Source organism: Pannonibacter carbonis (genome assembly GCF_003012935.1).
Taxonomy (GTDB): domain Bacteria; phylum Pseudomonadota; class Alphaproteobacteria; order Rhizobiales; family Stappiaceae; genus Pannonibacter; species Pannonibacter carbonis.
In genome coordinates this window covers 112,749-162,144 of record NZ_PUDR01000012.1, presented here as the reverse complement: position 1 = coordinate 162,144, position 49,396 = coordinate 112,749, and the positions used below count along the sequence as shown (strand labels likewise).

Annotated in this window: 42 protein-coding genes (1 of these 42 running past the window's edge); 15 read left to right on the top strand and 27 right to left on the bottom strand. The window is 63.9% G+C overall.

Annotated features, from left to right (window positions below):
• Positions 1–106 precede the first annotated feature (106 nt).
• The 7 genes from C8348_RS22010 to C8348_RS16975 all read right to left on the bottom strand — a co-directional run bounded on the left by C8348_RS22010 (position 107) and on the right by C8348_RS16975 (position 5,968).
• The gene (locus C8348_RS22010; protein ID WP_157950452.1) at positions 107–322 is read right to left on the bottom strand and encodes a hypothetical protein; all 216 of its coding nucleotides are present in this window, start codon (positions 320–322) and stop codon (positions 107–109) included.
• Between the two features lie 42 nt (positions 323–364).
• Entirely contained in the window at positions 365–1,507 is a 1,143-nt protein-coding gene (locus C8348_RS17000; RefSeq protein WP_106754564.1) for a thiolase family protein, read from the bottom strand.
• Positions 1,504–3,096, bottom strand: a complete 1,593-nt coding sequence (locus tag C8348_RS16995) for an AMP-binding protein (protein ID WP_106754563.1) — start codon at positions 3,094–3,096, stop codon at positions 1,504–1,506. The genes C8348_RS17000 and C8348_RS16995 overlap by 4 nt, the downstream gene beginning before the upstream one ends.
• Positions 3,093–3,656, bottom strand: a complete 564-nt coding sequence (locus C8348_RS16990) for a biotin transporter BioY (protein ID WP_106754580.1) — start codon at positions 3,654–3,656, stop codon at positions 3,093–3,095. Before C8348_RS16990 ends, C8348_RS16995 begins: the two co-directional genes overlap by 4 nt.
• A 151-nt stretch (positions 3,657–3,807) precedes the next feature.
• Positions 3,808–4,449, bottom strand: coding sequence for an energy-coupling factor transporter transmembrane component T family protein (locus tag C8348_RS16985; protein WP_106754562.1), 642 nt, complete (start codon positions 4,447–4,449; stop codon positions 3,808–3,810).
• A gap of 12 nt (positions 4,450–4,461) precedes the next feature.
• Positions 4,462–5,226: an energy-coupling factor ABC transporter ATP-binding protein gene (locus C8348_RS16980; RefSeq protein ID WP_106754561.1), complete on the bottom strand. Its 765-nt coding sequence runs from the start codon at positions 5,224–5,226 to the stop codon at positions 4,462–4,464.
• A gap of 94 nt (positions 5,227–5,320) precedes the next feature.
• Positions 5,321–5,968 carry a DNA-3-methyladenine glycosylase family protein gene (locus C8348_RS16975; RefSeq protein ID WP_106754560.1) on the bottom strand — a complete coding sequence of 216 codons (648 nt, stop codon included), beginning with the start codon at positions 5,966–5,968 and terminating at the stop codon, positions 5,321–5,323.
• Between the two features lie 135 nt (positions 5,969–6,103).
• Between C8348_RS16975 and gluQRS the strand changes: the two genes are divergently transcribed.
• Entirely contained in the window at positions 6,104–6,976 is an 873-nt protein-coding gene (gluQRS, locus tag C8348_RS16970) for a tRNA glutamyl-Q(34) synthetase GluQRS (protein WP_106754559.1), read from the top strand.
• Positions 6,977–6,996: 20 nt separating this feature from the next.
• Here the strand turns inward: gluQRS and C8348_RS16965 are convergent, their stop codons facing one another.
• Positions 6,997–7,977 (bottom strand): AEC family transporter, encoded by a 981-nt coding sequence (locus C8348_RS16965; protein ID WP_106754558.1) that lies wholly within the window; start codon positions 7,975–7,977, stop codon positions 6,997–6,999.
• Between the two features lie 193 nt (positions 7,978–8,170).
• Here C8348_RS16965 and C8348_RS16960 point away from each other — a divergent pair, with 193 nt between their 5' ends.
• The gene (locus tag C8348_RS16960) at positions 8,171–9,325 is read left to right on the top strand and encodes a hybrid sensor histidine kinase/response regulator (RefSeq protein WP_106754557.1); all 1,155 of its coding nucleotides are present in this window, start codon (positions 8,171–8,173) and stop codon (positions 9,323–9,325) included.
• 9 nt (positions 9,326–9,334) lie between these two features.
• Here C8348_RS16960 and C8348_RS16955 read toward each other — a convergent pair whose 3' ends face one another.
• Positions 9,335–9,949: a 2-hydroxychromene-2-carboxylate isomerase gene (locus C8348_RS16955; protein WP_106754556.1), complete on the bottom strand. Its 615-nt coding sequence runs from the start codon at positions 9,947–9,949 to the stop codon at positions 9,335–9,337.
• A 115-nt stretch (positions 9,950–10,064) separates the two neighbouring features.
• Here C8348_RS16955 and C8348_RS16950 point away from each other — a divergent pair, with 115 nt between their 5' ends.
• A complete protein-coding gene (locus C8348_RS16950) occupies positions 10,065–10,874 on the top strand; it encodes a phosphatase PAP2 family protein (RefSeq protein ID WP_208983801.1) in 810 nt (269 codons plus the stop codon).
• A gap of 12 nt (positions 10,875–10,886) precedes the next feature.
• Here the strand turns inward: C8348_RS16950 and C8348_RS16945 are convergent, their stop codons facing one another.
• A complete protein-coding gene (locus C8348_RS16945; protein WP_106754554.1) occupies positions 10,887–11,345 on the bottom strand; it encodes a low molecular weight protein-tyrosine-phosphatase in 459 nt (152 codons plus the stop codon).
• Between the two features lie 95 nt (positions 11,346–11,440).
• On the opposite strand from C8348_RS16945, the gene C8348_RS16940 reads away from it, so the two are divergent.
• The gene (locus C8348_RS16940) at positions 11,441–11,746 is read left to right on the top strand and encodes a 4a-hydroxytetrahydrobiopterin dehydratase (RefSeq protein ID WP_106754553.1); all 306 of its coding nucleotides are present in this window, start codon (positions 11,441–11,443) and stop codon (positions 11,744–11,746) included.
• 3 nt (positions 11,747–11,749) lie between these two features.
• Here C8348_RS16940 and C8348_RS16935 read toward each other — a convergent pair whose 3' ends face one another.
• Positions 11,750–11,986: a sulfurtransferase TusA family protein gene (locus C8348_RS16935; RefSeq protein ID WP_106754552.1), complete on the bottom strand. Its 237-nt coding sequence runs from the start codon at positions 11,984–11,986 to the stop codon at positions 11,750–11,752.
• A gap of 60 nt (positions 11,987–12,046) precedes the next feature.
• On the opposite strand from C8348_RS16935, the gene C8348_RS16930 reads away from it, so the two are divergent.
• The 3 genes from C8348_RS16930 to C8348_RS16920 all read left to right on the top strand — a co-directional run bounded on the left by C8348_RS16930 (position 12,047) and on the right by C8348_RS16920 (position 14,675).
• Positions 12,047–12,604, top strand: coding sequence for a DUF924 family protein (locus C8348_RS16930; RefSeq protein WP_106754551.1), 558 nt, complete (start codon positions 12,047–12,049; stop codon positions 12,602–12,604).
• A gap of 350 nt (positions 12,605–12,954) precedes the next feature.
• A complete protein-coding gene (locus tag C8348_RS16925; RefSeq protein ID WP_106754550.1) occupies positions 12,955–13,293 on the top strand; it encodes a P-II family nitrogen regulator in 339 nt (112 codons plus the stop codon).
• Between the two features lie 20 nt (positions 13,294–13,313).
• Positions 13,314–14,675 (top strand): ammonium transporter, encoded by a 1,362-nt coding sequence (locus C8348_RS16920; RefSeq protein WP_106754549.1) that lies wholly within the window; start codon positions 13,314–13,316, stop codon positions 14,673–14,675.
• Positions 14,676–14,826: 151 nt separating this feature from the next.
• On the opposite strand, the gene C8348_RS16915 is transcribed toward C8348_RS16920, so the two are convergent.
• The 8 genes from C8348_RS16915 to C8348_RS16880 form a co-directional block, all read right to left on the bottom strand.
• On the bottom strand, positions 14,827–15,714 hold the full coding sequence (locus C8348_RS16915; RefSeq protein WP_106754548.1) for a cation diffusion facilitator family transporter: 888 nt from the start codon (positions 15,712–15,714) through the stop codon (positions 14,827–14,829).
• 128 nt (positions 15,715–15,842) lie between these two features.
• Positions 15,843–16,661, bottom strand: coding sequence for a DUF1223 domain-containing protein (locus tag C8348_RS16910; RefSeq protein WP_106754547.1), 819 nt, complete (start codon positions 16,659–16,661; stop codon positions 15,843–15,845).
• A 129-nt stretch (positions 16,662–16,790) separates the two neighbouring features.
• A complete protein-coding gene (locus tag C8348_RS16905) occupies positions 16,791–17,411 on the bottom strand; it encodes a DsbE family thiol:disulfide interchange protein (protein WP_106754546.1) in 621 nt (206 codons plus the stop codon).
• Entirely contained in the window at positions 17,408–17,599 is a 192-nt protein-coding gene (gene ccmD / locus C8348_RS16900; RefSeq protein WP_106754545.1) for a heme exporter protein CcmD, read from the bottom strand. The genes C8348_RS16905 and ccmD overlap by 4 nt, the downstream gene beginning before the upstream one ends.
• Positions 17,600–17,603: 4 nt before the next feature.
• Positions 17,604–18,374: a heme ABC transporter permease gene (locus tag C8348_RS16895; protein WP_106754544.1), complete on the bottom strand. Its 771-nt coding sequence runs from the start codon at positions 18,372–18,374 to the stop codon at positions 17,604–17,606.
• A gap of 106 nt (positions 18,375–18,480) precedes the next feature.
• Positions 18,481–19,152 (bottom strand): heme exporter protein CcmB, encoded by a 672-nt coding sequence (gene ccmB / locus C8348_RS16890; protein WP_106754543.1) that lies wholly within the window; start codon positions 19,150–19,152, stop codon positions 18,481–18,483.
• Positions 19,149–19,874 (bottom strand): heme ABC exporter ATP-binding protein CcmA, encoded by a 726-nt coding sequence (ccmA, locus tag C8348_RS16885; RefSeq protein ID WP_425270831.1) that lies wholly within the window; start codon positions 19,872–19,874, stop codon positions 19,149–19,151. The genes ccmB and ccmA overlap by 4 nt, the downstream gene beginning before the upstream one ends.
• A 579-nt stretch (positions 19,875–20,453) precedes the next feature.
• The gene (locus tag C8348_RS16880) at positions 20,454–23,246 is read right to left on the bottom strand and encodes a bifunctional aconitate hydratase 2/2-methylisocitrate dehydratase (protein WP_106754541.1); all 2,793 of its coding nucleotides are present in this window, start codon (positions 23,244–23,246) and stop codon (positions 20,454–20,456) included.
• Positions 23,247–23,719: 473 nt separating this feature from the next.
• On the opposite strand from C8348_RS16880, the gene acnA reads away from it, so the two are divergent.
• Positions 23,720–26,398, top strand: a complete 2,679-nt coding sequence (acnA, locus tag C8348_RS16875) for an aconitate hydratase AcnA (protein WP_106754540.1) — start codon at positions 23,720–23,722, stop codon at positions 26,396–26,398.
• An 87-nt stretch (positions 26,399–26,485) separates the two neighbouring features.
• Here the strand turns inward: acnA and leuD are convergent, their stop codons facing one another.
• From leuD to C8348_RS16860, 3 genes are all read right to left on the bottom strand, one after another.
• A complete protein-coding gene (gene leuD, locus C8348_RS16870; RefSeq protein ID WP_106754539.1) occupies positions 26,486–27,091 on the bottom strand; it encodes a 3-isopropylmalate dehydratase small subunit in 606 nt (201 codons plus the stop codon).
• A 46-nt stretch (positions 27,092–27,137) separates the two neighbouring features.
• Entirely contained in the window at positions 27,138–28,088 is a 951-nt protein-coding gene (argC, locus tag C8348_RS16865; protein WP_106754538.1) for an N-acetyl-gamma-glutamyl-phosphate reductase, read from the bottom strand.
• Between the two features lie 124 nt (positions 28,089–28,212).
• Positions 28,213–28,782, bottom strand: a complete 570-nt coding sequence (locus C8348_RS16860) for a peroxidase-related enzyme (protein WP_106754537.1) — start codon at positions 28,780–28,782, stop codon at positions 28,213–28,215.
• 89 nt (positions 28,783–28,871) lie between these two features.
• On the opposite strand from C8348_RS16860, the gene C8348_RS16855 reads away from it, so the two are divergent.
• Together C8348_RS16855 and C8348_RS16850 are read left to right on the top strand one after the other, a co-directional pair.
• Positions 28,872–33,674 carry an NAD-glutamate dehydrogenase gene (locus tag C8348_RS16855; protein ID WP_106754536.1) on the top strand — a complete coding sequence of 1,601 codons (4,803 nt, stop codon included), beginning with the start codon at positions 28,872–28,874 and terminating at the stop codon, positions 33,672–33,674.
• Between the two features lie 162 nt (positions 33,675–33,836).
• Entirely contained in the window at positions 33,837–35,195 is a 1,359-nt protein-coding gene (locus tag C8348_RS16850) for an MFS transporter (protein WP_106754535.1), read from the top strand.
• A 63-nt stretch (positions 35,196–35,258) separates the two neighbouring features.
• Here C8348_RS16850 and C8348_RS16845 read toward each other — a convergent pair whose 3' ends face one another.
• The 5 genes from C8348_RS16845 to htpX all read right to left on the bottom strand — a co-directional run bounded on the left by C8348_RS16845 (position 35,259) and on the right by htpX (position 43,801).
• A complete protein-coding gene (locus C8348_RS16845; RefSeq protein WP_106754534.1) occupies positions 35,259–37,361 on the bottom strand; it encodes a methyl-accepting chemotaxis protein in 2,103 nt (700 codons plus the stop codon).
• A 176-nt stretch (positions 37,362–37,537) separates the two neighbouring features.
• On the bottom strand, positions 37,538–39,154 hold the full coding sequence (gene purH, locus C8348_RS16840; RefSeq protein ID WP_106754533.1) for a bifunctional phosphoribosylaminoimidazolecarboxamide formyltransferase/IMP cyclohydrolase: 1,617 nt from the start codon (positions 39,152–39,154) through the stop codon (positions 37,538–37,540).
• A gap of 93 nt (positions 39,155–39,247) precedes the next feature.
• A complete protein-coding gene (locus tag C8348_RS16835) occupies positions 39,248–41,002 on the bottom strand; it encodes a heparinase II/III family protein (RefSeq protein WP_106754532.1) in 1,755 nt (584 codons plus the stop codon).
• A 131-nt stretch (positions 41,003–41,133) separates the two neighbouring features.
• Complete coding sequence (gene rsmB, locus C8348_RS16830) at positions 41,134–42,516, bottom strand: 16S rRNA (cytosine(967)-C(5))-methyltransferase RsmB (protein WP_106754579.1); 1,383 nt, start codon at positions 42,514–42,516, stop codon at positions 41,134–41,136.
• A gap of 271 nt (positions 42,517–42,787) precedes the next feature.
• A complete protein-coding gene (gene htpX / locus C8348_RS16825) occupies positions 42,788–43,801 on the bottom strand; it encodes a zinc metalloprotease HtpX (RefSeq protein WP_106754531.1) in 1,014 nt (337 codons plus the stop codon).
• A gap of 248 nt (positions 43,802–44,049) precedes the next feature.
• Between htpX and C8348_RS16820 the strand changes: the two genes are divergently transcribed.
• The 5 genes from C8348_RS16820 to C8348_RS16800 form a co-directional block, all read left to right on the top strand.
• On the top strand, positions 44,050–44,271 hold the full coding sequence (locus C8348_RS16820) for a DUF1674 domain-containing protein (protein ID WP_244294042.1): 222 nt from the start codon (positions 44,050–44,052) through the stop codon (positions 44,269–44,271).
• Positions 44,272–44,365: 94 nt separating this feature from the next.
• On the top strand, positions 44,366–45,601 hold the full coding sequence (locus tag C8348_RS16815) for an aminotransferase class I/II-fold pyridoxal phosphate-dependent enzyme (RefSeq protein ID WP_106754529.1): 1,236 nt from the start codon (positions 44,366–44,368) through the stop codon (positions 45,599–45,601).
• Positions 45,598–48,486 (top strand): FtsK/SpoIIIE family DNA translocase, encoded by a 2,889-nt coding sequence (locus tag C8348_RS16810; RefSeq protein WP_106754528.1) that lies wholly within the window; start codon positions 45,598–45,600, stop codon positions 48,484–48,486. Before C8348_RS16815 ends, C8348_RS16810 begins: the two co-directional genes overlap by 4 nt.
• A gap of 76 nt (positions 48,487–48,562) precedes the next feature.
• The gene (locus C8348_RS16805; protein ID WP_208983798.1) at positions 48,563–49,306 is read left to right on the top strand and encodes a LolA family protein; all 744 of its coding nucleotides are present in this window, start codon (positions 48,563–48,565) and stop codon (positions 49,304–49,306) included.
• A 23-nt stretch (positions 49,307–49,329) separates the two neighbouring features.
• Positions 49,330–49,396, top strand: the start of a protein-coding gene (locus tag C8348_RS16800; protein ID WP_106754527.1) for an ATP-dependent carboxylate-amine ligase. It continues 986 nt past the right edge of the window; the window shows 67 of its 1,053 coding nt (coding positions 1–67); it begins with the start codon at positions 49,330–49,332; its stop codon lies off the right edge, out of view.

Here is a 49,396-nt window from a genome sequence, read left to right as displayed (position 1 = left end):
CGGCTGTCAAGCCGCATTTTTCAGAATTTTCAGGAAGCAACTTCCCGTCGCCGGCGACGTTGCCGCCGTCGTTGAGCCAGCTTATAGGGGGCCAAACACCCAACCGTCAATCAACAATTTTGAAAAAAGTCGCGCAGTGCAAAAATTTCTGCAGCCGATCTGTGGATAAGACGGTAACGGCAGGATCATCAAGCCTTTGAAATAAATGGTGAAAAACCAACACCGACTTATCAACAAACTGAGCAAAAGAAAATGTGCGGCGCAGCACGCCTGCAGCCATATTGATGGAAATGCCGAGGTTTCGGCTGCCCTGCTCGCGCATATTGGCCCGAAAATCCGGCCGTTTTTGAAAGAACCGCCTGGATCAGGCCGTTTCCAGCGCCATGGCGGTTGCAAGACCGCCAACGGCGGCAATCGCCGCAAGCCCCCGGCTGCCCGTCGGCAACGCCCGCAGCTCCTGAACAAGGCGCACGGCAAGAATGGCCCCGGACGCGCCGATGGGGTGACCCCGGCTTAATGCGCCACCGCCGGCATTCACAGCTGCACTGTCAAAGCCGAACCCGGACAGACAGGCCAGCGCCTGGACAGCGAAGGCTTCCATCAGTTCCACCCGGCCCAGGGAAGCCGCTTGCCAGCCGAGCCGCTGCAACACGCGCGCCATCGCCTGCCTTGGCACCAGCGCCGGATCAACGGGATCCCCTCCCGCCAGCGCTGCCCCGCGGAACCGGCACAGGATCGGCCAGCCATGTGCCCGGGCCAGAGCCTCGTCAGCCAGAACCAGCATCGCCGCAGCATCCGCCTCGACAGCAACCGTCGCGGAGGTAAGTCCATGATCGGCATCGCCAGCGAGAACGGCGGCACGCTGCATCACCTCCGGCCGCAAAACACGGGTAAAGGCGTCGCGGTCCAGCCCGGGGAACGGAACCAGCTCGTTGGCAAGACGCCCGTCTGCGCGAGCTGCAAGCGCCCGTACATGACTGGCGCGGGCAAACTGCTCCTGGACGACCCGGCTGTGGCCTTGCCGGGCCGCCAGCCGGGCCGCGGCCTGAAGCGGATCGGGATCGCGCGCAGGATCGGCGACAAAGGCCGGACGATCATAGGCGACGGCTTCGTCACCTTTCTGCAGCGGTCGATGCATGCGGATCGGTGCCCGGCTGAAACTCTCGATACCGCCGGCGACAACGACAGTTGCTTCCCCGGCGGCGATGGACCGCGCTGCCATGACCACCGCGTCCAGACCGCTGCAGCATTGCCGGTCGAGGGTCAGGGCGCTCACTCTATCAGGAAGACCGGCGGCAAGAGCCACGAGACGGGCAGGATTTCCACCGGCCCCCAGCGCATTGCCAAGAATGACTTCGGTAACCTCAGCTGCGGCGGGACCGGCATCTTGAAGCACTGCCTTGAGGACCGGAACGCCCAGGCCTGTGAGATCGAGCCGGGACAGGGCCCCGCCGCGCGGGGCCACCGGCGAACGCCGCGCCGCCACGATGACCACGGACCGGCTCATGCGCCGGGCTCTGCCACAGCGGAGCATCGGTTCAGGGGCACTGCGCTGCACTGGTCTTGAGCTGTTTCTTTTGCCAGCTCTCTTCCCTCTTCCCGGGCCTCTTCCCGGGTCAACACCAGCGCCTCGAGCGCTGGCAAGTCGATCTTGCCGCCGGAGGTCAGGGGAAAGCTCTTGAACAGATGGAACCGGCGCGGGCATCTGGCCCGACCGAGCGCAGCAAGGCAAAGCCGGCGAAGATATCCCGGATCGATGACGCCGTTCGCCTCAAGCTGGATCGCCGCCACGGGAACCCGGCCGCGGAGCCGGTCGGGCGCGCCGAAGACGGCAGCCAGGGCGACACCGTCTGCTTCCCGCAGCACCTGCTCGGCTTCCTCGGGAAACAGATTGAGCCCGGCGCTGACAAACATGCGTTTGTCGCGCCCCGCCAGATAGAGATTGCCGTCAGCATCACGCCAGCCCCGGTCACCGATGGTGAGAAACTCGCCATCCCAGCGCACCTCCGAGCCGCCGCCACAAATATAGCCGGTAAACAGCAGCGGGCTGCGCACGAAGATGGTCCCGGTCGCGGTGCGGCCCGTGTTGTCGAGAACCGCCGTGCCGCACTCACGGCCGGTCTCATCGCGCAGGGACATCTCGACGCCGGGAAAGGGTTTGCCGACGGAGCCAACCGGAGCGGGCTGCGGATCAGCGGACAGGGTGAGGAAACTCATTTCCGAGGCGCCGTAGAATTCGGCCATATGGGTGTGCGGCAGCGCGGCACGCAAGGCGGCTTTCTCGCCAGCGCCCCAGGCTGCCCCGCTGACCAGGCACAGCCGCAGGCCGGGCAGATCCAGTCCGAGCCGCGTGATCTCGCGCTGCATCAGCACCAGCTGGGTCGGCGTAGCGTAAAGCACCGTGATGCCGGATGATGCAAGGCTGCGCGCCAGCCGCCCCGGCAGAAAGCTCTCGGCGAGGGTCACGCAGGCCCCGCAGTGCAGCGCCTCGACGGCCCCGTAAAGATGCAGCGAATGGGCGAGACTGCCTGGCACCAGCACATGATCCGCCGCGTCGATGGCGAAGATCTCACGGCTAAGGGCGAAGCTGTCGGTCCATGACCGGTGGCTTCGGGCATAGCCCTTGGGCTCGCCGGTCGAGCCGGAGGTGAAGCCGGCATAAAAGAGATGGTCGCGGGCAGGCTCTGGCCAGTCTGCCCCGGTGACCGCCTCCCGCCGAAGCTCCGAAAGCCGGGCGGCGTCCAGGTACACTGCGGGCGCTGTGGCGGCGCGGATCGCCGCCCTGCGCGGCGCAGGCCAGGCTGGATCCAGCACCAGCGCGACTGCCCCGGCGCGGACAATGGCGAAAAAGGCAACAAGCAGGTCCAGCGGATCGGCAAGATCCAGCGCAACACGGGGCTGACGCGTCAATGCATTCTGGCCATCAAACGGCAAGACAGCGCCCGATACGCCAAGGGCGCTGGCCAGCGTGCCGGCAAGCGCCCTGATTTCAGCGCCCAGCGCCGAATAGGTCAGTTGCCGCGACCCACAGGACAGCGCGACCGCGTCGGGACGGGCTGCCGCATGTCCGGCAAGTGCCGCCCCGACGAAGCTCATCCGCGCGACACCAGGGCGCGCGGGAAGCCGCGCGAGACGGTCTCGGCCACGACAGCCGCGATCGCCACCTTGATCAGGTCGCCCGGAATATAGACGGCGCTGCCAATCAGCGCCTTGTCGAGCGACAGGCCCGCCATCAGGGCGAGGCCCGGCACGCCGAAAAGATAGACAACTCCGATGCCGCCGACGGCCGCCGCGACGGCGGCAGCCGGCAAAACGGCCAGCTTGCGGCTGCGCTGCATGATCAGGCCAGCAACAAAGGCACCAACCGGAAAGCCGATCAGGAAGCCGACCGAGGGACCGGCGAAAACGGCAAGCCCACCCCGGCCACCGGCCAGGAGCGGCGCGCCCAGCGCCACCAGGAACAGGAAGAGGCAGACGGCGAGCGCACTGCGCACCGGCCCAAGCATGACGCCGGCCAGCATGACGCCGAGCGACTGGGCGGTGATTGGCACGCCGCCAAGGAAGGGAATGGCAAAGGGTGGCAGAAGCCCCAGCACCGCGATCAGCGCGGCGTAGAAAGCGATCTGCACAAGGCTGTGGTCCCGTGAAACGGACATCGGTTTCTCCATGTCAGCCGCCAGCACCGCAAGAAGCGGAACCTGGACGGCAGGGCCACTGGCATCAGGCGCGTGGCTGGACCCGCTTCTCATACCGGCAGTCAGGAGTTCAGGCAAATCGGCAAAGCAGCGGAGGGAGCAGCATGCTGCCTCAGGACAGGCGGCGCGGCGGACGCGCCGCGGCGGGACGGCCAAGACCATCGGCCCCGCCACGGGCAATCAGGGCTTCGGCGACATGATCGGACAGTTTCAGCGCCTGCAAGGCCAGCGGGGCAATCAGGCGCCAGCTGGCCGGGCGTCCGGTGCGCGCCCGCCAGGCCTCGGACAAGGCGCCATAGACCGCCAGCAGAACCGGCACGAAGCGCAGCACCAGGGTAACCGCCAGAGCCGGCCGGCGGGGCGATATGCCGACAAGGGCAAGCGGGCGGAACATTGGTGCGACTGCCGCCATCATGTCGTCCATCCGCGTCGTCAGCGTCACGAGATTGGCGAGCAGCACCATGGTGAGAAGCCGCAAGACAACGCTGACGCCCTCCATGACGAAGCCGGTGACCGCATGCAGCAGCAGCAGGATCACAAGGATTGGCAGCAGCGGGCGGACCAGCTGGACTTGCCGTATCCCCTCTTTGCCCAGCAGGGCATAGAGCCCAAGGGCAAGGCCGAGCGCTCCGGCCAGCACCAGTGGCTCAGTCACCGGCATGAGGACAGCGCTGAGAAATGCAAGCAGGATCAGTTTTATCCCGGCTGGCATCCGGTGAAGAAAGCTGCTGCCGGGAATATAGAGCGAAAGCATCCGTTCCCCCGCTCAGGCAGGTTCGGCGGCAGCGCGCCGGTCGATGTCGTCGACGTAGGCCGGCAGCACGGTGCCCGGCTCCCCGTCCATGCGCAGCAGACCATCCTCGATCCACAGCACCCGGTCAAAACCCTGGATAAGCTGAAGGTCATGGCTGACCATGACCAGTTTCTGCGGCAGGCCCACGAGACGGCGCATCAACTGCCGCGTGGCCAAGCCATCAAGACTGGCGAAGGGCTCATCCAGGACAACCAGATCCGGCCGCATGACCAGAACCGACAGGATACAGATCAGCTGCTTCTGACCTTCGGAAAGATCATGAAACGGTCGCTCTGCGAGCGCCGCGCAGCCGTGCTGGCCAAGAAATTTCAGGGCCCCCGCCCGCGCCACTGTCCGATCTTCACCCAGTTGGGTGAGACCGAAGGCGACTTCCTCCGCCACAGTCGGAAAGATCGCCTGGTGGTCCGGGTTCTGGAAGACAAAGCCGACGTGGCGCGGCAGTTCCGCCCGGACAAGCCGCGTGTCTGCGCCATAGACCTGGACTTCACCGTTGTCAGGCAGCAGCAGGCCGTTGAGCAGGCGCACGAAGCTGGATTTTCCGGAGCCGTTGAGACCGATGACGGCAACGCGCCGCTCGCTGAGCGTCAGGGATAAGTTGGAGAGAACCGTCTTGCCGGACCGCAGCAGCGTGACATTGGAAAAGACGGCGTAATCCGCCCGGCGCGGATCGCAGGCAGCTGTCGTCTCCCCATGCACGTTTCTTGACCAGAATGCCATGTCCTGTCCGTATCCTCGCCATCGCCGCCCGCTTATTGCCGCCCAGTCCGGGCATGTCAAAGGCCGGCTTCCGGTCGCCGCCAGGCCGGGGGTCTCAGATCTGGACCGGCAGGCTATCCTTGCCGCCCCGTGTTGCGGCGTAATAGGCCCAGAACAGGCGCGCTGCAACGCCACGCCAGGGCGACCAACTGGCGGCAATCACATCCAGTGTTTTGGGATCGGGCCGCGCATCGAGACCAAACGCATCGCGGACCGCATTCTGCAACGCGATATCACCACTGGGGAAGATGTCCGGATGGCCAGCACAAAAGAGCAGGAAGATATCAGACGTCCAGCGCCCGATGCCCTTGATGGCGCACAGCTGGGCTTCGGCGTCGGCGGCCGGCACAGTCGCAAGATGGCCAAGGTCGAGGCCAGCGGCGACAGCATCGGTCATGGCTCGCATCGTGCGGATCTTAGGGCGGGACAGTCCGGCCCCGGCGAGATCCTCGTCCGTGAACCGGGTGAGGTTCTCCGCCTCCAGCGGCGAGACAAGGGTCTCGAGCCGGGCAAAGATCGCCCGGGCACTGGCAACAGACACTTGCTGCGAGACGACAATCCCGACCAGAGCGGCAAAATTCGCCTCGCGCCGGCGCAGGGGCACATCTCCGGCAATGGCCAGGACCTCCGCCAGACGAGGGTCGAGCACCGGCAGTGCGGCAAGACCGGCGGCAATGTCGTCCAACGATTCGATCGGCTGCATTCCGTGCTCCTGTCAGATTCGGCGCAGCTTCCGCTATCTGCGCAAGGGGAGCAATGGTGCCGGCAGGCCTGAGGCAGGCGCTGACATAACCACAGCAGGGCTTGCAAAGCGCTGCCGGACAGAAACAATGCCGGCATGACTGCGACCTTCCGCTTTGCCCCCTCCCCCAATGGACCGCTGCACCTTGGCCACGCGCTGTCGGCCTTGCTCAATCTCGACATGGCCCGGAGCGTGAATGGCCGCGTGTTGCTGCGCATCGAGGACATCGATACGGTTCGCTGCACGCCGGATCTCGTATCCGCGATGCTGGACGATCTCCACTGGATCGGGTTCGATGCCGACCCGCCGCACCGGCGGCAATCCGAGCACTTTGCCGACTACGCGGACGCCCTGCAGCGGCTCGGTGCGATGGGATTGATCTACAAGGCCGTTCTGACCCGGGCGGAAATCCGCCATGTGGTAGCGCAAAGGGATGCGGCTGGGCTGTCATGGCCGCGCGACCCGGACGGGGCGCCACTCTATCCTGGCGATGCCGCATTGCTGTCAGAAGCGGAGGTCACGACACGGCTGGCGCAAGGGGAGCCTTATGCCCTGCGGCTTGACATGACCCGAGCGCTGCAGATGGCGGGGACACCGCTCGACTGGCTGGAAACCGGCACCGGGCCGGCTGGCGAAAGCGGCCAGGTCACCGCTGATCCATCGGCCTGGGGCGATGTCATCCTGGCGCGAAAGGACACCCCGACCTCCTATCACCTGTCCGTCGTAGTGGACGACGCGCGGCAGGGCATTACCCATGTGGTGCGGGGGCATGACCTGTTTCACGCCACCTCGGTGCACCGGTTGCTGCAACATCTGCTGGACCTGCCCGCCCCGGTCTACCAGCACCACCGCCTGATCACCGGACCAGATGGGCGCAAACTGTCGAAATCGGCGGGCGACACCGGCTTGCGCGATTTGCGGGAAGCCGGATGGACGCCGGCAGACATCCGGGCCCGGATCGGGCTCTGAAGCGGGGCCGGCACCTTCGCTCAGCCGGCGGATGCACCAATCAATCCCATCGCGTCCAGCACCATGACCCACAAGCCGCAAGTGAGAACTGCTGCGGCAGTGGTCAGAGTAATCGAATTGGCCGACATCGCATGGCCGGTGCCATAGCGGTTGGCGAAGATAAAGGCATTGACCCCAGTCGGACAGGCTGCCGTCAAGGTCATCACCGCGACCCAGAGCGGCGGCAAGTTGAAGACATGAAGACCCAGTCCCAAAACAACGGCAGGCATCAGCGCAACCTTGACCAGACTGAGCAACAGGCCGGGCAGAAGATTGCCGCGAATGCCGTAAAGCACCATGCTCATTCCAAGCGACAACAGGGCGATTGGCAGTGACGTGGATGAAATACGGGTGAGGACATCCTCGAAAATGCCGGTCAGCGGCAGGCCGGACAGTCGCCACAGCACGGAACAGAGAATGGCGATCACGATCGGGTTTTGCGCCAGGCTGATGACAATGGTCCTGACAACCGCGAAGGGAGAACGCGCTTCGGCCATGCCATCTAGGGCTGCCGCCCGTTCCATCAGAATCGCAGTGACGATGGTCATCACCGGCAGATGCACGGAAATCAGCAGGATCAGCGGCACGAGGCCGTCCTTGCCGAAGACGGCCGACACCAGCGGTATGCCGACCATCACCGTATTGGCAAAGCCAGCCGAGATGCCGCCGATGACCCCGGCCCGGGCTTCGCGGGCAAACAGCCGGCGGATGACCAGGGTGCCGGTGGTCCAGGCAATCGCAACACCGCCAAAATAGGTCAGCCACATGGCCCAGGGCGAGGCATCGCCAATGGAAACAACGGCCAGTGTCTTGAAGATCAGGACCGGGATCGCAATGACATAGACAAACTGGCCCAGCGCCTCACCGACGGCCGCCGACAGGATCCCGGTTCGGGCCGTGGCATAGCCGATGCCGACCAGCAGGAACACGGGCAAGACGATGGTGAAGACCTGTACAAACATCGGCACCCGCAGTTGGCAGAACCTGTGAGGAGTTATTGGTCCCACGATCAGGCAGCGTGGACCAGACAGGCAGCCCGTGCGACACTCCAACCATAAGAACTGAAAGGTGTGCAGCACACCGCAAAACCTTAGTCACGCCCTTCATGCCGGTCAACCGGACAGGTCAGGGCATCCAGACTGGATCAACCACCGCATGACAGACGAGGGCAGCGACACGGATGCGGCCGGCCACAGCGCCGAGGCCGAACTGGCTCTCGTGGCCCATGATCTGCGCACACCGCTCAATGCCATGCGCCTGACGGCGGAACTCATCGCACAGGGGCCACTGCAGCCGCAGCAACAGGAACGGCTTGGCATCCTGCTCGATGCCATCGATGCGCTAAGCGCCATGACAGGCGATCTGATCCAGCGCGGCCGCTCCAAGCAAGCAACCGGACCCCAGAAGCCAAATGAAGATGCGCGGCTGATCCTGCAAAGCGTGCATGACCTGTTTGCCGCCGTTGCCGAGCGCAAGCGTCTCGATCTCATTGTCACACTGACCGAGCAACCCTTGCTGCTGACACAGCAGGTGGCCATCGCCTTTCGCCGCATAGTCACGACGCTCCTCGACAATGCCCTGAAATACACCCAACGCGGCAGCATCCGGCTTGACCTGGCTCCCGCCACCGAACCCGGGCAATTGCAGCTTGTCGTCACCGACACGGGTCCGGGCATCGATGTGCTGGAACGCTCCAGGCTGTTCCGGCCTTTCACCCGGGGCACAGCCGGACGCGCGGGCGGCAGCGGGTCGGGGCTCGGGCTGTGGGGCGCACGGGCACTGGTTGAACAGGCCGGCGGGCACCTCGACCTGACCACCGCGCCGGGCGGTGGCTGCCGCTTTGCCATCGAGCTGCCACTGGCCGATCGCCCAGGTGAAGGAACGGCCGCGTCGCGCGAAGCCAATGTCGAGGCACATGTCCTGATCGTGGATGACAATGACACCAACCGGCGGCTTCTCTCGGCCCTGCTGGAATCCTTCGCGATGACCAGCGACCAGGCCGGCAGCGGCGCTGCAGCTGTCGCGATGGCAGCACGAACCCCCTATGACGCGGTGCTCATGGACCTGCACATGCCGGGCATGACCGGAATGGAGGCGGCGGAAGCCCTGCGGCATGGCCCGGATGGTGCAAGACTGCCGCTGATCGCCGTGACTGCGGCCCTCGAGGCCGTTGGCGACCGGCGTCTGCGGCAGGCAGGATTCCAAGAAGTTCTGGCCAAGCCTTTGTCTCCCTCGCATCTGTATCAGGCCCTTGAGCTTGCCCGCCAAAGACGCAAACTGAGAATGGCGGAACAGGTTGTCGATGCCTGAACCTGGACCTCAGGTGACGATCCGAAGCGCCCATTCGACAGCATCTTCCAGCCGATCATTGCCCCAATAGAGTTCACCGTCTTCGGTGACGAAACTCGGCGCCCCGAAAATGCCAAGGGTTTCGGCTTCTGCAACAGCGGCCCGAAGGCCGATCTTGACCTCTATGCTCTCGGCCGCCGCCATTACCGCACGGGCATCGGCGCCAAGGTCCAACAGCAGGGCGGCGATCAGGGCCCGATCGGAAATGTCGCGCCCTTCGCCGAATTCAGCCATGAAAACAGCGCGAATGAAGCTGCCGGCCCAGTCCGCCTTGCGATTGGCATGGGCAATCCGCGCGGCGATCAGGCCGTTCTGCGGAAACGGCTGCGGCTGAACCAGCGGCAGGCCGGCTTCTTCCGTCATCCGCTCCATCTCGCGCCACATGTAGCGGCCCTTGGCGGGAAAGAGGTTAAACGGCGAAGTGGACCAGCCCTGCCGGCTGAAGATGGGCCCGAGCAGGAACGGCCGCCACTCCAGTTCAAGGCCGCGATCCTTGGCCACCGTTTCGATGCGCATGGCCGTCAAGTAACTGTATGTGGAGCCAAAATCGAACCAGAAGGAGAGTTTTGGCCGTTGCGCAGTCATGCATTCTCTCCCACATGCGGGCGGAAAAGACGGTATCGCCGTCGATGAAGAATTCAGATATTGAAGCCAGATGTCAGACAGGATCCGGATGTACCGCGAAAACGTTGGACGCGGAATGACCCGCTTCGGTGGATGGGTCACCCGCCATCCCTTTCGTGCGACCTTTCTCTACATCGCACTTGTGTCAGGCATATTCCTTGTTTTTCCGGGACTTGACCTTGCTGCGAGCGGAGCTTTTCATGATCCCGTGCTCGGCTTTTTCGCGCAAGGCGAACCCATCCTGCGCAAGCTCCGCTACCTTGGACCGCATATTGTCCAGATAATCGCGATTGTCAGCATCGGTGTCCTCTTGCTGAAGCTGCTCCTGCCGGGACGGGCACCGGTCATACCCTTGAGAACACCGGTGTTTCTGCTGACAACGCTGATCCTGGGGCCGGGACTGGTGGTCAATGCGCTGCTGAAGAACACCTGGGGCCGACCGCGGCCGGTGATGGTGGAACAGTTCGGCGGCGACATGCCGTATGTTCCGGTCTGGCTGCCGAGCAACTGGTGCGACACCAACTGTTCCTTCGTCTCTGGCGAAGGGTCCGCGAGTGTCTGGCTGCTGACATTGGTGTTCATCGCACCGAAGGCCTGGCGACCCGTGATACTGGCCGCACTCGTCCCGTTGATCCTGGCCCTGTCCGCCAACAGGGTTGCGTTCGGCGGTCATTTCCTCTCCGACACATTGCTGTCCTGGGGCGTGACCTTCCTTGTTGTTCTGAGCGTTTATCACATCCTCTACCGCCGCCCCGGCCGCTGGTTGACCGATCAGGGACTTGACGAGGCGCTGACGAAGGCCGGCCGTGCGCTGCAACGCGCCGTTGCCATGGTCACCACAACGGCATCGATCCGGGCCCGGTCCTTCCTGACAAAGTTCCGCTGAACCGGTCAGCCGTCAGACGCGAATGCCGATCTCTTCGGCCACCCGGCGCGCACCGTCCTCCACCATCCGGAACACCGTCTCGAAGCCGGTCGGACCACCATAATAGGGATCCGGCACGTCGCATGGCGGAGCATCAAGGAACAGGCGAACAGTTGCTGTCGCCTGGGCCGGCATCATGCGTTTGAGATCCGACAAATTGCTGCCATCCATCGCCAAGATCAGGTCAAAGCGGGAGAAATCCGCGCCAATGACCTGCCGCGCCTTCTGGCCCGAAATATCGATGCCATGGCGGGCCGCAACCGCAATCGACCGGGGGTCCGGCGCCTCGCCCTGATGCCAGGCTCCGGTGCCAGCCGAATCGATCAGCAACGGTTCTCCGCCAGCATGATGATGGGTGAGGTGACGAAACACGCCTTCTGCCAGAGGCGAGCGACAGATGTTGCCGAGGCAGACGAAGAGGACGGCAGGCATGGGCAGGTCCCGGCTGGCAGCTGAAGCGGTCGGTGCCTATATTCAGCGGCAACGGATGCCGAGGCAAGCCGCAAGGCGAACGATGGAGGCAGGATATGGCGGAACGGCTGAGTGCAGATGCGCGCAACCATGAACTGGCAAACCTGCCGCACTGGACAGTGGTCGAAGGACGGGAGGCCATTCACCGGCGCCTGGTCTTCGCCGACTTCACGGCAGCATTCGCCTTCATGACCAAGGTGGCGCTGATGGCGGAGAAGATGGATCATCACCCCGACTGGTCGAATGTCTACCGCACGGTGGACATCACCCTGACCACCCATGATGCAGGCGGATTGACGGAGCTGGATGTGAAACTTGCCCGCAAGATCGACAAGGCCGCAGCCGGGACTGCCGCCGCCTGACCGTCAGGGGCGATTGCCTTTCTCGATCGTGAACCGGATGATGTCGTCGTGACGATCCTGGGCAATCAGGCGGTGGCCATCCTCGTTACACATGTGCGGGATATCGAGAACGGACATCGGATCTGTCGCCTCGACAACAAGCCGCGCGCCAGCCTCAAGGCGGATAAGTGCCTGGCGCGTGCGCAGAACCGGAAGCGGGCACTTGAGGCCCTTCAGATCGAGAAAATCGCTGGACGTCATGCGTCCCTTCTGGGCGAGCCGCCCTGCCCCGTCAAGCATCCAGCAGAAAAGGAAACAGGCATGAGCGTGAATTCTATCGACCTCGACCCCCTGAGTGTATTGGAGTTCTGGTGGCAGGCCGGTCCGAACAAATGGTTTGCCCGCGATGATGCCTTCGACCATCAGATCCGTGACCGGTTTCTGTCGCACATGGATGCGGCAAAGGCGGGCGATCTCGACACATGGCTCGACACGCCGCATGGCGCCCTGGCGCTGATCATTCTCACGGACCAGTTCCCGCGCAACGTCTACCGCAACGATCCGCGCGCCTTTGCAGCCGACCCCAAGGCCTGCGACGTCGCCGACATCGCCCTGTCGCGCAGCTTTGACCTCGCCTTCCCCAAGTCGGTGCGTGTGTTTTTCTATCTTCCCTATGAACACGCCGAAGACATCGACCTGCAGGAAAAGGCCGTCGACCTGTGCCGGCGCACCGGCGAACAGACCTATTACCACTACGCCCTGCTGCATATGGATGTAATCCGCAGGTTCGGCCGCTTTCCCCATCGCAACACGGTGCTTGGCCGGGAAACCACTGCAGCAGAAGCAGCCTATCTGGCCGATCGCGGCTTTTCAGCCTGACATCAGCGGCGCGCCCAAATCTTGGGCACGCCCAAAGATGATTCAGGAAATGACCGTTAAATAGGCAAATTTAGATACTCGCCTAAAAAACAGGCAAATACCCTGCGATATTCTTTTGCAACGCAGCACGATCCACATCCCCCGGCTTGAAGTACCCAGCCTGACCCCGCAGAAAGCCTCGACTTTTTCCTATCTCCGGCAAAGTGGCACGGTCCTTGTTTAAGAGATCATGAAGCCGGCCCGACCCAGGGCGGCTGTCAGGGCGCGAAAGCCCGTGACAGCCCCCATCCAGGGCCCGGTGGCCAAGCCGCGCAACGGGCGCGGCGAACGAGGGGAAACGGGAAACGAGCATGAAAATCGTGATGGCCATCATCAAGCCGTTCAAGCTCGACGAGGTGCGCGACGCCCTCACGAGCATCGGCGTTCACGGACTGACAGTCACTGAAGTCAAAGGCTACGGCCGCCAGAAAGGTCACACCGAGATCTATCGCGGCGCCGAATATGCCGTGAACTTCCTGCCCAAGCTGAAGGTCGAGGTTGCCGTATCGAGCGAAACCGCAGACCGGGTCGTGGAAGCAATCACCACCGCTGCCAAGACCGGCCAGATCGGCGACGGCAAGATCTTTGTCTATTCCATCGAACAGGCGGTCCGCATTCGCACCGGCGAGTCGGACACGGATGCGCTCTGACGTATGAGGGGTTGAGTATCATGAAGAAAATTCTCGCATACGGCGCCTGCGCGCTGGCTGTCCTCGGAGCGACCATCGATCCGTCCCTGGCGCAGGACCAGGCTGCCGTTGTCACGGAAGCCGTCGTTGAAGCGGCGCCGGAATTCGCCAAGGCAGCAGACGTCGCCTATATTTTCAATACGCTGCTGTTCCTCATCGGCGGCTTCCTCGTGATGTTCATGGCGGCCGGCTTTGCCATGCTCGAAGCGGGCCTTGTCCGCTCGAAGAACGTGTCGATGCAGTGCCTGAAGAACATCGCCCTCTACTCGGTGGCGGGCCTGATGTTCTGGATCACCGGCTACAGCCTGATGTATTCGGGTGTCGACGGCGGCTTCATGGGCTCCTTCGGTCCCTATGCCTTCGATCCGGTCGGCGGCAACAATCTCGACACCGGCTACTCGACCGCGTCGGACTGGTTCTTCCAGATGGTGTTCTGCGCCACGACCGCCTCGATCGTTTCCGGCACCCTGGCTGAACGCATCAAGCTCTGGCCGTTCATGCTGTTCACGGTTCTCCTCACCGGCATCCTGTATCCGATTGCCGGCTCCTGGGTCTGGGGCGGCGGCTGGCTCAAGGGCATGGGCTTCTCGGACTTCGCCGGCTCGACCCTGGTTCACTCGGTCGGCGGCTGGGCCGCACTTGCAGGTGCCCTGATCCTGGGCGCACGCAAGGGCAAGTACACGGCAACCGGGCAGGTTGTCCCGATGCCGGGCTCGTCGATCCCGCTCGCAACGCTTGGCACCTTCATCCTGTGGCTCGGCTGGTTCGGCTTCAACGGCGCATCGCAGCTTGCCATGGGCACGATCGGTGACGTCTCCGACATCTCCCGCATCTTCGCCAACACCAACATGGCGGCGGCAGCCGGCGTTGTTGTCGCGATGGGCCTGACGCAGGTCCTCTACAAGAAGGTCGACGTGACCATGGCCCTGAACGGCGCCCTTGCCGGTCTGGTCTCCATCACGGCTGAACCGCTGGCTCCCAGCGTCTGGCAGGCCGTGTTCATCGGCGGCGTTGGCGGTGCACTTGTTGTCTTCGCTGTCCCGCTGCTCGACAAGCTGAAGATCGACGACGTGGTCGGTGCGATCCCGGTTCACCTGCTCTGCGGCATCTGGGGCACGCTCATCGTTCCGCTGTCGAACGGCGATACATCCTACGGCACCCAGGTCATCGGCATCCTTGCCTATGGCGTCTTCATCTTCGTTGCCTCGGCAATCCTGTGGACCATCCTGAAGTCCACGATCGGTATCCGCGTCAGCCCCGAAGAAGAAGCCCTCGGCCTCGACAAGGTGGAAATCGGCGTCGAAGCCTATCCGGAGTTCGGACAGGGTTCCGCCCGGATGTAAATCCAGACCTCCCAAGCGAAAGGCCGCAAATCGGCCACGCCTTGAAGCCCGGGGTTCGCCCCGGGCTTTTTTTGCGGGTCGCAAACCTCGGCCTCACCCTCGGCATCCGGCCAAGCGAAGCGCCGAGCCTGGGCCACTCTGAAGCATACGTTCAGAGCACCACGATCCCCGAGTGCTTGGCCTTGTGCTCCGGTTCAACATGGATGGTGACGCGGGCCCCGGGAAGAGCTTCCGCAATGGCCTGCTCGATCCGGTCGCAGATGTCATGCGCCGCAACGACGGTCATCTCGCCGGGAACCACCAGATGGAAATCGACAAAGGTGAGCTTTCCGGCAAGGCGTGTGCGCATGTCATGCGCTTCGATTGCACCGGCACCATGTTCGGAAATCAGCCCGCGCAGCTTTTCCTGAACATCGGTCGAAGCCGCTTCATCCATCAGCCCGCTGACCGATTCCTTCATCAGGATCCATCCGGACCACAGAACGTTCAGACCGACGAGACCCGCCAGCAGGGCATCGAACTGCTGCCATCCGGTCAGCCAGACCAACCCGACGCCAACGAGGACTGCAACCGAGGTCGCGACATCGGTGAAAAGATGGCGGCCATCCGCAGCCAGAGCCGGGGAGCCATGAGCGCGGCCGAAACGGACAAGATAGAATGCCCAGCCCGCATTGATCACGCTTGCCAACGCGTTCATGCCCAGGCCCTGCCAGGTGTAGTCCGCAGGAACCGGGGTCTGCAGCCCGCGCCAGGCCGCCTCGAAAATCGACAGCGCGGCGAGCACGATCATCACGCCCACCAGAACGGCAGCGAAATACTCGGCCTTGTCATGGCCATAAGGGTGATTGGAATCCGCCGGCTTGGAGGCAAACCACACCGCAACCAGCGCCGCGATGGACGAGGCGACATTGACGATCGATTCCAGCGCATCCGAATAAAGGGCGATGGATCCTGTCAGGGCGTAGGCGAGATATTTCAACGCCAGCACGCCGAGACCGATCAGGACACTGCCCAGGGCAATGCGCACACGCAGGCTCATGGGTCCCCCTTGCAAGGCTCGCGAACAGGCCGGTGGGGACGGATACGTCCCAACCGGATTGCCTTCTGGCGGGGACAGGCCTAGCAGCTTTCAATGAAGAAACAAGAACCGGATCGCCGAGCGGAGGCCTACATCCCGTTATCCCACAGCATACCGGCCGCGCCGATGATCCGGCCGGGGCCATCTTCGCCGGTGAGCTGAATAAGGACGACGCATTTCTCGCCGCCGGTTTTCTTCAACTCGACGCGCGGCATACGGAAGGTCTCGTTGCCACCGGACCACATGCCCACCGTCTGCTGGCGCCGCACGACATTCGCATAGGTGATGGTGCGGCCGCTGTTCTCGCCGCGCTCGACCGTGATGTCCTCGCGCGGGCTGACCTGCAGGATCGAGACGGATGCCATGCGGGCGCCTTGCGGCAAAGTCCCGGCCACGGAGACTTCAAGAGCATCGGCCGTGTAGCTGAGGGTGACGACTGCCGTCAGCGGATCGGCACGCTCGAGCGCATCGGCGAGAGCCTTGCTATTCGAGCCCACCACATGCTGCTCCCCGTTGACGACGATCTGCGGGGTGTAAACCGACCGGTCGCCACGCCGGGCGGCGTAGGCCCGCTGGCGCTCGGAATTCTCCGGCGAGGCCAGCGTATCCTTCCAGCCGAGATAGTCCCAGTAATCGACCGGCAGGGTCAGCGCGAGCACATCGGGATCTGACGCAAGGCCAGCGACGATCTCGTCGGCTGGCGGACAGGACGAGCAGCCCTGACTGGTGAACAGCTCGATGACCCGGGAGGGGCCAGCAAGGGCTGATCCGGATGCAAGCATCACCGCCATCACGCCCAAAACGAGCCTGCGGGGCCACACGTGAACCAACTGGCTGGCCCGCCGGCGCACCGAGGCGTCGCGGGCATCAGGGCGTTGCCAGAACCCCTGCCGAGAGGCTGATTTCATGTCCACATCACCCACTGAAACACCCTGTCCCTGGTGGCACGATACGCCGACCTGACCTCCTGTCCAGTCACGAGCGGGTGAGACTTTTTGCCGGTTTGCGTGAACTGGAACCCGCAGCAGCGCAGCGGATCAGCCCTTGGGCAGGCTCAGTACCTGCTCAAGCTGCGGCAGGAAGACATCCCGGTAACTCTCCGGCGTCAGCGGGCCGATATACTTGAAGCGGATGATGCCGGCCGCATCGATGATGTAGGTTTCCGGAACTCCGTAGACGCCCCACTCGATGGCCGCGCGGCCGGTGTCGTCAGCGCCGATCCGGTCGAAGGGATTGCCGAGGCTGCCGAGAAAGCGCCGGGCGTTTTCCGGCTTGTCCTTGTAGTTGATCGCAAACAGGCGGACGCGGTCGTCCTTGCCGAGCTGTTCGAGCATCGGATGCTCCTGCCGGCAGGGCACGCACCAGGACGCGAAGACATTGACCACGGTGACGCCACCGGTCAGGTCCGCACCGGAAAAGCCGGGGATCTGCTGGCCATCGCGCATCAGGCCCTCGACCGGGCCGAGCGCCATCATGGGGGCCGGCTTGTCGAGCAGGGCCGAGGGGATGGTCGAGGGATCGCGGCCAAGGACGAGCTGGAACAGGAACAACCCAGCGAGCGCCAGGAACACGACCAGTGGCAACAGGGCGAACAGCGGCAGGCGGCGGCGCGGGGCGACCGGCTGCGGCGTCTCTGCATCCGGGGCTGGAACGCTCATGCCTGTGTCCTTGCGCCAGAACGCCGGCCAATGCCCTGGGCTTCCAGATCGCGCAGGGCCGCTTCCTGACGGGCGCGGTCGATGCGGACCCAGGCAATGAGACCGATCACGACGGCCAGACAGATGCCGTAGGACCACAGGATGAAGGCCGCATGCGGACCAAGATCGAGAAATTCGAAAAGGGCCATGAGTTTACTCCGCAGCAGCAGATCGGACAGACGCCGTCGCCGTCGCCGGCCGGATGGCGGCGGCACGCTGGCGCAGGGCCGTCACCCGGCGGCGCAGGATCTCGTTCTGCATGGCCATCAGGTGCAAGACGAAGAACAGCAGCGTGAAGGCGAGGGCCATGACGAGCAGCGGCCACAGGATATCCGGGTGAATGGTCGGGCCGTCCATGCGCATGACGCTGGCAGGCTGATGCAGCGTGTTCCACCAGTCGACGGAAAACTTGATGATCGGCAGGTTCAGCGCGCCCACCAGGGTCAGGACAGCTGCGGCCTTGCCCGCCTTGATCGGGTCTTCCATCGTGCGCCACAGGGCCATCAGGCCCAGATACATGATGAACAGCACCAGCACCGAGGTCAGGCGCGCATCCCAGACCCAGTACGTGCCCCACATCGGCTTGCCCCACAGGGAGCCGGTGATCAGCGACATGAAGGTGAAGGCAGCCCCCAGCGGCGCAGCAGCCTTGGCGGAGACATCGGCCAGCGGGTGCTTCCACACCAGCGTTCCGAGCGAGGACAAGGCCATGATCGAGTAACACATCATCGCCAGCCAGGCCGCAGGCACATGGATGTACATGATCCGCACCGTGTCGCCCTGCTGGTAATCCTCCGGCGCCACGAAAAAGGCCATGTAGAGCCCGACGGCAAAGGCAAGCACACAAAGCCCCGTCAGCCAGGGCAGAAGCGCGCGGCTGAGAGACAGGAAACGGGTCGGGTTCGCCAGATCGATGAGTGCCATGTAACCGTTCTAAACCGGAAGCCAGCTTGCGTCCATTGGCGCAAGCGTCACTTCATTGCGCAGGCGATGTAGGCGCGCCTTGTCCTGAATCAATCGCAAGCCTTCGTCAATCGGCGGAAAAACGCAGTGCGGCGGCTGCGGCAACCGGTCCCACCACAGCGGAAATCAGGCTGAGGGCGCAAAGGATCAGGAACGGCGTCAGGAACGGCATCGGCTCGCTGACAGCGGCATCGGCCGCGCTCACCCCGAAAATCAGCACCGGAATGGCCAGAGGCACGACGAGGACGGCCAGCAGCAACCCGCCGCGCCGCAGCGACACGGTCAGGGCGGCACCGATCGCGCCGATCAGCGTCAGCGCCGGCGTGCCGACGAGAAGCGTCAGCGTCACGGCGCCGATGGCCACAGGTTCAAGGTTCAGGAACACGGCGAGCACGGGAGCGGCCAGCACCAGCGGCACGCCGGTCGCCACCCAGTGGGCAAGGCACTTGGCCAGCACGATGAGTTCCATCGGCCGCCCGGCCATCAGGACAAGATCGAGCGAGCCGTCGTCCCGGTCTGCCTGGAACAGCCGGTCGAGACCCAGGAGCGTCGACAGCAAGGCGCCGATCCACAGGATCGCCGGGCCGACGCGGGACAGGAGATTGAGATCCGGCCCCATGCCGAACGGCACGACAGTGACCACCGCGAGGAAGAACAGGACCCCGATGAGGGCGCCGCCGCCGACCCGAAGCGCCAGCCTCAGTTCACGGGCGACGAGGGCCGAAAACCAGCCACTCATGCCGGTTCCTCCTCTGTGTCCTCATGTGCATCCGGGGCCACTGCGGCCGAAAGGTGCAACGCCGCTGCGGGAGACAGCGCCAGCCTTGAATGCGTGGCGGTGATGATCAGCCCGCCTTCGGCAAGGTGTCCGTTCATGAAGCCGAGCAACTGCGCTTCCGACGCCGTGTCGAGCGCTGACGTCGGCTCATCCATCAGCCAGATCGGGCGCGGCGAGACGAACAGCCGGGCCAGCGCCAGCCGCCGTGTCTGTCCGGCGGAGAGATAGGCGGCCGGAAGGTTCACCGTGTGGCCGATCCCGAGGCGGTCCAGGATCTCGCGTGAGGCCAGCGCCTTGCCCGCAAAGCCCTGAGGCCGTGCCGGAGCGGTGAACTCGCGCAAGAATTCGAGGTTTTCCAGCACGGTCAGCGCGCGTTTGACCGCGCTGTCATGGCCGAAATAGTGGGCATGCTCGGCAACACTGCGCTCGGGCTCACCGCCCTCCAGCGTCAGACGGCCTTCGCCCGCCGGGACAAGCCCTGCCAAAGTGCGCAGCAGCGTCGACTTGCCAACGCCATTGGCTCCCGTGATCACCAGCGCATGGCCTGCGGTCAGGGTAAAGCCCAGCCCGGCAAAAACCCGTCGTCCGCCCCGGTCGACGGCAAGATGTTCGGCGATCAGCTTCAGGGGAGCGCTCCGCTGGTTGGTTCCATCCTTGTTAGGGTGGGCTCCGGACGATGGCAAGCAGCGAGTATTGCGTAGAGGGGAGGGGCGGCCCGAGTTCATCGCCCATTGTTTCGCAGGCTGCATTTGCGCTGGATCATCTGTCCGGCCCTAACTCCTCTCCCCCCTTGAGGGGGAGATGCCCCCGGCAGGGGGCAGAGGGGGGTATGAGCCTTTCCCAAGTTACAAAGGTGGCGTTGCGTTGAAACGCTGACACCCCCCTCTGTCTGCTGGCGCAGACATCTCCCCCTCAAGGGGGAGAGGGGACTGCGGCCTCGTTCAGCTGCCTTTAAGCCCCTGGCCAGTCAGGCAAGCTGCTGTCCGTTTCTTGAACAAGGCGTCGCCGCCCCCCTCCCCTTGGTGGGGAGGGGTAAGGGGTGGGGGGCTCTGCACCAAAGCGATCTTATGTTCTCGTCTCTTGGTACGGAGCAGTACCATCGGCAGGAGGGCGGCGGGAGAGGTTGTCCCCCCACCCCCGTCCCCTCCCCACCAGGGGGAGGGGAGCTGAGAAGCAGAGCCGAAAACCAGCCATATGCATCCCCAAAACACTTGCGGCCGCCCGGGTGGGCGGCCGCAGTCAGGATCAGACTGTCAGTCCGGTCAGAACTGGATCGACCGGGCCGTCGCCATCTTTTCAAGCGGCGGAGAGAACTTGGTCAGGTCGATTCCTTCCACGGCCGCCTTGTACTCGTCGATGCTCGGGGTGCGGCCCAGCACGGCGGACAGCACGACGACCGGGGTCGAGGCGAGCAGCGACTCGCCCTTCTTCTCGGCGGTGTCTTCGACGACGCGGCCCTGGAACAGGCGGGTCGAGGTGGCCAGAACGGTGTCACCCTTCTCGGCCTTTTCCTGGTTGCCCATGCAGAGATTGCAGCCCGGACGCTCGAGATACAGGATGTTCTCGTATTCGGTGCGGGCCTTGTTCTTCGGCGCGTTGTCGTCGAACTCGAAGCCGGAGTACTTCTGCAGCACGTCCCAGTCGCCTTCGGCCTTCAGCTCATCGATGATGTTGTAAGTCGGCGCGGCCACGACGAGCGGAGCCTTGAACTCGACCTTGCCATTGGCCTTCTCGAGGTTCTTCAGCATCTGCGCGACGATCTTCATGTCGCCCTTGTGCACCATGCAGGAGCCGACGAAGCCGAGATCGACCTTCTTCTCGCCACCGTAGTAGGACACCGGACGGATCGTGTCGTGGGTGTAGCGCTTGGACACATCCGGGTTGTTGACGTCCGGGTCGGCGATCATCGGCTCATCGATCTGGTCGAGGTCGACAACGACTTCGGCGAAGTACTTGGCATTCTCGTCCGGAGCCAGGGCCGGCTTTTCGCCGGAGCGGATCTCGGCGATGCGCTTGTCGGCCTTGTCGATCAGGCCCTGAAGCACCTTCGCGTCGTTGTCCATGCCCTTGTCGATCATCACCTGGATGCGCGACTTGGCCAGCTCCAGCGAGCCGACCAGGGTCGCGTCATCGGAGATGCAGATGGAGGCCTTGGCCTTCATCTCGGCGGACCAGTCGGTGAAGGTGAAGGCTTGGTCGGCCAGCAGCGTGCCGATGTGCACTTCGATGACGCGGCCCTGGAAGACGTTGTCGCCGAACTGCTTCAGCATCTGGGCCTGGGTGGCGTGAACCACGTCGCGGAAGTCGACATGGTCCTTCATGGTGCCCTTGAACACCACCTTGACCGAATCCGGGATCGGCATGGTCGCCTCGCCGGTCGCCAGGGCCAGGGCCACGGTGCCGGAGTCGGCACCAAAGGCCACGCCCTTGGACATGCGGGTGTGCGAATCGCCGCCGATGATGATGTCCCAGTCATCCACGGTGATGTCGTTGAGCACCTTGTGGATCACGTCCGTCATGGAGTGATAGGCACCCTTCGGGTCACGCGCGGTGATCAGGCCGAACTTGTGCATGAAGCTCATCAATTTCGGGATGTTGGCCTGCGCCTTCAGATCCCAGACCGATGCGGTGTGGCAGCCGGACTGATAGGCACCATCCACCAGCGGGGAGATGACCGTGGCGGCCATCGCTTCCAGCTCCTGCGCTGTCATCAGGCCGGTGGTGTCCTGCGAACCGACGATGTTGACGCGCACGCGCACGTCGGAGCCGGCATGCAGCACCTTGCCCGGCGCAACGCCGACGGCATTGCGGTTGAAGATCTTCTCGACAGCCGTCAGGCCCTGGCCCGCATGCGAGACTTCCTTCGCCGGGGAGAACACGACCGGTGCCTCGATGCCGAGGGTCTGGGCGGCAAAGGTCTGCAGCTTCTTGCCGAAGACGATGGCGTATGAGCCGCCAGCGCGCATCGATTCGACCTTCTGCGGACGGAACGAGGCGGCGACATCGGCCAGCTCTTCGCTGCCGTCTTCGCTCAGCAGCTTCTTCGTCTTGGTGTTGATCTTCAGCACGGTGCCGGTGTCGACCGAGTACTTCTGCACCAGGATCGGGTTGCCGGCGTTGTCGATGATCGGATTGCCGTTCTCGTCCAGCTTCTTGACCCAGTTCTTCAGGTCAATGCCGATGCCGCCGGTCACGTCGACCGTGGTCAGGAAGATCGGCGAAATGCCGTTGGTGCCGGCGACGACCGGAGCGATGTTGACGAAGGGAACATAGGGGCTGGCCTGCTTGCCGGTCCACAGCGCCACGTTGTTGACGCCGGACATGCGCGAGGAGCCGACGCCCATCGTGCCCTTTTCGGCGATCATCATGACGCGCTTGTCGGGGTGCTGCGCCTGCAGGGCGCGGATTTCAGCCTGCGCTGCCTCGGTCATCATGCACTTGCCGTGCAGCTCGCGGTCAGAGCGGGAATGCGCCTGGTTGCCCGGCGACAGGAGGTCGGTGGAGATATCGCCCTCAGCGGCGATATAGGTCACGACCTTGATCTCGTCCTCGACTTCCGGAAGCTTGGTGAAGAATTCGGCCTTGGCGTAGCTCTCCAGAATGTCGCGGACGATCGGGTTACCGGCCTCGAAAGCGACCTTCAGACGATCAGTATCGGCGGCATAGAGGAAGACCTGCGTCTTCAGCACTTCGGCCGCGTCGCGGGCGATCGAGGCATCGTCACCCAGCGCCAGATCCAGCAGCACCTTGATCGACGGGCCGCCCTTCATGTGCGACAGCAGCTCGAAGGCGAAGGCGCGGGAGATTTCGGCGACCTTTTCGCTGCCGAGGATGATCTGCTTCAGGAACTCCGCCTTCTCACCAGCCGCGGTCGTGGTGCCGGGAATGGTGTTGTAGATGAAGAACTTGAGGCAATCGGCGCGGTGCTCGCTGCCGAGATCCTTGATGTGGCCGATCACTTCGCTGAGCAGCGCGGCGTCCTCGATGGGCTTGGGATGCAGGCCCTGGGTCTTCCGCGCTTCGATCTCTTTCAGGTAGTCGTTGTACAAGCTCATGATGGTCCTGGAGTTTTGATTATTGTTGGGATCTGCCCTCGTTGGCGAGCCAGCCGGGGCAGGTAGTGTTGGTGCGATTTTAAGGCCGTATACAATCGTATGCAATATCGTTTCGACCGTTTGCCGCCGATGTCGCCTGATTGCACTCCTTCTGAAGGAATCGGGTTTGTTCAGAAAAATTCAGCCCTAAATATCTGAAAAAAGCATGACATGGGTGCGTCGTCCCGGCAGGGCTGGGCGGCGCAGTCAAATGCCAGCTGCTGGCCGCTCCAGCGGAAATTCGCTATAGGGACAGGGTGGCATTCACCTTGTTGCGCGCGCAAGATGCGCCCAGATATGTCCGCAGCGCAAAAGCGCGCAAGGCCCGACAAGAGGCCAGATCAACCCGGCAAGGACCGGGGAACCAGAGATCTTTGTTCGCCGGGCAGGCTCACTCCCGATCCTGTTCCGGACTTGAGAGGAGAGCGCACGTCGTGACCCAGTCCCTCGACAGCTTCAAGTGCAAGAAGACCCTTGAGGTCAATGGCAAGACCTACACTTATTTCTCGATCCCCGAGGCCGAGAAGAACGGCCTTGCCGGCGTCTCGCGCCTGCCAGCCTCGCTCAAGGTGGTGCTGGAAAACCTGCTGCGCTTCGAAGACGGCCGGACGGTGAAAAGGCAAGACATTCTGGCCTGTGCCGAATGGCTGAAGACCCGCACGTCGGAGCACGAGATTTCCTATCGTCCGGCCCGCGTCCTGATGCAGGACTTCACCGGCGTTCCGGCCGTTGTGGATCTCGCTGCCATGCGCGATGCGGCCGTGAAGCTCGGCGGCGACCCGAAGAAGGTGAACCCGCTGGTGCCCGTCGATCTCGTCATCGACCACTCGGTGATGATCGACTATTTCGGCACGCGTGACGCCTTCACACGCAACGTCGAGCTGGAATACCAGCGCAACGGCGAGCGCTATGAGTTCCTGCGCTGGGGCCAGTCCGCCTTCGACAATTTCCGCGCCGTTCCGCCCGGCACCGGCATCTGCCATCAGGTCAATTTGGAATACCTGGCCCAGACCGTCTGGACCAAGGACGAGGGCGGCGAAACCGTCGCCTATCCCGACACGCTCGTCGGCACCGATTCGCACACCACGATGGTCAACGGCCTCGCCGTTCTTGGCTGGGGCGTCGGCGGGATCGAGGCGGAAGCCGCCATGCTTGGCCAGCCCATCTCCATGCTCATTCCGGAAGTCGTCGGCTTCAAGCTCACGGGCAAGCTGAACGAGGGCATCACCGCCACGGACCTGGTGCTGCGCGTGACCGAGATGCTGCGCAAGAAGGGCGTGGTCGGCAAGTTCGTGGAATTCTTCGGTCCCGGCCTCGACAATCTCAGCCTCGAAGACGCGGCCACCATCGCCAACATGGCGCCGGAATACGGCGCGACCTGCGGCTTCTTCCCCGTGGACCGTGAGACGCTTGGCTATCTGAAGGCGACCGGCCGTGACCCGCTGCGCGTCGCCCTGGTTGAAGCCTATGCGAAGGCGCAGGGCATGTTCCGTGACGCCTCGACGCCGGAGCCGGTATTCACCGATACGCTGGAACTGGACATCTCCACCGTCGTCCCGGCGCTCTCCGGTCCGAAACGGCCGCAGGACCGGGTCAATCTGGATGCTGTTGCCGCCGGTTTTGCCAAGACCATGGCGGACGAGTTCAAGAAGGCCGAGGAAATGGGCCGGCGCGTCGCCGTCGAGGGCCGGACGCATGACCTTGGCCATGGCGACGTCGTCATCGCCGCCATCACCTCCTGCACCAACACCTCCAACCCGAGCGTGCTGATCGGCGCGGGGCTGGTCGCGCGCAACGCCCGCCGCAAGGGCCTCACCGTGAAGCCCTGGGTCAAGACCTCGCTGGCACCGGGCTCGCAGGTGGTGACGGATTACCTCGCCAAGGCCGGCCTGCAGGAGGATCTCGATGCGCTCGGCTTCAACCTCGCCGGCTATGGCTGCACCACATGTATCGGCAACTCGGGACCGCTGGCGCCGGAACTGTCTAAGGCCGTCTCCGACAATGACCTCGTCGTCGCTGCCGTTCTCTCCGGCAACCGCAACTTCGAGGGCCGCGTGAACCCGGACGTGCGCGCCAACTACCTGGCCTCGCCGCCGCTGGTGGTGGCCTATGCCATTGCCGGCAGCATGACCATCAACGTCGCCACCGATCCGCTAGGTACGGACCAGGACGGCAACCCGGTCTATCTGAAGGACATCTGGCCAACGACCGAGGAGATCACCCAGCTGATCCGGACCTCGATCACCGATGACATGTTCCGCGCCCGCTATTCGGACGTGTTCAAGGGTGATGCCCACTGGCAGGCGATCAAGGTCGAAGGCGGCATGACCTACAAGTGGCCGGTCTCCTCCACCTACGTGGCCAATCCGCCCTATTTCGAGGGCATGACCATGGAGCCCAAGCCGCTGACCGACATCGAGAATGCAGCCGTCATGGGCCTGTTCCTCGATTCGATCACCACCGACCACATCTCGCCGGCCGGAAACATCAAGGCGAGCAGCCCGGCCGGCAAGTACCTGGCCGAACATCAGGTGGCGGTGGCCGACTTCAACAGCTACGGCGCCCGCCGCGGCAACCATGAAGTCATGATGCGCGGCACCTTCGCCAACATCCGCATCAAGAACCAGATGGTGCCGGGCGTCGAAGGCGGCGTCACCATGAAGGACGGCCAGCAGAAGTGGATCTATGACGCCTGCATGGAATACCAGGCCGAGGGCACGCCGCTTGTGATCTTCGCCGGCAAGGAATATGGCACCGGCTCCTCGCGCGACTGGGCGGCCAAGGGCACCAACCTTCTTGGTGTCCGCGCGGTCATCGCCCAGTCCTTCGAGCGCATCCACCGCTCCAACCTTGTCGGCATGGGCGTCATCCCGCTGACCTTCAAGGAGGGCGAGAGCTGGCAGTCGCACGGCATCACCGGCACGGAGCGCGTGACCATCAGGGGCATCGCCGACATCACGCCGCGCCAGATGATGGCCGTCGACGTCACCCGCGCCGATGGCACGTCCTTCGTCATCGAATGCCTCTGCCGGGTCGATACGCTGGACGAGCTGGAGTACATCCGCGCCGGCGGCATCCTGCACTACGTCCTGCGCAACCTCGTCCGCAGCTGAGCGCAAGCCGGGCAACAACAACAAAGGCCGCTCCGTATGGAGCGGCCTCTTTCACAGTCTGCGGGCTTGCCGGAGCAACAGTCGTGGTCAGGCCCAGGGGCGGGATTGGGCGGCCTTGGCTTCGAAGCTGTCGATCGAGGCGGCCTTTTCCATGGTGAGGCCAATGTCGTCGAGGCCGTTCATCAGGCAGTGCTTGCGGAACGGGTCGATCTCGAAGCGGATCACGCCACCGTCCGGGCCCTTGATTTCCTGGGTTTCCAGGTCAACGGTCAGGGTCGAGTTCGCGCCGCGCGAGGCGTCGTCGAGCAGCTTGTCGTGCTCTTCCTTGCTGACGACAACCGGCAGGATGCCGTTCTTGAAGCAGTTGTTGTAGAAAATGTCGGCGAAGGACGTGGAGATCACGCAGCGGATGCCGAAATCGAGCAGTGCCCACGGGGCATGCTCACGCGAGGAGCCGCAGCCGAAGTTGTCGCCGGCGACGAGGATCGATGCACCCTTGTAGGCCGGCTTGTTCAGGATGAAGTCGCCATTGTCCGAGCCATCCTCGTTGTAGCGCATCTCGGAGAACAGCGCGGTGCCGAGGCCGGTGCGCTTGATCGTCTTCAGATACTGCTTCGGGATGATCATGTCGGTGTCGATGTTGATGATCGGCAGCGGTGCCGCGACACCCGTGAGCGTGGTGAACTTCTGCAAGGCGTTACTCCAAGGTCTCTGGTCTTTTGTTCTTGTGGCCCCGCCGTCAGGCGGCGAGGCTTGTTGCCGGGGCGACGCCCAGCAGGATGTTGAGGTTCTGCACGGCGGCACCCGAGGCGCCCTTGCCGAGGTTGTCATAGACGGCAATGATTGCGGCCTGGGCGCGCGCATCATTGGCGAAGACATAGAGCCGCATCGCATTGGTGCCGTTCAGCGCCTGCGGGTTCAGCTCCGACGCACGGTCGAGCGGGGACAACGGGGCGACCTCGACAAAGCCGTCTGTCTGTGCGGCGAAATGATCGGCGATGGCGGCGTGGATCTCTGCGCCGGACGGAATCTTCGGCAGGAGGGCGAGGTTCAGCGGCACGCTGGTGATCATGCCCTTGTAGTAGTTGCCGACGGAAGGCACGAACAGCGGCGCAGAGGACAGGCCGCTGTAGCACTGCATTTCCGGCAGGTGCTTGTGATTGAAGGCAAGGCCATAGGGCAGGAACACGTTGGCCGCATCGCCCTTTGCCTCGTAGTCCTCGATCATCGACTTGCCACCGCCGGAATAGCCGGAGATGCCATTGACGGCGACGGGGAAGTCGGCAGGAACAAGTCCGCCTGCAATCAACGGCCGAAGCGCCGCGATCACGCCCTGCGGCCAGCAGCCCGGGTTGGACACGCGCTTGGAGGCCGCGATGGCCGCGGACTGTGACTTGTCCATTTCGGCAAAGCCATAGGTCCAGCCTTCGGCCACGCGGTAGGCAGTCGATGCGTCGATGACGGCGGTGGTGTCGTTGGTGATCAGCGACACGCTTTCCTTGGCTGCCTCGTCGGGCAGGCAGAGAATGGCCACATCGGCGGCGTTGAGCAGTTCGGCGCGGGCGGAGAGGTCCTTGCGGCGCTCCTGGGAAATGGAGAGAAGCTCGATGTCGCGGCGTTCAGCAAGGCGCTCGCGGATCTGCAGACCCGTCGTTCCAGCCTCACCATCAATGAATACCCGCGCCACCATGGGCCTGTTCCTTTCCCTCATGTCGAATGTCGAACCTGCGATACGCGCATCGCAACGTGCCGGGTTTTACACGCAAACGGCCACCCTGTCACGGCACGCGCATCCCTTCAGTCCGGGCAGAAACTCAACGGGCCATTGAGTGATACTCATCATTCGGCCGCATGTCGGTGGCAGCCGCAACCCGGTTCGACATGTTGAAGAAGGCGGTGACCGATGCGATGTCCCAGATGTCGCGGTCGCTGAAGCCGACGTCGCGCAGTGCCTGGCGGTCATGCTCCTCGATCTCGGCCGGGCGCTCGGTCAGTTTGTGTGCGAAGTCCAGCATGGCCTTCTGGCGCGGCGGCAGGTCGGCGGCGCGGTAGTTCATGACCATCATCTCGCCCAGCTTCGGATCGCCGGAGAGCTGACGCACGGCGGCGCCATGGGCCGTCAGGCAATAGAAGCAGCGGTTCACGGATGACACCACAACTGCAATCATCTCGCGCTCAAGCTTGCTGAGGGCCGAGGCACCGAGCATCAGGTCATTGTACATGTCGGTGAAGGCGCGCAATTTCGTATCATCGAAGGCATAGGCAATCAGAACATTCGGAACAAGACCGAGCTTCTCCTGACATTTTTCAAAATACCGCTGCGTCGTCTCGCTGATTTCAGCCGACCCCTGAAGTTTCAGCGCAATGACGGGTACGTTCGACATTTTGTAATCCCTCCCTGATATCGTCATTTTTTAGGCGATTTCGCCATTCTAGCATGCAGGCGACTGAGTCGCGGGCCAGGAGGAACATGATGCCGCACGCAAGGGAACACCGGAAAGCCGAACTGATTGCGGAGGTGCGGCAGGCACTTGCAAACGGGCAGCCGGGACTGGCGGATTTCGCCGGCGAGCTTTACCTGCGTGGCGCGGCGGAAGATCTTGTCGCTTACACGGCCGACGAACTGGCGGCCTTTGCCAAGGCCGCCTTCGATGACTTCGCGGTCCATACACCTGGCACCCATCGGGTGACAGTGAGCAACCCCTCGTTCAAGGCCAAGGGCAAGATGGCCAACGAGGTGACGGTCGTCGAGCTGGTCAACGACAACATGCCGTTCCTGGTCGATTCGGTCATGGCCGAGCTGCAGGACAGCCGCCTGGACGTGCATCTGGTGCTGCATCCGATCTACTCGGTTGCGCGCGATGCCGAAGGCCGGCTGATCTCGGCCGCAGGCCGCAAGAAGGCCGGCACCCGTGAGGACAATGAGGAAAGCCTCATTCACATTCATGTCGGACGCATCGGCACGGAAGAGGGGCGCAAGGCCCTGGCTGACCGGCTGAACACAATCATGAATGACGCTCGCGCCGCCGTCACCGACTGGAAGCCGATGCGCAAGCGGCTGACCGCCGCGATCAATACCTACAAGACGGCCGTGGTGAACGGGCGCGACGAGCTGTGGGAAGCGATCCATTTCCTCGAGTGGATGGCAAACGACAATTTCATCTTCCTCGGCATGCGCGAATACACGTTCAACGGCAGCGTTGAGGATGGCGAACTTACGCCGATTGATGGCAGTGGCCTTGGCACGCTGGCCGACCCTGATGTGCGCGTGCTGCGCCGGGGCAATGAGTTCGTCCAGATCACACCGGAAATCCGGGAATTCCTGAAGCGTCCGGATCCGCTGATCATTGCCAAGGCCAATGTGAAGAGCCGGGTGCATCGCCGCGTCTACATGGATTATATCGGCACCAAGCTGTTCGATGAGACCGGCACGATGGTCGGCGAACTGCGGGTCGTCGGCCTGTTTGCCTCCACTGCCTATAACGAGCCGACGGGCAAGATCCCGTTCCTGCGCCGCAAGGTCGCGAGCGTGCTTGCCAAGGCGGGCCTGGATCCGGACAGCCATTCCGGTCGCGCCCTGACCAACGTCATGGAAACCTTCCCGCGCGACGAGCTGTTCCAGATCGACCAGGAAACCCTGTTCGACTTCTCAATGTCGATCCTGCAGCTCGACGAACGGCCGCGCATCCGCGTGCTGGCCCGCGCCGAGAAGTTCGACCGTTATGTGTCGATCCTCTGCTACGTGCCGCGCGACCGCTACACCACCGAGGTGCGGCTGAACATCGGTACCTATCTGGCCAATACCTTCGACGGCCGCCTGTCGGCCTGGTACGTGACCTATCCGGAAGGCCCGCTGGCCCGCGTGCATTTCATCATCGGCCGCGACAAGGGCAAGACCCCGGTGGTGGCACAGGAAGACCTGGAACGGGCTGTTGCCTCGATCGTGCGCACCTGGCCAGACGGATTGCGCGACGCCTTCAAGGAACAGTTTGACGTCGATACGGCGCATCGCCTGTCCGAACGCTATGCCCTCGCCTTCCATGGTGGCTACAAGGAAGTCTACTCCGCCGAGATGGCGATGGCCGATGTGCTCAAGATCGAGACCCTGTCCGAGGAGCGCAAGACAACCATCACCTTCGCCCGGGCCTCGGCCAGCCAGGCCGAGCGGCTGTCGCTGAAGGTCTACAATCTCGGAGCCCCGATCCCGCTGTCGGCCCGCGTGCCGCTGCTGGAAAACATGGGTTTCCGCGTCATCAACGAACGCACCTACCGCATCACGCCAACGGACATGTCCATGTCCTACCTGCACGAGATGACGCTGGAGGCAAACCGCAACGGCGCGTTTGACCTGACGGCCAATCTCAAGGACCGGTTGGAAGCCCTGTTCATGGCGGTCTGGCTGGGACAGGCGGAAAACGACGGCTACAACGCCCTGGTGCTGAATGCCGGGCTCGGCTGGCGCGATATCGCCATGCTGCGGGCTCTGTCGAAATACCTGCGCCAGGTCGGTATCCGCTATTCCGAAGACTACATGTGGACGACACTGAACAATTACCCGGTGATCGCAGCCAACCTGGTCGAGCTGTTCCACATCCGCTTCAACCCGGCCCTGTCGGACAGCGATCGCACCCTGAAGACAGCCAAGCTGGAAGACGAACTGAGCAGCGCATTTGACGCCGTTGTCAGCCTGGATGATGACCGCATCCTGCGCCGGTTCCAGAATGTCATCGACGCGACACTGCGGACCAACTTCTTCCAGCTCGGCCAGGACGGCAAGCCGAAGCCGACCTTTGCCTTCAAGATCAACTCCCGCGCCATCGAGGATCTGCCGCAGCCGCGCCCGTTCCGCGAAATCTCGGTGTACAGCCCGCGCGTCGAAGGCATCCATCTGCGGTTCGGCAAGGTGGCGCGTGGCGGCCTCCGCTGGTCCGACCGGCCGCAGGATTTCCGCACCGAAGTGCTGGGCCTGGTGAAGGCACAGCAGGTGAAGAACGCCGTGATCGTTCCGGTCGGTTCCAAGGGCGGCTTCGTGCCCAAGCGCCTGCCGGTGGGCGGGGATCGTGAAGCCGTGTTTGCCGAAGGCACCGAGGCTTACAAGATCTTCGTCGGCTCGCTGCTCGATGTGACGGACAATCTCAAGGGTGATCATGTCATCCCGCCGCTGGAAGTGGTGCGGCATGACGAGGATGATCCCTATCTGGTGGTCGCCGCCGACAAGGGCACGGCAACCTTCTCCGATACGGCCAACGGCATCTCGACGAGCCGCGACTTCTGGCTTGGTGACGCCTTCGCCTCGGGCGGTTCGGCCGGCTATGACCACAAGAAGATGGCCATCACCGCGCGCGGTGCCTGGGAAGCGGTGAAGCGCCACTTCCGGGAAATGAACCGCGATATCCAGCGGGAACCCTTCACGGTTGCCGGTGTGGGCGACATGTCGGGCGACGTGTTCGGCAACGGCATGCTGCTGTCAACCGAGATCCGCCTGGTCGCAGCTTTCGATCACCGGGACATCTTTCTTGACCCGACGCCGGATGCAGCCGTCAGCTTTGCCGAGCGTCAGCGGCTGTTCGGTCTCGGCCGGTCGTCCTGGGCGGACTACAACGGCGAACTGATCTCCTCTGGTGGCGGCGTGTTCTCGCGCCAGCTCAAGTCGATCCCGCTCAGTGATGAGATTCAGGCGCTGCTCGGTCTCGCCAAGGCCAAGGCAACGCCGCAGGAGGTGATGACCGCGATCCTGAAGCTCGACGTTGACCTGCTGTGGTTTGGCGGCATCGGCACCTACATCCGTGCCTCCAGCGAAACCGATGCGGATGCCGGCGACCGCGCCAACGACGCAATCCGCGTGACGGCGAAGGATGTCCGCGCCAAGGTCATCGGCGAGGGCGCAAACCTCGGCATGACCCAGCGGGCGCGCATCGAGTTCGGCCGCAAGGGTGGACGCTCCAACTCCGACGCCATCGACAACAGCGCTGGCGTGAACTCCTCCGACATGGAGGTGAACATCAAGATCGCCTTCGGCGCCGCGGTGCAGGCGGGCAAGCTGGATATCCCGGCCCGCAACGTGATCCTGGCCGAAATGACCGATGAGGTGGCCGGTCTCGTGCTGCGGAACAACTACCTGCAGACGCTGGCCATCTCCATGACGGAACGGCGCGGGCTCGAGGATTTCGGCTATCAGGTGCGCATGATGCGCCAGCTGGAGCAGGCCGGGCATCTCGACCGGCAGGTTGAGTACCTGCCTGACGACCTGGCGATTTCCGAACTGGAAAAGGCCGGTCTTGGCCTCAGCCGCGCGGAACTTGGCGTGCTGCTCGCCTATGCCAAGATCACACTCTATGACGCGCTGCTGGACAGCGATGTTCCGGATGATGACTACCTGTCGCTGGAGCTGTTCCGCTACTTCCCCGACCGTATGGATGTGGAATTTGCGGATGAAATCCGTGGCCACCGGCTGCGGCGTGAGATCATCGCCACGATGTTGGCGAACTCCATGGTCAACCGGGGCGGGCCGACCTTCGTGACCCGCATCGCCGACCAGACGGGTGCCAGCGAGGCGGATATCGCCCGGTGCTTTGTCGCCGTGCGGAACTCTTTCGGTTTGACCGCCTTGAATGAGGCCATCGATGCGCTGGATGCGCGCATCGACGGCGAACTGCAGCTCGAACTCTATGCCGAGGTGCAGGACCTGTTCCTGGAGCAGGTGCTCTGGTTCAAGCGTCATGTGTCCTTCCGCGATGGCATTGCCGCCGTAGTCGAGCGCTTCTCCGATGGTATCGCAGCGTTGGGTAGCCGCCTCGTTGATGCGGTGACGCCGGCGCAGGCCGAAGTGCTGCTCGGCCGCGTGGCCAGCTACGCTGCCCGTGGCATCCCGGAAGAGCTGGCCCGGCGCATCGCCTTCCTGCCGGTCGAGGCAACCATTCCAGACATTGTCCTGGTCGCCGGAGAGGTCGGTGCCCCGCTCGACACGGTGGCCAAGACCTTCTTCGAAGTGGCACAGCATTTCCGCATCGGCGCCATGGACGCACTCGCCCGGGATCTCACCATCTCCGACTATTACGACGGACTGGCTCTGGACCGCGCCCGCGCAACCCTGGCCAATGCCCACCGCGACCTGACCGCTGCGGCTGTAAAAGCCGGTGGCTTCAGCAACTGGCTGGGCGCGCATGAGGCAGAAGTGACGCGCACGACCCGCGCCGTTGGCGAGATCCTGGAAGGCGCGATCAGCGTGTCCAAGTTCTCCGTCGCGGCCAGCCTTCTGGCGGAAGTCGCCCGCTAGACCGGACTGACCCGTTCGCATCTGCTTGCCCCGCCCCTCCACCATAGGGGGCGGGGTTTTTGCTGGCTTTGCCTGACCATCCGCCTCTTGCGGTCGCAGCTGCAATCGGCACACTGCCCGGATCGAACCAGCCGCGCGGAGACAGATGTGTTGACATCAAGCATGAGACAGACGGACCCAACGACACGGCGCGGACTTGTCGGCTGGGTGCTGTTCGACTGCGCCGCGCAGCCGTTCTTTACCCTGGTGACGACCTTCGTCTTTGCCCCGTTCTTTGCCGCCAGCCTAGCGGCAACACCGGCGGAGGGACAGACGCTGTGGGGCTATGCAACGGCGACAGCAGGCCTGGTGACCGCGCTCCTGGCACCCTTGATGGGCTCGATTGCCGATGCAAGCGGCGCCCGCAAACCCTGGATCGCGGCCTTTGCCCTGCCCTATCTGGCGGCCTGCCTTGCCCTGTGGTTCACCGCTCCGGGCGAGCCCTGGTCCATTGCCATTGCCCTTTCCGCCTTCGCCATCGGCACCATCGCCATCGAATTCGCAACGCTGTTCAACAATGCCATGATGGGAGATCTGGTTTCAAAGGACCGGCTTGGGCGCCTGTCCGGCACCGGCTGGGCGATGGGCTATGCCGGCGGCCTCGCCAGCCTGATCCTGACGCTCGGATTTCTGGCGGCAAGTCCGGAAACCGGCCGCACGCTGCTGGGATTTGACCCGCTGTTCGGACTGGACCCGACGACACGCGCCGGCGACCGGGCCTCTGGGCCGCTGTCCGCGCTGTGGTTCGTCGTCTTCGTGCTGCCGCTGTTCCTGTTCACACCGGACGCGCCGCGCCGGATGGGCTATGCCGCCGCGATCCGGCAGGGCCGCGCCCGGTTGTGGCAAGCGCTGATGGAGGTGCGGCGGGCGCCTAATGTCGGCCGCTTTCTCATTGCCAACATGATCTTCGCTGACGGGCTCGTCGCGCTGTTTGCCTTTGGCGGCATCTATGCCGCCGGGGTGCTGGGCTGGGGAACGATCCAGATTGGCAGTTTCGGCATCCTGCTGACCATCACCGGTACGGCGGGCGCGCTGATAGGCGGCTGGCTCGACGACAGGATCGGGGCGAAACCCGTGATTCTCGGCGCCCTCGGCGGTCTCATCGTCTGCGGCCTCGGCATAGTCTCGATTGACCGGGACACAATCCTGTTTGTCCTGGATGTGACACCTGCACCCGCTGGCGCTCTGTTTGCCTCGGCTGCGAACCTGATGTTCCTGGGGCTTGGCGCGGTGATCGGAGCCATGGCCGGCCCGCTGCAGGCGTCCGCGCGCAGCCTGCTGGTGCATCTCAGCCCCCCGGGACGCGGCGGGGCCTATTTTGGTCTCTTCGCCCTGTCCGGCAAGGTGACGAGTTTCCTGGCGCCGCTGTCTGTCGCTCTGGTGACCGCTGCCACCGGCAGCCAGGCTGCAGGCATGGCGGTGATCCTGGTGTTCTTCACCGCCGGCGCACTCGTGTTGAGCGGAGTCAGGGTCAACCCCTGAAACAGCGAAAGCCGGCGGAGACCGCCAGCTTTCGAAGTCAATTGCAAGGGGCCAGTGCCGCGGTCAGGCGCTCTGGCGGACGTTGGCGAGGAACACCTGAACTTCGTTGCGCAGCTGTTCGGCCTCCTTCTGCAGGACCGCTGCGGAGGAGCTGACCTTGCGGGCTGTCTCGCCCGTGTCATTCGCCGCCGCCGAAACCGCGACGATGTTGCGCGCGACTTCCTGGGTGCCATTCGAGGCTTCCTGGATATTGCGGGCGATCTCGCGGGTGGCAATGCCCTGCTGGTCGACGGAAGTCTGAATGCCGCTGGAGATCTCGTTCATCCGCTCGATGGTGGCCGAGATGCCCTTGATGGCCATCACCGCGCCATCGGTCTCCGACTGAACCGACTGGATCTGCGTCGAGATTTCTTCCGTCGCCTTGGCGGTCTGGTTGGCGAGTTCCTTCACTTCCGCCGCCACGACCGCAAAGCCGCGACCGGCCTCACCGGCGCGGGCCGCCTCGATGGTCGCATTCAGCGCCAGGAGATTGGTCTGCTCGGCAATCGCCTGGATCAGGCTGACCACCTCGTTGATGCGGCTGGCCGCACCGGCGAGCGCCTCGATCTTGCTGTTGGTCTGGTGCGCCTGGGCAACAGCCTGCTGCGCAATCTGGCTCGACTGATCCATCTGGCGGCCGATCTCACCGACCGAGGCCAGCAGTTCTTCCGCTGCCGAGGCAACAGCCTCAACGTTGGACGAGGCTTCTTCGGAGGCAGCGGCCACAGTGGTGCTCTTGGAGCTGGTGTCGTCCGCACCGCGCGTGAGGGTAACGGACGCGGCATTCAGGTCGCCGACCAGAGTCGATACGGTTTCGGTCAGGCGGGAGATCTTGGCATCGAAGTCCTGCGACACGCCGCGAATGGTCTCGGCCCGGGCGACGCGCTGCCGCTGCTGCTCGTCCTGTTCTGCGGCCAGAAGCTCGGCCTGCTGCGCCTTGTCGCGGAAGACCTCAAGCGCCTTGCTGATCTGGCCGATCTCGTCACCGCGCTCCGTATCCGCGATACGGGTGTCATAGCGGCGCTCGATCAAGGCGTTGATCGTGCTGACGGCACGTTCGAGCGGACGGCGGACGATGGCATTGCCGACCAACTGAATGGACAGGGCAACCACAAGCAGCAGGACAACGCCGACCCCGATGATTGTGTACATGATCTCGGTCGAGGCAGCGTTCAGCGTTGCGGTCGGCACGCTGACGACCACGGACAGGCTCGATCCGGTCTCGCCGATCTTCACCGGGACGACAATGTTCATGACCTCTTCGCCGGCGGCAGACGAAAACGCGGTGTAGGAATGGGGCTGCGCGGCCTTCACGGCAGCGAGCACCTTGCTGACAACATCTGCGGGCTGGCCGTCGGCCGCCTCGGACATCGACTTGCCACGCGCTTCCGGATCTGCGTTGGAGACCCACACCCCTCCCTGGGAGAGCAAAGAGACGTTGCCAGTGCCCAGCGGACGCTGTTGTGCCAAAGTGTCTGCAAGAGCTGTCAGAATGATGTCCGTTCCGACAACGCCGATGACCTTGTTGCCGTCACGCAACGGCACACTGAAGGAAACACCGGTGATCTTCTTGCCTTCGACGTCCCAGCTGTAAGGCTCCGTTACACGGTCCTTGCCGGAATTAAAGGCATCAAAAAACCAGGCGTCGTCGGGATTTGTAGCCGAGACAGCGGCGATCGGACGGTAGCCGATCTTGCCATCTGGCAAGCGGTAAAAGTAAGGACGCCAGGCGCCGCCCTCGTCATGCTTGTCAGCATTGGCGAAATCAGCGTCGCGGCCATCCAGCTGGTTGTCTGTCACCATGCCCCAGGCGCCCGATAGCTCCGTGTTGCGGGTCGCAACGTCCTCGACCACATTGGTCCAGGCGATGCGGTCAGGCGAGCCAGTGCGCTTCAATGCATTCAGGCTGTTGGCAAGCCCCTGGGCGACATAGAGACCGTTTTCCATTGTACGGCGGACATATTCCGCCTGTTCGCGTGCGACGGCTTCAGCCTGTTCGATGGCCAGCGTCTGGGTGGCATCAGAGGCCTTCCAGCCAATGAAGCCGATGCCGACCACGAGAACCGCAGCCAGCGCGGAAACGCTGACACTGACCAGCTTGGTGGTCACTTTGGCATTTTTGAACATTCCGCGTCTCCAGCTCGCCCTGCACAAGACCCTGTCACTTTTCTGGTGGCAGGCTTGCAAGTTGAGAGAAGTAAACGCTGATACTGTTAAAAAAAGCTTCCGAAGTCGCAAGGAACTGCAACTTCGGAAGCTTCAAGGTAAACAACTTAGGATTGCTTTATCTAAAGAAATACACGCTAGTGGCGGAAATGCCGCATCCCGGTCAGCACCATGGCAAGCCCGGCCGCATCTGCGGCAGCGATGACTTCATCATCGCGCATCGAACCACCCGGCTGGATCACCGCCGTCGCACCCGCTTCAGCTGCCGATAGCAGGCCATCGGCAAAGGGGAAGAATGCGTCGGAAGCAACAACGCAGCCTTCGGTCAGCGGCTTGGAGAGACCAGCGGCCTCGGTCGCATCGAGCGCCTTGCGGGCAGCAATGCGGGCGCTGTCGACCCGGCTCATCTGGCCGGCACCAACGCCGACGGTGGCCCCGTCTCTGGCGTAGACGATGGCATTGGACTTCACGTGTTTGGCAACGCGGAAGGCGAACTTCAGGTCAGCCAGTTCCTGGGCACTGGGGGCACGCTTGGTCACGACTTTCAGGTCGAGGTCGTCGACCACGCCGTTGTCGCGGGACTGAACCAGCAGGCCGCCGGCGACCGACTTCACAGCGAGGCCCGGAGCGCGCGGATCAGCCAGACCGCCGGTGACCAGCAGACGCAGGTTCTTCTTCTTTGCCACGATCTCCACGGCCTCGTCGGTCGCGGCCGGGGCGATGATCACCTCGGTGAAGATCTTGACGATCTCTTCGGCAGCTTCTGCATCCAGAATGTCGTTCAGCGCGACAATGCCGCCGAAAGCCGAGACCGGATCACAGCGCAGCGCCAGCTCGTAAGCCGCCTTGATCGACGCGCCTTCGGCAACGCCGCAGGGGTTGGCGTGCTTGATGATGGCGACGGCCTTGGTCCGCGCCGGATCAAATTCACTGACCAGCTCGAAGGCTGCATCGGTGTCGTTGATGTTGTTGTAGGACAGGGTCTTGCCCTGCAGCTGACGCGCGGTTGCCACACCGAAGCGGCGTTCGCCATTGGTGTAGAAGCCGGCCGACTGATGCGGGTTTTCACCGTAGCGCATCACTTCGGCGAGCTTGCCGCCCATGGCACGGTAGTCCGGAGCCTCGTTGCCGATCTGGGCAGCGAGCCAGTTCGACACGGCGGCATCATAAGCGGCGGTGCGGGCGAAGGCCTTCTGCGCCAGGCGCTTGCGCAGGTCGATTGGCGACTGGCCGTTGTTCTCGTCCAGGGCCGCAATGACGGCCGCATAGTCAACCGGATCGACCACCACTGTGACGTAAGCGTGGTTCTTGGCGGCAGCGCGGGTCATGGCCGGGCCGCCGATGTCGATGTTCTCGACGCCGGTGGCGTAGTCGGCGCCGGAGGCGACCGTGTCCTCGAAGGGATAGAGATTGACGCAGAGCAGGTCGATGCCGCCGATGCCGTGTGCCTGCATCGCAGCGGTGTGGTCCGCATCATCGCGGATGGCAAGAAGGCCGCCATGCACCATCGGATGCAGCGTCTTCACGCGACCATCCATGATTTCCGGGAAGCCGGTGACTTCGGAAATGTCCTTCACCGGCAGGCCGGCATCGGCCAGTGTCTTGCGGGTGCCGCCGGTGGAGATCAGCTCCACGCCGCGATCGGCAAGGTCCTTGGCGAATTGCAGCAGTCCGGTCTTGTCGGAGACGGAAAGAAGCGCGCGCTTGACGGAAACGAGCGGGGGAACGGGAACCCCCTTGGACACCACGGCCATGGCCTTGCCTCGCGGAACTGAGGTTGAAAAGTGGCCGAGCCCCTAACACGAATGCGGACGGAACGGAAGGACGCAAGGGCTGTGCCCGACGCATCACTCCTCTGCGACCGCAGCTGTCCCCTCGTCAGACCAGCGAACCCGCCGCTGTGGCCGGGGCAGGACGGTGCGGCGGAATTGCCAGGCGACCTGGCTGGCCTGGCTGATACGGCCATAAATGACCAGTTGCTGCGTCCGCCGGTGTCCATGGACATCCGAAAGATAGACGGATTCCTCAAGCGCCAGTTCGCCGCCGCTGGCATCGAATTCCCAGGTCTCTCCGTCAGCGCAGACAAGCGCCACACCGGAGCCGCCACGCAAGAGCTCGGCCTTGACCAGCGGGTGCAGATGGAAGCGAACCGTGTAGTGATCGTGCTCGCTCAGGGCACCGGACGTCGAGAAAAGGTCAAGTCCATCGAGTACAGAGCCATCCGACGCAAGCCGGATATCTCGCTCATGCAAGACATGAAACCGCGCGGCGTAACCGTTGTGGGAGGCAGTCACGCGGGTGCCCATGGCGTCTTCCATCCGCTCAACCGGGACACTGGTCGGGCCGGAGATCACCGGCGCCCCGAGCCAGCGGCCAAACGGCTTGTCGGTCAGGAAACGGCAGGAGGACGTGTCTTCGAAACCGGCGGTCGAATGAGCCGCCGTTGATCGGGCAACCTGTCTCCAGCCGTCGTCGGCGCGGCCGGACACACCGCAATTGACAACGATCCGGTTCCGGCCAGAGGACATTTCCAGCGACAGGCACCCAGCATGCGCAGCCTCGCTCAGATGGACGGGCGGCGGCAGGCCAGTATCCATCAGCACGACAGTCTCACCGCCGGCCAGCCGCTGGTAGCCGGCATGAGGCGCATTGCCGGGGGGCGCGCCGCGTGCATCGTCATAGGCAAGGATCGTGGCCACAAGATCATTCGGCGTCGAGCCCATGCCATTGAAATGGGCGAAGGCCCCGTCCGCATGGCGGAAGAAGCGGACCATCGGCATCATCCGGTCGACCGCCTGCATCATGGCTGGCGGCGTTTCGAGGCCTTGCGTAACAAAGGCCTGCCGGATCGGCAGAAGGTCCGTGAGGATTTCAAGGATAGCGCCCGGATTGCGCGAGACATGGCCGCCATCCGGCAGGATCTGGCGTTGCAACTCATACTCGAGGCGGCGCAGGCTCTGGCGCACGAAGCGCCCCTGCCCGGCCATCGAAACGCTGGCAGCCGCCACCGCCAACACCGCCTGCAAGCGCGGGACACCGTCCGGGGTTTCATTCAGCGTATGGCGCAGGAAACGAACCTGCCTGCCAAGCGAGCGCAGGAACCGGCGATAGAACTCGGCGTCGCCCTCTTCCAGCACCAGCGGCGACTGCGCCAGCCAGGACAGGACACGCCGCGCAACAACAGGCTGTTCCCAGCCGATTTCATGCCAGCGGCCGCAATGCTTGATCCAGTCATCGACCAGCGCGCGGGCGTTCTGCCGGGCAACACGGCTTTCGGCGGCCCGCAGGTCACGCAGCCAGCCGAAACTGTGCAGATCGCGCTGCCAGCCCGGATCCTCACCCTTCAGTTCGAAGGGAGACCGACCGCGCGCCTCCACGACCTGGCCGCCGAACAGGAACCGGCCACCATAGATATCCATGGCGTTGGTCTGGTCCGCCGTGCGCAGATCCTGGGGTGCGATGAGCAAACGCGTGGGCGCTCCCGCGAAGGGCTGCAGGCGGAACAAAGGTCCACCGTGCAGCCATCGCAGGCTGGTCTGCCAGAGATGGTGCGCCAGCAGGCGCCAGATGCGCCCCTGTTCGCCGACCGTCTTCAGGGCCATGCCGGGCTCCTGCCCTTGATGCGCCGTTGCCGACTGGAAATGGGTATGTCCTCGTGATGTTCTGGGACGTAACGTTTTGTTAGGGTTAGCGCCGTGTTTTCCAATTGCGCGGATGAACGGTTACGGGGCCGTTAAAGGCGCCGCAAACGGGCGGCAAAAAAGCCGTCCAGACCGCCATCCGGCGCCTCGCCACCGCCAAAATGACAAGGTAGCGTGCGAAGATAGCCCACCGGTGTAATGCATTCGGCCAGGCCGCCGATTTCCTCTGGCAGGACCGGCACCAGTTCATAGCCGGGCACCTCGGCGAGGAATGAAGCGATCTGCAGTTCGCCTTCCTCCGGTTCCATAGAGCAGGTGCAGAAGACGATTACCCCGCCCGGCTTCAGCCAGCCGGCGGACCGGCGCAGCAGCTCGGCCTGGAGAGCAGCCAGGGTGACAATGTCGGAGGGACGCTTGGTCCAGGCCACATCGGGATGACGGCGCATAGTGCCGGTGGCGCTGCAGGGAGCGTCGAGCAGGATCGCGTCGAAAGGCATCTCGGGCGTGTAGGCACGAATGTCCGCCGCCACGACCTCCGCCGACAGGCCAAGACGGGTGAGGTTCTCGCGCACCCGGCCAAGCCGCTTCTCGGAAATGTCGAGAGCCGTCACATCAGCCCCGGCAGCTGCCAGCTGGGCCGTCTTGCCGCCCGGCGCTGCACACAGGTCAATGACACGCTTGCCCGCCAGGTCACCAAGGAGCCGCGCCGGCAAGGCGGCGGCGGCGTCCTGAACCCACCAGCCACCTTCATCAAAGCCGTCGAACTCGTCGACAGCGCCCTTGCGCTGCAGACGCACCGAGCCGGCGGCGACAACCCGGCCGCCCAGCCGCTCGGCCCAGCCGGCAGCATCGGCCTTGACGCTGAGATCCAGCGCCGGTTCGCTCGCCTGGGCAGCGAGGATCTGGCCGAGACGAGCCTCGCCATAGGTCTCGGTCCAGCGGGTGGCGAGCCACAGCGGCAGGCCGGCGGCACCGGCCACGGGCTCAGCCAGCAGCGTGTCCTTTTCGCGCCCGAGCCGGCGCAGGACGCCGTTGACGAGCCCCTTGTAGAGCCGGGCGCGCTTGTCGGCAGAGGCCATGTCAACGGCCAGCGAGACAGCGGCGCGATCGGGAATATCAAGGAACAGCATTTGCGCAGCGGCCACATGCAGGATGTCCATCACGCGGCCGGACTTTTCGGGAACAGGACGGTCGAGCAGTTTCTGCAGGATCGATTCGATCTGGCTGCGCCGGCGCAATGCCGCGCCAAGAATAGCACGGACGAGGCTCCGGTCCTTTGGCTCCAGCGCCCGGAAGCCGGGATGGCCGCCGGACGGGTCCAGCTCCAGATCAAGGGGACGGTGCTTGTGAACGATATTACCGAGCACATCGACAGCCGTGCGGCGCGCCGCCATGCCAGGAACAGGGGCACCTGGCCCCGGGCCCTTGGCAGCACCTTTCGCAGGGCCTCGAACCGGCGTGCGTGTTGCCCCCATATCGGATGACGGGCGGCGGCGCGGCGGTTTCTGCGGAGTGTCGGTCAAGGCGCGGTCTCATTCTTTGGCGGCTGAACGAGTCAGAACGCCGCGAACCGTCTCCAGTTCGCGGCGTCGTCACTCAAGTGTTAACCGTCATTTACCTTTGACGGAAGATCAATCAAGCCCCTTGATGACAGCACAATCGGTGACCCACAAGGGCCTGCGTGCTGCAGCCGGGGTTTTTGATGGTGCGCTCAGCCTGAGCTTCTGGCCCCGTCTCAGCCCCACCTTAACCCCAGGGACCCTTGCGCGGCGGCGTGCCGGAGCCACTGCCCCGCGACCCGGAGCCGCCCCAGGGACCGGTGGCACGGGCGGCGGGGCGAGCGGATGACGGACCGGCCGTATACCCGCCGACACGAGCCGGAGCCCCTGAATCCAGGGAAGCCGAACCCGTCTGTCCCATCTCCTGCTGCAGCTTGCGCAAGGCGGCGATGCGGTTGCCGGTATCCGGATGGGTGGAGAAAAGATTGTCCATCCGTTCGCCCGACAGGGGATTGATAATGAACATATGCGCCGTGGCCGGGCTGCGTTCAGCGTCCGGATTGTGGATATGTTCGACGCCGCCGGCGATTTTGGCCAGAGCGGAGGCCAGCCACATCGGCTGGCCGCAGATCTCCGCGCCAAGCCGGTCAGCGGAATATTCCCGGGTGCGGGAAATCGCCATTTGCACCAGCATCGCCGCAAGCGGTGCGACAATCATGGCGACCAGCACACCGATAAAGCCGAGCGGATTGTTATTCTCCCGGTTGCCACCGAAGAAAAAGGCGAAGTTGCCGAGCATCGAGATGGCGCCGGCAATCGTCGCCGTGATCGTCATGATCAGCGTGTCGTGGTTCTTGATATGCGCCAGTTCATGCGCCATCACGCCGGCAACTTCCTCGCGCGTCAGTGTCTCGAGCAGGCCGGTGGTTGCCGCGACGGCGGCATTCTGCGGGTTGCGCCCGGTGGCAAAGGCGTTCGGCTGCGGATTGTTGATGATGTAAACCTTCGGCATCGGCAGCTGGGCATTGGCGGCCAGCTGGCGAACCATATGGAACAGCTCCGGCGCCGAGCGCTCGTCGACTTCCTGAGCGTGGTGCATGGACAGCACCATCTTGTCGGAGTTCCAGTAGCTGAAGAGGTTCATGCCCGCAGCAATCACCAGGGCAATCATCATGCCGCTCTGGCCGCCGATGAGAAAACCGACGCCCATGAAGAGCGCCGTCAGCGCGGCCAGGAGCATGGCTGTGCGGAAATAGTTCATCGACGCAAGCTCCCTTGACAGGCGTCCGCAGGTTTTCAGGAGGGCGGACCTGCCTATATGATGGGGAGACGGATCCGCCACCGCAAGTGGACAGCCATTTCCCGTCGGCGGCGACCCTACCGCCGCCGCAGGACAGTTCGGGAGTAAAGACGATGCACGAAGAGGACCATCACCACGGCGAAGAGACCGCTGCCGGCACGGCGGTGGCACAGGAGGGCGCGGTGGTCCTGGCGTTTCCGGAGCGCACTTTGCGGGTGCCGGCCGCCGAGGCGGAAGCGGAGCCAGAGCCGCGCCGGCGATTCGAGGACCTGCCGCCAGCCGCCCAGCGCGCCCTGAAGGAAGCCGAAGCCCGCCGTGCCGAGATCGATGCCCGCCAGAAGGCCCTGGAGGCTGAGGTTTCCGGGCGCGGCGGCCTTGAGCCGACACGCTACGCAGATTGGGAAATCAAGGGATTGACCGTGGATTTCTGAGCCGAAGCCGGACTGCCCGCCGTTGGTTAATGAGAGCTTTACCAACGGCGGGCTAGGGTCGGGCGATTGACTCATGATTTGTCCGGAACGCGCGATGACGTCCAATGAAGCTGCCGGGGCCAACAGCCAGGCCAAGGTCCAGGCCCTGCCCGACGCCAATCCTTTTCAGCGTCTTGCCGCGCTGCTCGGCGACACACGCCCGGGTGCAGACCCTATCATCCTGACCATCGGCGAGCCGCAGCATGCGCTGCCGCTGTTCACCGCCGAGGTCCTGATGGAAAATCTCGGTGACTTCCGCCGCTATCCGCCCATCGAAGGCACGCCGGTGTTCCGCGCGGCCATCGCCAGCTGGCTCGACCGGCGCTACGGCCTTGGCAACACGATCGACAAGGACAAGGGCGTGCTGCCACTGAACGGCTCGCGCGAGGGATTGTCTTTCGGTGCCATTGCCGCACGGGATCAACTGGCCAAGGACGTCGCCCGCCCGGCCGTCATCCTGCCAAACCCATTCTACCAGACCTATGCAGCAGCAGCCCATATCGCCGGCGCCGAGGCGGTGCTGCTCGACAGCGACGCAGCAACCGGGTTCCTGCCGGATCTGGACAAGCTGTCGCCAGAGCTTCTGGACCGGACCATTGCGTTTTATGTCGCCTCGCCGGCCAATCCGCAGGGCGCGGTCGCAAGCCTTGCCTACTGGCAGCAGCTCATTCGCCTGGCGCGCAAACACGCCTTCTTCATTTTTGCCGACGAGTGCTATTCGGAAATCTACCGCGAAACGCCGCCCCCCGGCGTGCTGGAGGCCGCCCATGCGATGGGTGAGGGATACGGGCGGGTGATCGCCCTCAACTCCCTGTCGAAGCGGTCGAACCTCGCCGGCCTGCGCTGCGGCTTTGCCGCTGGCGATCCGGACTTCCTCAGCCGCTGGGTGAAGTTCCGCGGCCTTGCCGCGCCGCAAGTGCCGATGCCGGCCCAGGCAGTGGCCGTGCGCGCCTATGCGGACGAAGCGCATGTGATCGAGAACCGGCGGCTTTACAACGAGAAATATGCCATTGCCGAAGCGCTGCTGAACCCGGTCCTGGGTCCGGTCACGCCGGAGGGCGGTTTTTTCCTCTGGCTGGACGTCTCCCGCTGGGGCTCCGGCATCGCCGTCACCCAACGCTTGTGGAGCGAGGCGGGCCTGAAAGTCATTCCGGGCGCCTATCTGGCCATGTCGGGACCCGACGGCAGCAACCCGGGTGACCGCTATATCCGCATCAGCTTGTGCGCGCCGGTTGGCCTGACACGCGAGGCGATGGAAAGGCTTGCCAAGTGGCTGGGAGACAACGCATGAGACGCGCCACTGCAACGCGCGGCTCCGGACGCGGCGCCGCCCATATGCTTGATACTGAGAGCCCGCTGAAGCGCTTCATCCGGCGCAATCTGGTGGGCCTTGCCGGCCTGTGTGTGATTGGCCTGGCCGCAGCCCTTGCTGCCGCACTCGCCACCTGGTCAGTGACGGATCCAAGCCTCAACCATGCGACCAGCGAGCCGGTGCGCAATGCCCTGGGCACACCAGGTGCAATCCTGTCGGACCTGCTGATGCAGTCCATCGGGCTGGCCACCGCTGTCTTCCTGGTGCCGGTCGTCCTGTGGGGCTGGCGTCTCCTGGCCGGCAAACCGATGCGGATTGCCGGGCGGCGCATCCTGTTCTGGTTCACCGGGACACTGCTGGCAGCCGGTGCGGTTGCTGCCCTGCCGGTGCCGGAGACCTGGCCGCTGCCGACCGGTCTTGGCGGATTCCTGGGTGATGCCATGCATTATCTGCCGCAGAAGCTGACCCAGAACATGGCCCCCGGCACGGCGATGATCATCGGCTCCATCGGGCTTGGCCTGCCGGCAGTGTTCCTGCTGATTGCCGCTGGCGGCTGGTTCGGCAAGGCCAAGGTCGAGGATGACCCACTGCCGATTCCGGCCAAGGGCAAGCGCATGCCGGTGCAGCAGCAGCTGTTCGACGATGAGGACGAGGACGACGAGCACGATACATCGCGCTTCTCGGCCCTGATGGGCGCGGCAGGCCACTGGCGCTTGCAGATCCAGTCGACATGGCAGCGTATGACCGGCCGGGGCCGGCCAGCCAGCCGCAGCCATCGCGACATGACTGACAGGTACGATGAAGACGACGACATCGAGGCCTATGATGACGCTCCGCGCCGGCGCGGGATCAGCGGGCTTGGACGTGGCCTCGTCGGACGGCTGCTGCCCGGCGACGAGGATGACGGCCTGGACGAGCTTTATCCGGCCGAGACCGGCCGGCGCAAGACCGAGTACAATCTCGATCGGGCATCTGTCACCGGGCTACGCATCGGTGGCACTGGCCGCAACGCACCGGCCCTGGACGACGAAGACGCCTATGAAGCCGATGCTTTTGCAGAGGATGGGTTTGACGCGGACGACGACCGCGACGCCGGATATGACGACGTGCCGTTTGACCTCGATGATGAAGACGAGGCGGATGCACGGCTGGCGCATGGCCGTGACATCCGCGCGCAGAATGACCGCGCGCCGCTCGACCGGGCTCCCCTGCCCCGTCCGGTTGGCATCGCCGGTCCCGCTGCCCCGGCCTCGCGCGGGCCGGCTGCCCGTGTCGTGCCGCCGGCGGCAAAACCGCAGCCCGGACGCCGGCTGCAGCAGGAATCGCAAGCTTCCCTGCTCAGCGCCCCGGAAGTCTACGAGCTTCCCCCACTGCGGCTCCTGGCCGAACCCAAGCCGACCGGCAAGACGCCGGGCCTGTCCGCCGATGCGCTGGAACAGAATGCCCGTATTCTCGAAGGCGTTCTGGAGGATTTCGGCGTGCGCGGCGAGATCATCGAGGTGCGCCCAGGCCCGGTCGTGACGCTCTATGAGCTGGAGCCGGCTCCGGGCATCAAGTCATCCCGTGTCATTGGCCTCGCCGACGACATTGCGCGCTCGATGAGTGCCATTTCCGCACGTGTCGCCGTCATTCCCGGCAAGAACGCCATCGGTATCGAACTGCCGAACCAGAAGCGCGAGACGGTGTATCTGCGTGAACTTCTGGCCGCGCAGGACTTCGAGAAGTCGAAGGCCAAGCTGGCGCTGGCGCTCGGCAAGACGATCAATGGCGAGAGCGTCATTGCCGACCTTGCCCGCATGCCGCATCTGCTCGTGGCCGGTACCACCGGCTCGGGCAAGTCGGTGTCGATCAACACCATGATCCTGTCGCTGCTGTACCGGCTGACGCCGGACCAGTGCAAGATGATCATGATCGACCCGAAAATGCTGGAACTCTCCATCTATGACGGCATTCCGCATCTGCTGACACCTGTGGTGACAGACCCGAAGAAGGCCGTCGTCGCGCTCAAATGGACCGTGCGCGAGATGGAGGAACGCTACAAGAAAATGTCGAAGATGGGCGTTCGCAACATCGACGGCTACAACATGCGCGTGAAGCAGGCGCTGGAAAAGGGCGAGAGCTTCTCCCGCACCGTCCAGACCGGATTCGACCGTGAGACCGGCCAGCCGATCTACGAGGAAGAGGATCTGCCGCTGGAGCCGATGCCCTTCATCGTGGTCATCGTCGACGAAATGGCCGACCTGATGATGGTCGCCGGCAAGGACATCGAAGGCGCGATCCAGCGCCTGGCCCAGATGGCCCGCGCCGCCGGCATCCACATCATCATGGCAACGCAGCGTCCCTCGGTGGACGTGATCACCGGCACGATCAAGGCGAACTTCCCGACGCGTATCTCGTTCCAGGTGACGTCGAAGATCGACAGCCGCACCATCCTTGGCGAGCAGGGGGCCGAACAACTCCTTGGCATGGGCGACATGCTCTACATGGCCGGCGGTGGCCGCATCCAGCGTGTGCACGGCCCCTTCGTCGCCGACGAGGAAGTCGAGCATATCGTGGCGCACCTGAAGCTTCAGGGCTCGCCGCAGTATCTTGAGGCAGTGACCGAGGAAGAGGACCTGTCCGAGAGCCCCTATGACGCCGTGTCGAGCGGGGACGAGAGCAACGACCTCTATGACAAGGCGGTGGCTGTCGTCCTGCGCGACAAGAAAGTCTCGACGTCCTATGTCCAGCGCCGGCTTGGCATTGGCTACAACCGGGCTGCCTCGCTGATCGAGCGCATGGAGAAGGAAGGCCTGATCAGCGCCGCCAACCACGCCGGCAAGCGCGAACTGCTGGTCAAGAACGGCGTGGATGAGGATTATTGAGCGGGCCAGGGGCTTGACCCCTGCCGCAACCTTGCCACAAGCAGGTTCTACATGAGATGCGATGGAGCACGAGGGCATGGCAACTGAAGCCCATGTCACCGACCCCGAAATGGAGCCGCGCCAGACCATGACGTTTTCCCGTTCGCCCCGCCTGCGCTGCCGCCCGACTGGCCGCATCGCCAGCTTCGTCGCCGGCCTGACCCTCATGCTTGCAACCGGTCTGGCCCCACTGCCGCTCAGCGCCTCGGGCACCCCCGCTGGCCGGCTTTCGCCGGCCGAACAGGAGACGCTCAGCGAGATCAACACTTATTTCAACTCGGTGAAGACGATGCACGGCGACTTCGTGCAGTTCGGCCCCGAAGGTGACCAGGTGGAAGGCAAGTTCTACCTCGAGCGTCCGGGCAAGATCCGGTTCTACTATAACCCGCCGGCCCAGCTCGACATCATCGCCGACGGCAAGTCCGTTTCGGTGAAGGACCGCAAGCTCAACACCCAGGACATCTGGCCGCTCAGCGAAACACCGCTGCGCTTCCTGCTGGCAGAAAAGACGGACCTCACCAAGGACACCAGCGTCGTCGGCGTGGTGGTTGAAAGCGACCTCGTGACCGTGGTGGTCGAGGATCGCACAACCTTCAACTCCGGCAAGCTGACGCTGATCTTCGACGCACAGACCTTCGACCTGAAGCAGTGGACCGTGACCGACGCACAAGGTCAGGACACCTCCGTGGCAATCTACAACATCACCGCCAACGGTCCGTCGAACCCGAAGCTGTTCGTCATCGACTATCTGGCCAATGCGCGCCAGAACAGCGCCCACTAAGTTCACGGGCCGTACCGTCCGCCATGACCGACGAGCCCGCCACGAGCCGCCGCGAACCGCTGGCGCTAAAACTGCTGCGCCGCTTCTGCG

What these genes read in the sequence shown, in the direction of transcription:
- C8348_RS16910 (WP_106754547.1), bottom strand. Translation starts at nt 16,661, where the DNA reads ATGAAATCAGCCTCTCGGCAGGGGTTCTGGCAACGCCCTGATGCCCGC.
- C8348_RS16880 (WP_106754541.1), bottom strand. Translation starts at nt 23,246, where the DNA reads ATGAGCTTGTACAACGACTACCTGAAAGAGATCGAAGCGCGGAAGACC.
- C8348_RS16985 (WP_106754562.1), bottom strand. Translation starts at nt 4,449, where the DNA reads ATGCTTTCGCTCTATATTCCCGGCAGCAGCTTTCTTCACCGGATGCCA.
- C8348_RS16845 (WP_106754534.1), bottom strand. Translation starts at nt 37,361, where the DNA reads ATGTTCAAAAATGCCAAAGTGACCACCAAGCTGGTCAGTGTCAGCGTT.
- C8348_RS16940 (WP_106754553.1), top strand. Translation starts at nt 11,441, where the DNA reads ATGGCGGAACGGCTGAGTGCAGATGCGCGCAACCATGAACTGGCAAAC.
- C8348_RS16805 (WP_208983798.1), top strand. Translation starts at nt 48,563, where the DNA reads ATGGCAACTGAAGCCCATGTCACCGACCCCGAAATGGAGCCGCGCCAG.
- C8348_RS16935 (WP_106754552.1), bottom strand. Translation starts at nt 11,986, where the DNA reads ATGACGTCCAGCGATTTTCTCGATCTGAAGGGCCTCAAGTGCCCGCTT.
- C8348_RS16905 (WP_106754546.1), bottom strand. Translation starts at nt 17,411, where the DNA reads ATGAGCGTTCCAGCCCCGGATGCAGAGACGCCGCAGCCGGTCGCCCCG.
- C8348_RS16860 (WP_106754537.1), bottom strand. Translation starts at nt 28,782, where the DNA reads ATGTCGAACGTACCCGTCATTGCGCTGAAACTTCAGGGGTCGGCTGAA.
- C8348_RS16980 (WP_106754561.1), bottom strand. Translation starts at nt 5,226, where the DNA reads ATGGCATTCTGGTCAAGAAACGTGCATGGGGAGACGACAGCTGCCTGC.
- C8348_RS16955 (WP_106754556.1), bottom strand. Translation starts at nt 9,949, where the DNA reads ATGACTGCGCAACGGCCAAAACTCTCCTTCTGGTTCGATTTTGGCTCC.
- C8348_RS16950 (WP_208983801.1), top strand. Translation starts at nt 10,065, where the DNA reads ATGACCCGCTTCGGTGGATGGGTCACCCGCCATCCCTTTCGTGCGACC.
- C8348_RS16920 (WP_106754549.1), top strand. Translation starts at nt 13,314, where the DNA reads ATGAAGAAAATTCTCGCATACGGCGCCTGCGCGCTGGCTGTCCTCGGA.
- C8348_RS16945 (WP_106754554.1), bottom strand. Translation starts at nt 11,345, where the DNA reads ATGCCTGCCGTCCTCTTCGTCTGCCTCGGCAACATCTGTCGCTCGCCT.
- C8348_RS16850 (WP_106754535.1), top strand. Translation starts at nt 33,837, where the DNA reads ATGAGACAGACGGACCCAACGACACGGCGCGGACTTGTCGGCTGGGTG.
- ccmB (WP_106754543.1), bottom strand. Translation starts at nt 19,152, where the DNA reads ATGAGTGGCTGGTTTTCGGCCCTCGTCGCCCGTGAACTGAGGCTGGCG.
- C8348_RS17000 (WP_106754564.1), bottom strand. Translation starts at nt 1,507, where the DNA reads ATGAGCCGGTCCGTGGTCATCGTGGCGGCGCGGCGTTCGCCGGTGGCC.
- C8348_RS16990 (WP_106754580.1), bottom strand. Translation starts at nt 3,656, where the DNA reads ATGTCCGTTTCACGGGACCACAGCCTTGTGCAGATCGCTTTCTACGCC.
- argC (WP_106754538.1), bottom strand. Translation starts at nt 28,088, where the DNA reads ATGGTGGCGCGGGTATTCATTGATGGTGAGGCTGGAACGACGGGTCTG.
- C8348_RS16965 (WP_106754558.1), bottom strand. Translation starts at nt 7,977, where the DNA reads ATGTTTGTACAGGTCTTCACCATCGTCTTGCCCGTGTTCCTGCTGGTC.
- C8348_RS16975 (WP_106754560.1), bottom strand. Translation starts at nt 5,968, where the DNA reads ATGCAGCCGATCGAATCGTTGGACGACATTGCCGCCGGTCTTGCCGCA.
- C8348_RS22010 (WP_157950452.1), bottom strand. Translation starts at nt 322, where the DNA reads ATGCGCGAGCAGGGCAGCCGAAACCTCGGCATTTCCATCAATATGGCT.
- C8348_RS16995 (WP_106754563.1), bottom strand. Translation starts at nt 3,096, where the DNA reads ATGAGCTTCGTCGGGGCGGCACTTGCCGGACATGCGGCAGCCCGTCCC.
- C8348_RS16895 (WP_106754544.1), bottom strand. Translation starts at nt 18,374, where the DNA reads ATGGCACTCATCGATCTGGCGAACCCGACCCGTTTCCTGTCTCTCAGC.
- C8348_RS16855 (WP_106754536.1), top strand. Translation starts at nt 28,872, where the DNA reads ATGCCGCACGCAAGGGAACACCGGAAAGCCGAACTGATTGCGGAGGTG.
- htpX (WP_106754531.1), bottom strand. Translation starts at nt 43,801, where the DNA reads ATGAACTATTTCCGCACAGCCATGCTCCTGGCCGCGCTGACGGCGCTC.
- rsmB (WP_106754579.1), bottom strand. Translation starts at nt 42,516, where the DNA reads ATGGGGGCAACACGCACGCCGGTTCGAGGCCCTGCGAAAGGTGCTGCC.
- C8348_RS16925 (WP_106754550.1), top strand. Translation starts at nt 12,955, where the DNA reads ATGAAAATCGTGATGGCCATCATCAAGCCGTTCAAGCTCGACGAGGTG.
- gluQRS (WP_106754559.1), top strand. Translation starts at nt 6,104, where the DNA reads ATGACTGCGACCTTCCGCTTTGCCCCCTCCCCCAATGGACCGCTGCAC.
- C8348_RS16960 (WP_106754557.1), top strand. Translation starts at nt 8,171, where the DNA reads ATGACAGACGAGGGCAGCGACACGGATGCGGCCGGCCACAGCGCCGAG.
- ccmD (WP_106754545.1), bottom strand. Translation starts at nt 17,599, where the DNA reads ATGGCCCTTTTCGAATTTCTCGATCTTGGTCCGCATGCGGCCTTCATC.
- C8348_RS16835 (WP_106754532.1), bottom strand. Translation starts at nt 41,002, where the DNA reads ATGGCCCTGAAGACGGTCGGCGAACAGGGGCGCATCTGGCGCCTGCTG.
- C8348_RS16915 (WP_106754548.1), bottom strand. Translation starts at nt 15,714, where the DNA reads ATGAGCCTGCGTGTGCGCATTGCCCTGGGCAGTGTCCTGATCGGTCTC.
- C8348_RS16815 (WP_106754529.1), top strand. Translation starts at nt 44,366, where the DNA reads ATGACGTCCAATGAAGCTGCCGGGGCCAACAGCCAGGCCAAGGTCCAG.
- C8348_RS16810 (WP_106754528.1), top strand. Translation starts at nt 45,598, where the DNA reads ATGAGACGCGCCACTGCAACGCGCGGCTCCGGACGCGGCGCCGCCCAT.
- C8348_RS16930 (WP_106754551.1), top strand. Translation starts at nt 12,047, where the DNA reads ATGAGCGTGAATTCTATCGACCTCGACCCCCTGAGTGTATTGGAGTTC.
- purH (WP_106754533.1), bottom strand. Translation starts at nt 39,154, where the DNA reads ATGGCCGTGGTGTCCAAGGGGGTTCCCGTTCCCCCGCTCGTTTCCGTC.